Consider the following 56,175-nt stretch of genomic DNA (forward strand, 5'->3'; position numbering starts at 1 on the left):
TGATAGGCCGGAGATGTAAGCACGGTAACGTGTTGAGTTGACCGGTACTAATAGGCCGAGGGCTTAACCACCCTAAACATTTTACTTGCGTCCACTGTGTGATTCACAGCAAACGAACAACCACCCCACACTGTGGGTTGCTGGTTGTGTCGCACGCTGATGGCTGTTTCGGTGGTCATAGCGGAGGGGAAACGCCCGGTTACATTCCGAACCCGGTAGCTAAGCCCTCCAGCGCCGATGGTACTGCACTCGGGAGGGTGTGGGAGAGTAGGACGCCGCCGGACTCAACGTGATAGAAAGGCCCACCCCGTACGGGGTGGGCCTTTCTTTTTGTCTCGTGAATACTGGACGGAATGCGACACATCATCGGGCTGGCGGTGGCGGTCACCGGACTGACACTGATCAGTGGATGCCACCGTCCGCCGACCCGCGTGGACGGGCCCGCGGTGCCGGTCGGTGCGGCTCCACCCAGCTCGGCCGCGACGCCGAGCCCCACGCCCAGCCGGATCGCGTCGCTATCCGTTTCGCTGTCCGTGGTGCGCCCGTCACCTACCGAGCCGGCGGTGGCGAGCAGCAGGCCGAAACCGCTCGATCTGGTGCTGGGGCCGGACGGGGCGGGACCTCTGAAACTTGGCATGACCCTCAAACAGGCGCTGGCGACCGGAGTGGTTTCCAAGGTCGGCTCGACCGGTGACACGTGCAGCGGCGACTACTGGCTCGAGACCGACGACGGCAATGCGCAGCTTCACTTCAAGGGCGGTCACGGCCTGGTCGCCATCAGCGCCTACTGGGGGACCAGGACGGTGGAGGGCATCGAGTTCAACAGCAGCTACGCCGAGGTGCTGGAGGCGTACCCTGACTTCGCGATGGTTATCGGTGGAAATGCGGAGTTCGCGTACGGCGAGGTCGATGTGCCAGGGAACAGGGACGCCACCTACAACATCCGGGTCCAGCACAACCTGGTGGACCGCATCGACCTGGAGATGAGAGGCGAAGCCTGCTACTAGGTGGCGGCGCTGTGGGCGTACCCCGAAAAAGGTCCTTCTTGACAGGAGCGTGCTGTTTTCGGCATAGAGGGGGTACGCAAGCCGACCATGAAGGAGGGGCGATGCGGATCAGTGACATTCTCCGGGTGAAGGGTGGACAGGTCGTCACGGTGAATCCGGATGCTACGACCGAGCGGCTGTTGGCCGTTCTGGCGGAGCACCGGATCGGGGCGGCGGTGGTGTCGCGCGATGGCGTGGTGGTCGACGGCATCGTCAGTGAACGGGACGTGGTGCGGGCCCTCGCGGCTCGTGGGGCGGCCGTGCTGACGGAGCCGGTGAGTGCGATCGCGACCACACAGGTGCGGACGGTGACGCCGGATTCGCGGTTGGAGGACGTCGAGCGGTTGATGACCGAGCGGCGGTTCCGGCATGTTCCGGTGGTGGTGGACGGGGTGCTGCGCGGGGTGGTCAGCATCGGGGACGTGGTCAAGAACCGGATCGACGAGTTGGAGACCGAGCGGAGTGAACTGGCCGGGTACATCACCGGCGAGCGGTAGACACACGAGGACGCCACCGCCCGAACGTGGGCGGTGGCGTCCTTTCGTGCCGGTCGGTCAGCGGTGCAGTAGCGAGGCCAGCCGGCCCCGGGCGCGGGACGCCTTCGCGGCGCGGCGCCGGTGCAGGAAGACGGCGGCCGCCGCCGCGCCGGCCAGCGCGAGAACGGTGGCCGTCGTCGACTTCGGATTCCGGCGGGCCGCCTGGCCGGCGGCCGTAGCCTTGGTCCGGGCCGTGGTGACGGCCTGACGGGTGCGGGAGGGGGAGTCGGCGGAGCCGTTCCCGGAGATGGAGTCGACGCTCTCGGGCGCGTCACCGTACGTGATCTGGTTCGTGGTCATCGCTCACCTCTCTTTGGACATATGCCCGATGGAGATTCGCCTCGGCTCGGCTTCTGGATGGGTTTGCCCCGTCGAAACCGGAAACCAACATGGGTTCACGCTCCAGGACCGACGCTAATCGGACAGTACGTCCGGCGTTGTCCGAGAACCGACACAACCGGGGGTCAGCTGCGAGCTTCGGCAGGCTCCTCCGGTTCCGAAATGGAGTCGGTGGAATCAGCGGATTCGGTGGAATCGGCGTCGGCGCCCGAGGAGGAGTCGGAAACGGCGGAGGAGGAGTCGGAAGCGGCGGACGACTCGGCCGCCGTCGAGGAGGCGTAGACGGTGGCCGTGTTGGCGGATCCGTAGATCACCGGAACCGCGACCGTGGTGGTGCGGGCGAAGTACTCGGCAATCGCCTCGGCCTCGTCGTCCTCCTCCTCGGCGACCTCCACGTAGGCATGCTGGGTCACCCCGGGCGGCGCCACGTCGTCGGCGTCCGAGACCAGCCGGTCGCGGGTCAGCGGCTCGTGGTGCGGCGTGATCCCGGTCGGCTGGGTGCGCGCGTGCGGCACCAGGGCGCCGGCGCTCTTCGGCACGTTCACCAGCACCGGGCTGACGTTGTCGTGCACCACCTCGGCCAGCTCGTCCAGGGCCCGGCGGACCGACTCCCGGCTGGTCCGGGCGAAGTCGCCGACCAGCAGGATGTGGTCGCTGAGCGCGGCCAGGGCGATCGCGTCGGAGGCGCTGAGCACCGCCGTCGAGTCGAGGACGACCACGTCGGCGTGCTTCTGGACGGCGTGCAGGACCCGGGCCAGCCGGCCGCTGTCGAGCAGGTCGACGTGCTCGCCCTCCTCGCGCCGGCCGGCCGGGATGACGTGCAGGCCGGGAACCGGCGTCTCCTCGAGGACCTCCTCGACTCCCGCCTCGCCGTCGAGCAGGGTGGTGAGGCCGTACTCGCCGGAGATCCCGAAGACGTGGTGCAGCTGCGGGTGGCGCAGGTCGGCGTCGACCAGGATCACCGAGCGGCCGGCCTGGGCCAGGGTGACGGCCAGGTTGGCGGCCGTGGTGGTCCGGCCCTGCCGGTCGCCGGGGCTGGTCACCAGGACGGTGGTGGCGGTCGTCGGCCGCAGTGACGGCTGCAGGCGGGTGCGCAGGTAGCGGTACGACTCGGCGGCCGGCGACGTGGGATCGCGCAGCACCACCGGGGCGCCGCTCGTGGTGCCGGCCGGGCGCTTGTGGCGGGGCACGGTGGCGAGCACCGGCACACCGGTGAGCCGCTCGTAGTCGTCGCGGCCGCGGATCAGGCCACGGGTACGGGAGCGCAGCAGCGCGGTGCCGGCGCCGAGCAGCAGGCCGGCCGCGAGTCCGGCGGCCAGGTCGGGGCCGAGCGGGCGGGTCACCGGGGTGTCGGGGAGGCTGGGCTCGCTGAGCACGGTCACGCCGGTGGGTCCGGTGGCGCGGTAGTTCACGTACGCCTCGACGAGGGCCCGCGCACGGATCCGGGCGCTGAAGCGGTTGTCCGCGGTGTAGGCGAAGCGGAGCACGTTCGCGTCCTGGGTGACCTCGATGGTGAGGTCCTCCAGGAAGGACGCCTTGTCGGCGCCGACCCGGCCCGCGGCCGGAAGCACGACCGCGTCGGAGAGCGCGACCGCACGCTCCGTGCCGACATCCGGGGTCACCGGTGTGAGGATGGACGCGGTGGTCGGTGCGGCGCTCGGGCCCACGGTCGCCGGGGCCGCGGCGGTGAGGCGGGCCTCGACGAGGACCGTCGCCTCGGACTCGTAGCCGGATGGCGCCGACTGGTTCAGACCGTAGGCGGCAGCGACTGCCGCCGTCGTCACCACCAGTGTCCATGGACCGTATCGGCGCAATAGTCGCGCGGATCGTCCGTAGGTCGTCATCGCGGCAGTCCCTCCCCGTTTTCGGATCTCAAGCCGGAGATTCTTCCACCGATCGATCACTTCCCGCGTCGATCATTCCGGCGATTTCCGTCTCGTTGCTACGGCCGGTGAGCGCTGCCGGCCGGGGATATGACGCGAATCTCGTCATCGATTCCGACAATTGTCCGGAAGTCCGCAGAAGGAGCATTCACCGAAAGTGGCGGCCATTGCACGGTATGCGCATTCCGATTTCGCCCGGTGTCGTACTGCATTAAAGCTGTTTGCCCGTCGTGTCATCCCTGATCCGCGGGCCTCGGTCACCGGGGCGGGCCGCCCGGGTCGGTACCGGCGGTCACGGGGGCGCGGGCGGCACGGGTGAGGAACCGCAGGAGGGGGCGCAGTTCCGCGGGGACCGTGGGCTCGGCCACGGTCGCGCGCCAGTGCCGCCCGCCGCATTCGACGGCCAGCTGGTAACGGGTCAGATCGGCCCGGCAGGCCGCGCCGATCTCCGCGCCCACCCTGGTCAGGTCCAGGTCCTGGACGAGGCGGCGCAGCTCGCGGGCCTCATCGAGGGGAAGGGTCGCGGAGTCGAGCACCACGCGGAGGGAGCGGTCCGTGAATCCGCCGGTCCGGCGCAGCTCGGCTCGTATATGGGAGGTCACGTCTGAAGAGAGTGGCATCGACCCGACACGACGGCTGTCAGATCAAGGCCACTGGGCACTGTCGATTCTTGAACAGGCGGATCAGTTCTCCGGGCGGCCCAGCCGCCAGTAGCCCATGAACGCGACGGCGCGCCGGTCCACCCCGCACTCCGACACGAGGTGCCGGCGCAACGTCTTGATCACCGCGGCCTCGCCGGCCAGCCAGGCGTAGAAGCCGTCCGGTGTGGCCGTGGACTCCTCCGGCACCTCCCACAGCAGGTCGTGGTCCACGTCCACGTCCTCCAGCTCGGCCGGGGCGGCCGGGGCCGTGCAGTCGGCGAGCAGCCGGGCGGCGGCGGCGCGCACCGCGGGGATCAGCTTCATCCCGTGGGCCTCGCCGTCGCGGGGCAGCCAGGTCACGGTGAACCCGGGCGGCGCGGCGACGGTCAGGTGGTCGCCGGCCGACGGCACCTCCAGCAGCGCCTCACCGACCGCGCCGGCCGGCAGCGCGGACAGGATCGAGCAGATCGCCGGGGTCGCGGTCTCGTCGCCGACCAGCAGGATCCGGCGGGTGGCGGCCGGCGGGTGGAAGTCGATGCCGCCGGCCACGCCCGGGAAGTCGGCGTTCGGGCCCATGATCATCATGGTCGAGCCGGGGACCGCGTCGACCGCCCAGCGGGAGGCCGGGCCGGTCACCCCGTGCAGCACCATGTCGACGTCGATCTCGCGTTCGGCGGTGCGGACGGCGCGGACCGTGTAGGTCCGGATCGGGTTGCGCTGGTCCTCCGGCAGGTCACGCCACTGCGTGTACCAGTCGAGACCGGTCGGCATGTGCTCGTGACCACTGCCGGGCAGCGGCGGGATCAGCTTGATCCGCTGGTCCCAGCCGTTGTCGGCGAACCGGTCCAGGTCGTCGCCGGTGAACGTCACCCGCAGGAAGTTCGGGCTCAGCCGGGTCAGCCGGGCGACCCGGGCCGGGAAGAACCGGAACGGGGGCGCCTCGGTGGGCACGACGGTCTGGGTCACGGAAGCCTCCCGCGTCTCTTAAGGTAACCCTAACCTAACCGCTGGCCCCGGAAAGCGCACCACCGGCCCACCCGCTCCCTTACCGCAACGCCGGTTGTCCACCGATCCGGCCCGCCGTCGCCGAACGGACTGTCACCAGCGACGAGGAGGGCGACATGCCGCAGACACCGACCACGGAGATCACGTTCAGCGACGCGAGCATGCCGTGGGCCGTCGGAGACTGGTCCAGCACCATCCATCCGCCGACCGTCCTCGTCGCCGACAACGACGAGGGCATCCGCGATCTGATCGCCTTCCATCTGCGGGCCGCCGGTTACCACACGCTGGAGGCCGCCGACGGCCGCACCGCGATGGCCCTCGCCGTCAACGAGCGACCGCAGCTGATCCTGCTCGACGTCTCCATGCCGGGGCTCGACGGGCTCGGCTTCTGCTACGAGCTGCACTCGTCGCCGCAGACCGCGGACATCCCGGTGATGATCGTCAGTAGCCACGGCGCGCCGGCAGACGTCGACCTCGGGCACATCGTCGGCGCCGAGGACTACCTGGTCAAACCCTTCGCCTCGGCCGAGCTCCTGCGCCGGGTCCAGCGCCTGCTTCCGCTCGGCGACTGAAAAACCCCTATCTCGTACGCCTACCCGTCCCGCCGTGGGCGACCCGCGAGGCGGGTGGGTGGTGCGGACCGTGCCGCGCCCGCCGGGCGTGAGTGGGTGGCCGGGCCCGCGAGTGGGGTGGGTGGTGCGCACCGTGCCGCGGCCGCCTGGCGTGCGGATGGTTGGTTGCGGCCGTGCCGCGCCCGCCGGGCGTGAGTGGGTGGCCGGGCCCGCGAGTGAGGTGGGTGGTGCGGGCCGTGCCGCGGCCGCCTGGCGTGCGGATGGTTGGTTGCGGCCATGCCGCGCCCGCCGGGCGTGAGCGGAGTGGCCGGGCCCGCTAGTGAGGTGGGTGGTCAGGACCCGTGCCGCGCCCGCTGGGTGGTGCGGGCCGTCAGCGGGCGCCGTGTACGAGGGCGACGCTGCACCTGGCGCGATGCAGCAGATGCCGGCCGACCGAGGGGCGCAGCGCCACCCGCAGGACTCGGCGCACCCGGGCGCCGGCCACCACCAGCTGGGCGCCGGCGGCCGCCTCGGCCAATACCTCGCCCGGGGCGCCGACCAGGATCTCGGTGCTCACCGGGACGCCCGGGAAGCGGCGCCGCCAACAGTCCACCACCGCCTGCAACCGGCGGCGCTCGCCGGCCACCGCGCACAGGTTGGCGTCGGAGAGCAGGTCACGGCCGGCCGGCGCCGGCCAGCCGTGCACCGCGCGCACGCCGACGCCCCGGACCGCGGCCTGCTCGAAGGCGAATCCGAGGACCAGGCCGGCGGAGGGGGAGTCGTCCACCCCGGCGACCACCGGGTCGGTGTCCCGGGGTTCACCGCGGACCACCACGACCGGGCAGCGGGCATGCGTGCCGACCGAGGCGCTGGTGGAGCCGAGCAGCGCCCGGACGGCCGAGTGGCGGGGCCCGCCGACCACCACGAGGGTGGCCTCGGCGCTGCGCTGCGCCAGGGCCACCGCCGCGGTGCCGTGTTCGACCCGGGTGTGCAGCCGGACGCTGGGATGGGTGACGGCGGCGGCCTCGATCGCCCGGGACAGCATCTCCCCGACCGCGTCGTCGGTGTCGGTGTCGGGGTAGACGGCGGCGGCCGGCATCATCGCGGCGGCGGGGACGTAACTGGGCCACTCGAAGGCGTACAGCAGCTCCACCGTGGCATCGGTGCGCTCGGCTTCGTCCAGCGCCCAGCGGGCGGCCTTCCGGGCGTCGCACGATCCGTCATAGCCCACGACGATCCTCTGAGTGGCCACGGCGCCGCCTCCCTGTGCTCCTCCCCTGATCGTGGTGGGTCGGGATCAGTTCTTCAATACCGTGAGCACGGCTTGCGCCACACCGGTCGACGAGGCCGGGTTCTGGCCGGTGACCAGCCGGCCGTCGGTGACGACGTGCGGCTGCCAGTCGGCGGCGCCGGTGTGCTTCGCGCCGAGCTCCTCGAGGCGGCTCTGCAGCGGGAACGGAACCACCTCGGTGAGGCCCACCGCGCTCTCCTCGGCGTCGGTGAACGCCGCGATGTTCTTCCCGGCGACCAGCGGGGTGCCGTCGGACAGGGTGAGGCCGACGAGGGCGGCCGGGCCGTGGCAGACGGCGGCCACCACGCCGCCGCGCTCGTACAGGTCGCGGGCGAAGGTGGTCAGGGCGGTGTCGGTGGGGAAGTCCCACATGGCGCCGTGCCCGCCGGCGAACAGGACGGCGTCGTAGCCGGCCGGGTCGACGTCGGCGAACCGCGGGGTGGCGGTCAGGTCGACCCGCTCGGTGAAGTCGCGCTGCACCGGGTCGGACAGGTCGGCGCCGTCGACCGGCGGTTCGCCGCCGGCCACCGAGGCGAACTCGACGGTGTAGCCGGCCTCGGTGAAGACCTGCCACGGGTGTGCCGCCTCGGGCAGGTAGTAGCCGGTGGAGCGGAGCCCGCCCAGGTCGCCGTGACTGGTCAGGCCGATGAGGATCTTCTTGGTTGCGGTCATGTCCCTACGATGCCTCGCACCAGCCATCGGAAACCAAGAGAAGAAGTTTTGGCAGCCATAGGAATACTGATGGCATGTTGGATCTGCTGCACACGTTCCTGGCGGTCTACCGGGCGGGCACGCTGACCCGGGCGGCCGAGAGTCTCGGGCTGTCCCAGCCGACCGTGACGGCGCAGCTGCGCGGCCTGGAATCGCGGATCGGGCAGCCGCTGTTCGTGCGCGGGGCGCGCGGGGTCACCCCGACCGCCGCCGCCGACGACCTGGCCCGCCGGCTGGACGGGCCGATGGACGTGCTGGCCGGAGTGGTCGGCGGGTTGCTCGGCACGCCGGGGCCGGCCGGGCGGACCCTGCATCTGGGCGGGCCGGCCGAGCTGATGACGGCCCGGGTGCTGCCGTCGCTGGCCGGCACGTTCGAGGCCGGGGTGAGCGTCCGGGTCCGGCTCGGGCTGGCCGACGACCTGCTGGCCGAGCTGTCCGACGGGCGGCTCGACCTGGTGGTCAGCGCGGTCCGCCCGCGCCGGGCCGGCATCCACGCCGAACCCCTGTACGACGAGGAGTTCACGCTGGTCGCGGCGCCGCTGTTCCTGAGCGCCCGGGACCGCGCCGACGTTCACGAGCTGCCGCTGCTGGCCTACGCCGAGGAGCTGCCGATCGTGCGCCGCTGGTGGCGGCACGTCCTGGGCGGGCCACCGCCCCGGCGGGCCGTCCTGGTCGTTCCGGATCTGCGGGCGCTGCGCGCGGCCGCGGTCGCCGGGATCGGCGCCACCGTGCTGCCCCGCTACCTGGTGGCCGACGACCTCACCGACGGCACGCTGACCGAGATCATGCCCACCGACGATCCGCCGATCAACACGCTCTACCTGGCCACCCGCACGGCGACCCGGGACGAGCCGCACATCGCCCGGGCCCGGGAGGCGCTGCTCACCCGGGCCCGTCGCTGGTGACCTGCCCGCCGCCGGCGAGGGTGGCCTTCCCGCCACCGGTCACGATGCCGGTGATCCAGGGTTCGACGACCTCGCCGAGCAGGGCGGACAGCGCGGCGGCGGCGCCGGGGGAGAGTGGGGCGAACGCGCCCGAGTTGGTGGCCTGGACCGCGGCGGCGGCCCGTCCGGCCAGTTCGTGACCGGCCGGCGTGGGGCACAGCCAGATCCGGCGCCGGTCGGTCTCGTCGCGTTCGCGTTCGATCAGCCCGGCCGACTCGAGACGGTCGGCGAGCGGGGTGACCGAGGACTGCTGCACGTGCAGCATGCGAGCCAGCGCCCGCCCGGTCAGACCCTCGTGCTGGCCGAGCACGTAGAGGGCGAGCAGATCCAGGGAGGGCATCTCGAAATCATCGGCCACATCGTCCACGGCGCTCTGCACGAGGCGGCCGGCCTGGAGGACCAGATAGCCGAGTTCACGCCTCACCACTGTTTCAAAGTTACCGGGATCACGCTTCCGAGGTGCGGGAACGGAAACGTGGAGTTGATCTAAGGGGGTTAGAGTCCTGGCGCTGGGTCTGGGTTTAGTCGGTATTTTTCAGCTTAAGCCAGGCGAAGCGGAGTACGCCCCGAGTACCCCATTTTGAGGAGAAAAAGAACCATGGCTGTCAAGGCCGAGTACCTGTGGGTCGACGGAACCCAGCCCACCGCCAAGCTGCGTTCCAAGACCAAGATCCTGGCCGACGGCGAGAAGCCCGGCATCTGGGGCTTCGACGGCTCGAGCACCAACCAGGCGCCCGGCGACAAGTCCGACTGTGTCCTCCAGCCGGTCTTCATCTGCCCGGACCCGATCCGTGGCGGCGACAACATCATCGTGCTGTGCGAGGTCGAGCTGATCGACGGCACCCCGCACCCCACCAACACCCGCGCCCCGCTGCGCGCGATCGCCGAGAAGTACGCCGACCAGGAGGCGATCTTCGGCATCGAGCAGGAGTACACCTTCTTCAAGGACGGCCGTCCGCTCGGCTTCCCGGTCGGCGGCGGCTACCCGGCCCCGCAGGGCGGCTACTACTGCGGCGTCGGCGCGGACGAGGTCTTCGGCCGTGAGATCGTCGAGGAGCACATGGACGCGGTGCTCGCCGCGGGCCTGCACCTGTCCGGCATCAACGCCGAGGTCATGCCGGGTCAGTGGGAGTTCCAGATCGGCCCGGTCGCCGCGCCGCAGGTCGCCGACGAGCTGTGGGTCGCCCGCTGGCTGCTCTACCGCATCGCCGAGAAGCACGGCGTCTCCGCCACCCTGGACCCGAAGCCGGTCAAGGGCGACTGGAACGGCGCCGGCGCGCACACCAACTTCTCCACCAAGGCCATGCGCGAGGGCTACGACGCGATCATCGCGGGTTGCGAGGCGCTGGGCAAGAAGCGCCAGGAGCACGTGGACGGCTACGGCGCCGGCATCGAGCACCGCCTCACCGGCCTGCACGAGACCGCCCCGTGGACCGAGTACAGCTACGGCGTCTCCGACCGTGGCGCGTCGGTGCGTATCCCGTGGCAGGTCGAGCGGGACGGCAAGGGTTACATCGAGGACCGCCGCCCGAACGCCAACGTGGACCCGTACGTGGTCACCCGCCTGCTGATCGACACGATCTGCTCCGAGCTGGCCTGATCGTCGCCGAAGGCCGCCGTGCGTATTCTTCGCGCGGTGGCCTTCGACGTTCTCCCCGGTGATCCCGCGTCGCCGGTGATCCTGCACGTACCCCATTCCTCCCGGAATGTCATTGAATCCGGGCTGTATCCGGACATTGTCGCCGAGGAATTGGACCACCTCACCGACGCGCACACCGATCTGATCGCGCTCGGCGCCGCCGCCACCGCGGCCCGGCGGCCGTGGATCTTCATGAACCGGCTGTCCCGCCTGGTCGTCGACCCGGAGCGGTTCATCGACGACGAGATGGTCCGGGCCGGCATGGGGCCGGTCTACACCCACGGCCATGCCGGCCGGCGGTTGCGCGACGACGATCCCTCGCGCGACGCGAAGCTCCTGCACGAGCACTTCCATCCGTACGCCGAAGCGATGACCGGCCTCGTCGACGACCGCCTGGCCGCGACCGGGCGTGCGGTGATCCTCGACGTGCACTCCTATCCGACGGCGCCGCTGCCGTACGAGCTGCACGCCGACGGCCCGCGCCCACCGGTCTGCCTGGGCACCCATCCGGTGCACACCCCGGACCGGCTGCTGGCCGCGGCCCGGGCGGCGTTCGGCGACACCGGCCTGAACAGCCCGTTCGCCGGTTGCTACGTCCCGCTCGAGCACTACGACCGGGACCAGGCCGTCTGGGCGCTGATGGTGGAGATCCGCCGTGACCAGTACATGGTCGAGCCGGGCGGCCCACCGACCGAAGGGATCGACCGCCTGGCCCGGGCGCTGGCCATCCTCGTCGATACGGTTCCGGCGCACCGGTGACCCGCCCGGGTGGCAGCTTTCCGGCTGTCGGAGTGACATGATGACCCGGTGGTGAACTTCGAGGCGAGGACATCCGCCGGCGACGGCCGCGTCGTCGTGGCACTCGCCGGGGAGTGTGACCTGGCGACCCGCGAGCAGCTGACCGCCGTCCTGCTCGACGCGGTGAACCAGGCCCGGCTCGTGTTCGTCGACATGGCCGGGCTCACCTTCATCGACTCCAGCGGAGTGCACAGCCTGGTCACGGCGCACCACGCCGCCAAGCAGACCGGCGGCCGCGTCTACGTGCTCAACGCCACCGGCCCGGTCGCCGCCGTCCTCGAACTCACCGGCCTCGACACCCTGCTGCGCGCTCCCGCCGAAGAGCGCCGTCATGTCTGAGACCGTCGATGGAATGTCGTACCACGTTCCCGACGACCTGCGGGCCGTCCGCGCCTTCGTCACCGAGCGGGCGCTGGCGCTCGGCCTGTCCGAGGCCCGGGTCGACGTGCTCACCCTCGCGGTCAGCGAGCTGACCACCAACACGTTGCAGCACACCGGCGGCGGCGGCCACATCCGGGTCTGGGCGGAGGGCGGCCGCCTGGTCTGCGACGTCGTCGACCAGGGATCCGACCGGCCGTTCGGGCGGGCCATGCCGTCGGCCGAGGCGGTGCGGGGGCGCGGGCTGGCGATCGTCGAGCGGGTCTGCGACGCCGTCTACACGACCGCGGTTCCGGGCGGCACCCTCGTACGGATCTGCCTGGATCTCTAGATTTTCTGTTATCGCCCGGTGGCGGCGGCATCTACGCCGGTGGACCCCTGTCCATCCCCCGCATCCCCAGGCGAAAGGCAACCCCATGTCCTCACCCCGACCCCGGCGGCGACGCCGGGCGCTGATCGCGGCCGGCGTCCTCGCGGTCGCCGTCCCGGCGGGCATCGTGACCGTCTCGATGATCCCCGCGGCCGCGGCGACGACCCCGGTCGCCGGCGGCGTCTACACGCTGGCCTCCGGCGCCAGCGGCAAGTGCGTGGACGTCACCGGCGCCTCGCTGGACAACTCGGCGCTCCTCGTCCAGGTCGCCTGCGACGCCACCGCCACCGACCAGCAGTGGAAGGCGGTCGGCCAGGCCGGTGGGCGGTTCAATCTGGCCAACGGCAACAGCGGCCGGTGCGTCGACGTGCCCAGCGCGACCACCGTCTCCGGCACCCAGCTCCAGCAGTACGGCTGCGGCGACGGCACCAAGACCAACCAGCTGTGGACGTTCACGGCGTCGGCCGCGGCGCCCGGCAAGTTCCTGGTCAAGAGCGTGGCCACCGGGCTGTGCATCAGCAACAGGGACGGCTCGACCGCCGGCAACAACCCGATCGTGCAGGAGACCTGCTCGGACGTGGCCCGCATGCAGTGGTCGTTCAACTACGTCTCCGGGCCGACCGCCACCGCCTCCCCGAGCACGCCGGCGACGAGCGGGCGGCAGATGGAGGACCTCGACCGGGGCCTGATCAGTGTCCGCTCCGGCACCGCGAACCTGGTGTCCTGGCGGCTGCTCGGCACCGAATCGGCGGCCACCGGCTTCAACGTCTACCGGTCCGGCACGAAGCTCAACGCGACGCCGATCACGAACTCCACCAACTACCTGGACGCGGGTGCGGCGGCCACCGCCACGTACACGGTCCGGGCCGTCGCCGGCGGCGCCGAGCAGGGTGACTCGCCCACGTCGCTGACCTTCGGCAACGGTTACCTGGACGTGAAACTCCAGGTGCCGGCCGGCGGAACCACCCCGGACGGCGTCGCCTACACCTACTCGGCCAACGACGCGTCGGTCGGTGACGCGGACGGCGACGGCGACTACGAGATCTTCGTGAAGTGGGATCCGTCCAACGCCAAGGACAACTCGCAGTCCGGTTACACCGGGAACGTGTACGTGGACGCCTACACCCTGCAGGGCGCCCGGCTGTGGCGCATCGACCTGGGCCGCAACATCCGGGCCGGGGCGCACTACACCCAGTTCCAGGTGTACGACTACGACGGTGACGGCAAGGCCGAGATCGCCATGAAGACCGCCGACGGCACCGTGTCCGGCACCGGCGTCACCATCGGCTCGGCCACCGCCGATCACCGCAACTCGTCCGGCTACATCCTCTCCGGGCCGGAGTACCTGACCATGTTCAGCGGTCAGACCGGCGCCGCGCTGTCCACCGTCACCTACAACCCGGCCCGTGGCACGGTCTCGTCGTGGGGCGACTCGTACGGCAACCGGGTCGACCGGTTCCTGGCCGGCACCGCCTACCTGGACGGGCAGCGGCCCAGCCTGATCATGGCGCGTGGCTACTACACCCGGGCCGTGATCGCCGCCTGGGATTTCCGCAACGGCACGCTGACCAGCCGGTGGACCTACGACTCCGGCAGCGGCAACACCGGGGCGTACGGGCAGGGCAACCACCAGCTGTCCATCGCCGACACCGACGCCGACGGCAAGGACGAGATCATCTACGGCGCCGCGGCGATCAACGACAACGGCACCCTGATGTGGCGCAGCGGTCTCGGCCACGGCGACGCCCTGCACGTCGGCGACCTGATCCCGTCCCGGGCCGGCATCGAGGTGTACCGGCCTTCCGAGTCCACCTCGCAGCCGACCGACGCCATGCTCGACGGGCGCACCGGCGCGGTCATCTGGTCGCACCCCTCCTGCGGCTGCGACAACGGCCGGGCCGTGGCCGGTGACGTCTACGCCGGCAGCGCGGGCGCCGAGGCCTGGTCGTCCTCGGTCGACGGGCTGACCGCCACCACCGGCGCCAACGTCGGCCGCAAGCCGTCGTCCACCAACTTCCTGGCTTGGTGGGACGCCGACCCGGTCCGTGAGCTGGTCGACGCCACCCGGGTCGACAAGTACGGCACGAGCGGCGACACCCGCCTGCTCACCGGCTCCGGAGTCGCCTCCAACAACAGCACCAAGCAGACCCCGGCGCTCTCCGGCGACATCCTCGGCGACTGGCGCGAGGAGATCGTCTGGCGGCTGTCCGACTCGTCGGCGCTGCGCATCTACAGCACCCCGACGGTCACCGACCGCCGGATCCACACGCTGGCCCACGACGCCCAGTACCGGGTCGCGCTGGCGTGGCAGAACACCGCGTACAACCAGCCGCCGCACCCGAGCTTCTTCCTCGGCAACGGCATGACCACCCCGGCTCAGCCGACCATCTACGTCCGCTGAGCCCGGGTCCCGGCGCCGTGGTGGAAAGCCGTCGCGGTGCCGGGACGCCCCGGTCCATCATGGCCCGGTGGACCTTCTGTTCGACGTCGCGCCGGCGCCCGGCCGCCGCCCGCCGCTGCGGTTCGAGGTGACCGGCGGCCGGATGCTGATGATCCGGCAGGGCGACGAGCCGGTGCTGCTGGGCCGCGTCGACGACGGTCACTACGGTGTCGACTACGCGCGTACCGGGCGCTACCGTTCGCCGGTCCCGCCCCTGCGGGCCGCCCACGCGGCCGCTGTCGCGGTCGACGGCGGTGCGACGTGGTGGGCGCGCTGGGCGCATCACTTCCGGTCAGAGCTTTCCGATTCGGGGTCCGGGCCACTGCACGAGGGCCGATGGGTGCTGACTTCGCGCGTGCCCCGGCTGCGGACGCGGTGGCAGCTGTGCTCCGCGGACCAGGGCTACGTCGACTACGAGGGCGATTGGCCGGTGCTGCCGCTGCGGACGCCGGCCGGCCCGTCGGACGGCCGGGTCAAGGCCTACCGGAAGCAGGCCCGCGACGGCAGCCTGCCCCCGGTGCTGCTCTGGTGGGCCAGCTGACTGTGCGGCTACGTGGTGCTGGACGGGCACGACCGGCTGGCGGCCGCCCTCGCCGAGGGCCGGGAACCGCCGTGGCTCGAGCTCAACCGCGTGGACCCGGCCGAGGCCGCCGTCGTCACGCGCCTGGTCGTCGACCGCTACCTGGAGCTCGAGGAGATCATCCGGCGCCATCCGGGAACCGCGGCGGCGCTGACCATTCTCCGACAGCGGTTCGGGACGGATCTTCGCGAGGCGGAGCACGCCGAAGCCCGTACCCGGGCATGGCCGTTGGCGGGAGGAACCGCGGCCTGGACGCGCGCCGCCGAGGAGTGGGCGCCCGGCCGGCTCGCGTGAGCGCGGACAGGGAAGCTTGTTAACAGCTCGGAAACATTGACGCAATCCATTGTCTGCATTTACCGTTTCAAGCGCAGAGAGCGCTCTCACGGGCGTTTGCCACCGGGTCGAACGCAGTGGAGGCGTGATGGGATCTGTCAGCGGCCGGGCCCTCGCACTGACCGCCGCCGTGGCCGTCGCGGCCGGGTTCGCGGCGGTGGCCGTCAGCGGCACGGCGGACGCGGCCACCGTCGGCGCGGGCGGCTACACCGAGACCCTGCCGGCCGGAGCGAGCCTGCCCACCGGCTGCGGAGACCTGGCCACGAACCCCCGCCAGTTCATGACCGCCGGCGCACCGGCCGGCCCGGTGCCGACCAACGACTGGTGGTCGTCGCTGGTCTTCAAGAAGTTCGACTGCGCCTACAGCGAGAACCTGCACGCGCATCCGGCCAGCTACGACACCACCGCGGGCGGGCTGGGCTTCTCCTACAACACCACGCCGCAGATCAGTGGCTCGTCCACCGGCGTCGGCGAATACCACTACCCCTACCAGGAGGACTTCACCGCCGGGGTGGCCGGGCTGAACGCGCCACGGACCCTGGTCGACTCCTGGACGGACTGGACCGTCACGCCGTACTGGAGTGACGGCGCCCGGACCATGAGGGCGACCATCGGCCACGGCCTGCCGTTCGCGTACTTCCAGATCACCGGCGGCGACGCCCGGATCACCGCGAAGAGCACCCCGACCGTGTGGTCCGACAGCGGCGGGCGGATCGGCTACTCGATCTCGGGCCGGGACTACGTCGCCTACGCGCCGACCGGGGCCACCTGGTCGGTCAGCGGCACCACCATCACCTCCACACTGGCGGGCAAGGGCTACTTCTCCATCGCGGTGCTGCCGACCACGCCGGCCACCAGCACCGCCGACAAGGTCGCCCTGGCCACCAGCTTCGGCGCGTACGCGCACCACCACGTCACCGGCACCCGGGTGTCGTACCGGTATGACCAGGCCACCAGCCGGGTCGCCACCACGTACACGTACACCACGACCGCGCGCGAGGGCTCCGGCTCCGGGACCGTGATCGGCCTCTACCCGCACCAGTGGCGGGCGCTGACCGGTGCGACGCCCATCGCGCAGACCTACGTCACCGCACGTGGGGCGATGAAGAATCTCGTCGGCGCGTCGTCGTACACCACCTCGGCGGTCTACCACGGGGTGCTGCCCGAGATACCCGCGGTGGCCGACGGCGCCGGGGCCGACCTGACCACCCTCAACGGCTACCTGGACCAGGTCAAGGACAACCCGGTCAACGTGCTCGGGAACGACACCTACTGGACCGGCAAGGCGCTCGGCGCCGGCGCGCGGATCGCGGAGATCGCCGACCAGCTCGGCCGCACCGACGTGCGGGACACCGCGCTGACGGCCATCCGCGCCAAGCTGACCGACTGGTTCACCGCCACGCCGGGCAAGACCGGGAAGCTGTTCTACTACGACCGGAACTGGGGCACGCTGATCGGCTATCCCGCGTCGTACGGCTCCGACGCGGAACTCAACGACCACCACTTCCACTACGGCTACTTCATCGCCGCCGCCGCGACGCTGGCCAAGTTCGATCCGTCCTGGGCGGCGAGGTCCGGTTACGGCGGCATGGTCGACCTGCTGATCCGCGACGCCAACAACTACGACCGTGGCGACAACCGGTTCCCGTACCTCCGGGACTTCGACATCTATGCCGGGCACGACTGGGCGGCCGGGCACGGCGCGTTCTTCGCCGGCAACAACCAGGAGTCGTCGTCGGAGGGGATGAACTTCGCCAACGCGCTGATCCAGTGGGGGCAGGCGACCGGCGACACCGCGATCCGCGACGCCGGCATCTTCATCTGGACGACGCAGTCGGCCGCGATCAGCGAATACTGGTTCGACACCCGCGACGAGAACTTCCCGACGGCGTTCGGCCACGGCACGGTCGGCATGGTCTGGGGTGACGGCGGCGCCTACGCCACCTGGTTCGCCTCGGCGCCCGAGCAGATCCACGGCATCAACCTGCTGCCGGTCACCGGGGGCCACCTCTACCTGGGCGACGACCCGGCGTACGTCCGGCGCAACTATGCCGAGATGGTCGCCAACGCCGGGCACGAACCGGCGATCTGGCAGGACATCGCCTGGCAGTACCTGGCGCTCGGCGACGGCGACGCGGCGCTGAGCAGGTTTCGGGCCGGCAGCGGCTACACCCCCGAGGAGGGCGAGACCAAGGCGCACACGTTCCACTGGATCCGCAACCTCGCCGCCCTCGGCACGACCGATCCCACCGTCACCGCCGACCACCCGCTCCACCGCGTGTTCAGCCGGAACGGCGCCAGGACGTACGTCGCGTCCAACATCACCGATGCGGCGCTCACGGTGACCTTCTCGGACGGCAGGGTGCTGACCGTGCCGGCCGGGCAGACGGTCGCCAGCGGCGCGGTGAACTGGTCCGGCGGCAGCGCGACCGGTGGCGGGATCGACCCGACCCCCACGACCCCCTCCAGCCCGACGCCGACGCCGACCACTCCCAGCCCGCCGGCCGGTGGGGGAGCGGTCCGCTACCTGCAGACCGGCGGCGCGCTGCCGGACGCCGCGGGTGCCGCCGGTGCCGCGACCGTGGCCAGGGCGTCGGGCGCCAACGACAACCAGCCGCACTCGCCGATCACGTTCACCGCGACCGGGCTGACCATGGCCTACCGCTCCGGCGCCGCGACCGCGTTCGGCATCTCGGTGGACGCCGGGACCTCGGTCGGCAACGCCACCCAGGTCCGTGTGTCGTACGACCTGACCGGCGACGGCGGCTTCGACCGGGTCGAGACCTACCGCTACTTCGCCACCGACCCGGTCACCGGATGGGAGCGGTACACCGACGCCGTCGGACGGGTCACCACCACCGGGTCCTTCGGCGACCTGGCGAACGGCACGGTCAAGGTGGAGATCTGGAGTGCCATCGGCTCCGCGGCGAGCACGGTGTCGCTGGGCGAGCTCTCCACGGTGACCCTGCCCTACCAGTGAGCTGGCTAACCCAGCACGCGGACCGCGAGAGTGCAGGTGTCGTCGTCCGGGCTCGGGGCGTAGAGCAGCCGGTGGATACGCGGCAGCGGCGCCGTGCCCGGGTCGGCGGAGACGGCCGACAGGTGGGCGCGGACCTCCGCCGACCGGCCGTCGGCGCCCAGGTCGCGACGCTCCACCAGGCCGTCGGTGAAGAACAGGACCAGATCGCCCGGCTCCAGCTCGGCGCTCACCTCCGGGAAGGCGGTCTCCGGCTCGGCGCCCAGCAGCAGGCCCGGCGGGCGGTCCAGTTCGCGGCTCGCGCCGGCCCGGCCGAGCAGCGGTGCCAGGTGGCCGGCCCGCGCCCACGGCAGCGAGCGGGTCCGCGGGTCGTAGATCGCCACCAGCGCGGTGCCGGTGATGCCGAGCTGGGCGCACAGCCGGTTCATGTGCCGGAGCAGCTCGCCGGGTGCGTGGATGCCGATCGACAGCCACGCCACCAGGGCGAACCGCAGATGCGCCATCCCGCTGGCCGCCTCCAGACCGTGCCCGGCCACGTCGCCGATGGCCAGCGCCACCCGGCCGTCCTCCAGGTTCTGGGCGTGGTACCAGTCGCCGCCCACCTGGACGGCGCTCTCGGCCGGCAGATAGCTGACCATCGCCTCCAGACCGGCCAGGGCGAACGGCGCCGCCGGCACCGGCTGGATCATGTTCTGCAACTGGCCGGCCAGACGGTGCTCGGCCAGCGCGGTCATCTCCCGGGTCCGCAGTTTGTCGCTGAGCCGCTCGATCTCGGTCCGCGAGTCGACCCGCGCCGTCACGTCCTGCACCACGGCGTAGATCTTCACCGGCGCCCCGGCCGCGTCCCGGGCCACGTCGGACAGGATCCGCAGATGTTTGGCCTGCTCGCCGATCAGGAACCGGACGGTCACGTCGGAGGTGGCGCCGCTGTCCAGCGTCTGCCACGCGGTCTCGGCGATGCCGCGGTCCTCCGGCAGCATGGCCCGCGCCTGATCGGTCCGTGACAGCGGCCCGTCCGCCGGATCCCGGCCGAAGATCCGGTACATCCCCGGAGACCAGTCGCTGCGGCCGGTGACCAGGTCGTACTCCGCCCAGCCGAGACTGCCCAGAACCTCGGTGTGCTCCAGGCGGCGCTGGTACTCGTCGACCCGCTCCCACCAGATCAGCAGCCCGCCCAGCACCCGGTAGACGCTGATCTCGAAACGGGACTCGGCCACCGCGCCGGTGCGCGTCTCCTCGTGCCGGAACTCGTCCATCCGCCCCGGGACGCCGGTCTCCAGCACCTCGGTGTACAGATTCCACAACGGACCGCCGACCAGGGCCGGGTACAGCTCGCCGAGCAGACTGTCGACCCGCTGGGTGCCCCGTCCGAAGATGTCCCGGGTCCGGTCGCTGGTCGCGGCGATCCGGAAATCCCGCAGCTCACCGGAAGGGCCGCGCACGGGCACGATCCAGGTGCAGCCCACCGGAATCGCGGCGAGCAACTCCCGCACCACGGCCTCGTCCGCCATCCGAGCAGCCTATCGGTGCGGACGGCGGTCGGGTGTCACCATCCTGCTGTGGACGTACTTCTTCTTCTGACACCGCTCGTCCTGATCCTCTGGACCATCTCCGCAACGGTCGCAAGATCCAGGCGGTGAAGGCCTATCGCGAGCACACCGGTGTCACCCTCGCCGAGGCGAAGGCGGCCATCGATCGCCTGACCTGACCCCTTTCCGGTACGGGCTGCCCCGCCCCCGGCAACGGCGGCCGCTCCGCGGCACCCCGCGACCACCTGCCACGCGAGCCTGTGCCGCGCCCGCCGGGCTGAGCTCGGTGGTCCAGCGGGGCCGTGAGGGCTCCTCGAAACAGCGCTGAAGGCCGGCCGTGGGGTGAGGGGGACGGCGCGGTCACGCCCGGCGGGCGCGGCACGGCCGGGACGGCGCGGGGAGCTCGCGGGGATCGGCGGGACCCGGCTCACCCGTACGATGAAGAGATCTTGTGAAGGAAGACCGCGTTGCTGGGCGTCGCGCGAAGCTGTTTGAGCAGCTGGGCCAGGTTTTCGCGGCCGGAGACGGCGCGGCGCAGCCGGGCCGTGGCGGCGAGCTCGTCCGGGTGCAGGAGCAGCTCGTCGTGGCGGGTGCCGGAGGCGGGCACGTCCACGGCCGGGAAGACGCGCGCCTCGGCGAGGGAGCGGTCCAGCTTGAGTTCGGCGTTGCCGGTGCTCTTGAACTCCTCGAAGATCACGCCGTCCATGGCCGAGCCGTTCTCCACCAGCGCGGTCGCGATGATCGTGACCGAGCCGCCGCCCTCGAAGGCGCGGGCCGCGCCCAGCAGGCGTTTCGGCGGGTGCAGGGCGGAGGTGTCCAGGCCGCCGGTGAGAGTGCGGCCCCGGGCCGGCGCCAGCAGATTGTGGGCGCGCGCCAGGCGGGTGATCGAGTCGAGCAGCAGGACGACGTCCTCACCCTGTTCGGCCAGGCGTTTCGCGCGTTCGGCGGCGAGTTCGGCGATGCGGGTGTGCTCGTGCGGCGGCCGGTCGAAGGTCGCGGCGATCACCTCGCCCTTCACCGAGCGGCGCATGTCGGTCACCTCCTCGGGGCGCTCGTCGATGAGCAGGACCATGAGGTGGCAGTCGGGATGGTTGCGGGCGATCGCCCGGGCCGTCTCGTGCAGGATCGTGGTCTTGCCGGCCATCGGCGGGGCGACGATCAGGGCACGCTGGCCCTTGCCGATCGGCATGAACAGGTCGATGACACGGGTGGTCAGCAGGTGCGGTTCGGTCTCCAGGCGCAGCCGTTCGTGCGGGTGCAGCGACACCCGCTGGTAGAAGTCGGGCCGGGGCCCGGGCGGTCGGCCGTTGACCGCGGTGAGCTGGAGCTTCGCGGGGCGGCCGACGGCCTGGCCGGTGATGTGGTCGCCGCGGCGCAGGCGCAGGCGGCGCATCTCGGAGGTGGCGATCGGAAGGTCGCCGGGGGACGGCGCGTAGCCGTCGGTACGGAGCCAGGGACGGTCGTCGACGAGGTCGACGAGACCGTCCACGGGGACGGGACTGGTCATGGTGGTGACTCGATTCGAAAGAGCGCGCCGACGGCGCGGAAAGCCGGTGGAACGGCTCGGGGAAGTGGATCAGCGGGGGCGATGAGAACGCCTGCATCCGGGATCCGGTTGGCCCTACCGTAGCACCGCCGGGCGCGCCGGGCCATGATGGCAGCGGACGAGTCGGCGGAGGGAAGACGGGGCATGCCACTGTTGCGGCGGGTCATCGGGGCGGTGCTGCGGCGCATCCGGCTGGGTCAGGGCCGGACGTTGCGGGAGGTGGCCGCGGCGGCCGGGGTGTCGCTGCCGTACCTCTCCGAAGTGGAACGCGGCACCAAGGAGGCGTCGTCGGAGGTGCTCGCGGCGATCTGCCGGGCGCTCGGCCTGGCGATGCCGGATCTGCTCGACGAGGTGCGCCGGGAGATGCTGCGCGAGGCGGCGCCGGCCGCGAAGCTGGTCACCCGGCTGGCGGCCAACCGGGGCGGTGGCCCGCGGTGCTCGGTGGGCCGGTGGATGCGCTGCGCCTCGGTGGCGCAGCCGGTCAGGCTGTGACCACGACCGGGGTTCCCGGGTCCAGCTGATCGAGCAGTTTGCGCTGGACCGCGGCCGGTGTGCGGACGCAGCCGTTGGAGACGTCCTTGCCGAAGACGGAACTGTTCGCCCACGCGTGGATGCCGGTGTGCGCCTTCTGGAGACTGGCCGCCATCTTCTCCGGCTCCTCCGGGACCGAGCCGAGCACCAGCGCGTCCAGCCCGGCGTAGACGCTGCCGGACGTGCCGGTGTGGCCCATCACGAAGGTGCGGCCGAGCGGCGTGGGGGTGGCCTCGGCGCCGATCGCCACGGTCCAACGGGCCTGCTCGGCGCCCTCGCGCAGCCAGGTGAGGCGGCGTTCGCCCAGGTCGACGACGAGCTGGTCGCGCAGCGGCTCGGGCTGCCAGCCGGCCTCCGGCACCCAGCCGACGGTGCGGTTGGCGGCCGGGACCAGCACGGCGGCCCAGCCGTTCTGCCGGGCGACGATCGGGGCGACGACCGACAGGCCGCTGATCCGGGGCGGCAGCCAGGCGCGGGGGCGGCCGCCGGGGGCGTCGTACAGCGCCATCCTGGTCCGCGGGCGCAGCGCCTCGGTGAGGGCGGTCACCGACTCCGGGTCGGGGTCGGCGGGCAGGCCGCGCGGGCCGTCCGCGTAGGCGATCACCGGCAGGCCGTCCGGCGGCGTGGTGGCGGCCGGCACGGTCGGCGCGGTGGCGCTCGGCAGCGTGACGGCCGGGGACGGGTCGCTGAACGTGGCCGGGTCCGGCTCGTTTCCGCGGGCCAGCCCGACCACCACGATCAGGGCGACGATCAGGGTGGCCGCCGTCAGCAGCAGCAGGTGCACGCGGGTCCGGCTGGTCGGCATCCGCCCAGGGTAGCGTCGTCCGTTCGAGGCGATTACCGCCCTATCCGCCCGCGACCGGCAGCGTGACGGTCATGACCAGCCCACCGCCCTCACGCGGCCAGGCGGTGACCGTGCCGCCGTGCGCCTGGGCGACCGACCGGACGATCGACAGGCCCAGCCCGGACCCCTTGGCCGAGGTGATGCGGTCCCCGTCGAGGCGCCGGAACGGCTCGAACAGGGTCGGCAGGTCGTAGGGCGGCACCACTGGCCCACTGTTGCTGACCGTGATCGACGGGCCGGGGCCGCTCTCCACCCGTACCCAGCCGCCCGGCCCGGTGTTGTGCCGGATGCCGTTCTCCACCAGGTTGCGGATCATCTGTTCGAGCAGCAGCCCGTCCCCGGTGGCCGGGGCCGCCCCGGCCACCACGGTGACCTTGACGTCGGCGGTGGCGGCCTCGGCGGCGGTCTGCTCGGCCACGTGCACCGCCACGTCGGCCAGGTCGACCGGGGAGTGGTCGGCGAGTTCCTGTTCGGACCGGGCGAGCAGCAGCAGCCCCTCGATCAGCCGCTCGTGCCGGTCGTTGATCCTCAGCAGGTCCTCGCCGAGGCGCAGCACGTCGGGGGAGGCGGCCCGGCGGTGCATGGCCAGCTCGACCAGGGCCCGATTCAGGGTCAGCGGGGTACGCAGCTCGTGTGACGCGTTCGCCACGAACCGCCGTTGCGCGCCGAAGGTGTGCTCCAGCCGCTCCACCATGCTGTCGAACGTGTCGGCCAGCTCCTTCACCTCGTCGTCCGGGCCGTGCAGGTCGATCCGCTGGTGCAGGCCGCGCTCGCCGGCCGGGGTGGCGGCGATCCGGCGGGCGGTGGCGGTGACCCGGTGCAGCGGGCTCAGCATCCGGCCGGTCAGCGCCCACGCGGACGCCAGCGCGACCACCGCCACCAGGACCAGCGCCACCGCCTCCATCTGGAGCAGCGAGCGGCTCACCTCGGCGGCCTGCGCCTCCATGAACCGGTCCGCCGCGTCGCCGGTGAGCACGACGTCGTTGACGTGCAGGATCCGCTTGAGATCCCGGTCGCCGCTCGGCGGTATCAGCGAGAGCGGCAGCTTCTGGCGGAACAGCACGTACGTGATGCCGAGCAGCACCACCCCGGCGATCATGAAGAAGCCGAAGTAGACCAGGGTGAGCCGTAGCCGCAGGGTCGGTCTCATGGGATCCGGTACCCGACGCCGGGCAGGGTCTCGATCACCTGCGGGTCGCCCAGTTTGCGGCGCAGCTTGAGGATGGCGAGCCGGACGGCGCCGGTGAACGGGTCGGCGTTCTCGTCCCAGGCCTTCTCCAGCAGATGCTCGGCGGAGACCACCGCCCCGTCCGCGCGCAGCAGTTCGAACAGCACGGCGAACTCCTTCTTCGACAGCGAGACGTACCGGCCGTCCCGGGTGACCTCGCGGCGGGCCGGATCCAGGGTGATGCCGGCCCGCCGCAGCACCGGCGGGCTGCCCGGCCGGGTGCGGCGGCCCAGCGCGAGCACCCGGGCGGCCAGCTCCGGCATGGCGAACGGCTTGGTCAGGTAGTCGTCGGCGCCCAGCGACAGACCGCCCACCCGGTCGGTGACCTCGGCGGCGGCGGTCAGCATCAGGATCCGGGGTTCGGCGCCGGCCGACACCATCCGGCGGCACACCTCGTCGCCGTGCACCCGGGGCAGATCGCGGTCCAGGATCACCACGTCGTAGTCGTTGACGTCGACGCGTTCCAGGGCGGCCGCGCCGTCACCGGCCACGTCGACCGCGTGGGTCTCCTCCCGCAGCCACTCGGCGATCGCGTCCGCGAGCAGTTGCTCGTCCTCCACCACCAGGATCCGCATGCGCCCGATGCTGCCACCCGCGGCGTTTCCGCGCTGTTGGCATTTCGGCAAACGCCGCGGAAACAGCCCGCCGCGTTGCATCGGGGCCCGAGTTCCCGTTCGAAGGAGAAGAGATCATGCGGTTGGCAATCGTGGGTGTGGCGCTCGCCCTGGTGCTCGGTGGCTGCGCGGGCGGAGAAAAGCCGTCGACGGCGCCGTCCGCCGACCCGGACGCCCGCAATCTGAGGTTCGCCCAGTGCCTGCGGGAGCAGGGTCTGGACGTGCCCGACCCGGAACCGGGCAAGGGCATGACGCTCAAGTTCGGGCCGGACAGCGACCAGCGCAAGGTGCAGGCCGCCATGGAGGCCTGCCGGGAGTGGGCGCCGTCCGGGGCGCTCGGCGGCGGCGCGCCCGACCCGAAGCAGGAGGAGCGGATGCGCGAGCAGTCCCAGTGCATGCGCGACAACGGGGTCGAGGCCTTCCCCGACCCGGAGAACGGCGGGATCCGCATCGACGGCGGCGTTGCCGAGGATCCCGACTTCGAGGCCGCCGAGAAGGCCTGCGCGTCGATCATGCAGGGTGCCCGATGAGCGGTCGTACTCTCACCGTGGTCGCCGGGGTGGTGGTGATCGCCTCGGCGGGCACGGCCGCGGTGCTGGTGGCCCGCCCCGAGGCGGGCGCCGGTTCCGGCGCGGAGAACCGGCTACCGCCGGCCAGCGCCACGGTCAGCCGGCAGACGTTGCGCGAGTCGGTGGAGGCCGACGGGGAGCTGGGGTACGGGCCGACGCGTACCGCCGCGGCCCGGCGGAACGGGACCGTCACCTGGCTGCCGGACAGCGGCGCGACGGTGACCCGTGGGAAGCCGCTCCACCGCATCGACGACGATCCGGCCGTGCTGATGTACGGCACGACTCCCGCGTACCGGTCGTTGTCTCCCGGCGCGGAGGGCCGGGACGTCGCCCAGCTGGAACGCAACCTGGCCGCTCTCGGCTACGACGGCTTCACCGCCGACGACGAGTACACCTCCTCGACCGCTTCGGCGGTCGAACAGTGGCAGGAGGACAACGGGCTGCCGGAGACCGGGGTGGTCGCGCTGGGCCAGGTGGTCTTCGCCTCCGGCGCGGTCCGGGTGGACTCCCTGATCGCCGAGGTGGGCCAGGCCGTCGGGCCGGGCCGGGAGCTGCTCACCTGGACCCGTACCGGCAAGGTGATCACGGTACGCCTGGACGTGGCCGACGCCGCCGTGGCGAAGGTGGGCGCCGCCGCCGAGATCACCCTGCCCGGTGGGCGGACCACGACCGGGAAGGTCACCGAGACGGCCACCGTCATCGAGCCCGCGGAGAAGGCCGGCGACGACCCGACCACCGAGGCCGAGGTGCAGGTGACCCTCACCGACGCCAAGGTGGCCGGTGAGCTCGGGTCGGCGGCCGTGGACGTCACGTTCACCGCCGCCGAGCGCAGGAACGTGCTGACCGTGCCGGTGGCCGCGCTGCTCGCGGCGCCGGGCGGCGGCTTCCTGGTCGAGGTGGTCGACGGTGGCGCGGTACGCCGGGTGCCGGTGCGGACCGGGCTGTTCGCCGACGGCCGGGTCGAGGTGACCGGGGACGGCCTGGCCGAGGGCATGACCGTGGGGGTGCCCGGATGATCGAGCTGATCGAGGTGTCCAAGACCTACCCGGGCGGGGTGACCGCGCTGGACCGGGTGACCGCCCGTGTCGAGCCGGGTGAGCTGGTGGCCGTGGTCGGACCGTCCGGCTCCGGCAAGTCCACGGTGCTCAACCTGATCGGCACCCTGGACCGGCCCACCTCCGGCACGGTCCGCATCGACGGGCACGACGTGGCCGGACTGTCCGACCGGCGGCTGTCGGCGCTGCGGGCCACCCGCATCGGGTTCGTCTTCCAGCAGTTCCACCTGGCGGCCGGGACCAGCGCGCTGGACAACGTCGCGGACGGCCTGCTCTACCAGGGGATCCGGCGCCCGGAACGGCGGCGCCGGGCGGCCGAGGCCCTGGACCGGGTCGGTCTCGGCCATCGGCTGCGCCACGATCCGCACGAGTTGTCCGGCGGCGAGAAGCAGCGGGTGGCGATCGCCCGCGCGGTGGTCGGCCGGCCGCCGCTGCTGCTGGCCGACGAGCCGACCGGGGCGCTCGACTCCCGTTCCGGCGAGGGCGTCATGGAGCTGCTCACCGAACTCAACGAGGCCGGCACCACGGTCGTGATCATCACGCACGACCGGGAGATCGCCGCGTCGCTGCCCCGCCAGATCCGGATGCGCGACGGCCGGGTGCTCACCGAGCGGGTGACGGCGTGAGGCCGGCCCGGATGCCGTTCGCCGACGTGGTCCGGGTCGGCGGGGTCGGCCTGCGGACCCGGCCGATGCGGGCGTTCCTGTCCGCGCTGGGCATCGCCATCGGCATCGCCGCCATGGTTGCGGTGGTCGGGATCTCGTCGTCGTCCGGCGCCGAACTCGACCGCACCCTGTCCGCGCTCGGCACCAACCTGCTGACCGTCCAGCCCGGCAACACCATCCTCGGCGAGGAGGCGGAACTGCCGCTGGAGGCGGAGTCGATGATCGGGCGGGTGGACGCGGTGGAGCGGCTGTCCGCCATCGGGCGGGTCGACGGCGCCAAGGTGTACCGGTCGGCGGAGATCCCGGAGGCGCAGACCAACGGCCTGGTGGCGTACGCGGCCCGGGAGAGCCTGCCCGGCACGGTCGGCGCGACCCTGCGCGACGGGGTCTGGCTGAACGCGGCGACCGGCGGCTACCCGGCCGTGGTGCTCGGCGCGGACGCGGCCCGGCGGCTCGGCATCGGCGCGGCCGGGCCGGACACCCAGATCCTCGTCGGCGGCGTCCGGTGCACCGTCGTGGGCATCCTGGACCCGGTGCCGCTCGCCGCCGAACTGGACAGCGCCGTCCTGCTCGGCTGGCCGGCCGCGATCCGGTGGCTGGACTTCGACGACCACGCCACCACGGTCTACACCCGGTCGGTGGAGAGCCGCCTGGAAGAGGTGCGTGAGCTGCTTCCGGCGACCGCGAACCCGGCCGCCCCCAACGAGGTGAGCGTGTCCCGGCCGTCCGACGCGCTGGCCGCCAAGCAGGCCACCAACCAGGCGTTCGCCGGGCTGCTGCTCGGCGTCGGGGCGGTGGCGTTGCTGGTCGGCGGCGTCGGGGTGGCCAACACGATGGTCATCTCGGTGCTGGAGCGGCGCCCGGAGATCGGCCTGCGGCGGGCGCTGGGCGCCACCCGGGAGCAGGTGCGGGTCCAGTTCCTGGCCGAGTCGCTTCTGCTGTCGGCGCTCGGCGGGGCGGGTGGCGTGCTGTCGGGGGTGGTCGTGACGGTCGGTTACGCCGCGTACGAGCAGTGGCCGTGGGTGATTCCCGAGTGGGCGCTCGCCGGAGGGCTGGCCGCCACCCTCCTCATCGGCGGGGTGGCCGGACTCTACCCAGCGGTACGCGCCGCTCGGCTCTCCCCGACGGCGGCCCTCCAATCGCCTTAAACCTTACCGCTATCTGGAGATATAGAAGAACATTTCTGCTATCGGGAGCTAATCTTGGCGGTATCCGATGTGATCCGTGGCAGGCGGTGGCGCGCATGTCCGAGCGGAGATCAGTGGTGCGGCAGCGGCAGCTGGAGCCGACGCTCTGTCACCTGATTCGAGCGATGACGGTGTCGCACGCCCGGGTTCGCCGTCTCGCTGCGCTACGGATCGCCATCTCGGTCACGCTCGCCGCGCTCGGGCTCTGCACGGTCTTCGCCGGTTCGCTGAACTCGACGCCGTTCATCCGCTCGCTGAGCATCACGGTGACCGTGGCCGGGGCGTTCTGGGCGCTGGTCTACTCGTTCGGGCTGTCGTCCTGGGCGCAGCAGGAGCTCCGCCGTGCCGCACTGCTCCAGGAGGCCTTCGAGGTGCGGCTGTTCCACCTGCGGTGGAATCACGTGCTGGCCGGTGACGAGGTGCCGGCCGAGGACGTGCACAAGCTGAGCAGCCGGTTCCGCGGTTCGGAGACCTCGTTGCGGGCGTCGTACGCGATGCCGAACCTGCCGTCCCCGTTCGACGTGCTGATCCGTCAGCAGCTCAACCTCGCCTGGGGCGGCCGGGTCCGCCGCCGGTACGCCAAGGCCGTCCTGGTCGGGTTGCTCGCCTGGGCCGGGGTCGGTCTGCTGACGGCGATGCTCCGCGACTCGACGGTCACCGACTTCGTGGTCCAGTGGTGTGTCCCGTCGCTCGGCATGCTGATGCTGGGCTGGGACACGTTCCGCGAGCAGCGCGGCATCTACGACGAACGGCGCCGGGTGGCCCGCTGGTCCCGGTCCCGCTGCCTGCAGAGCGCGGCGACCGCCCAGGACCCGGTGGTGACCCAGGACCTGTGGCTGCTGGCCCGGCAGGTGCAGGACCAGCTCTTCCTGGCCCGGCGGCGGGCGCCCCGGGTGCCGTCGTGGTTCTTCCACCGCTACTTCGTCCAGGACAGCAGCGACTTCACGGCCGGTCTGGCCGAGACCCGCCGGGATCTGCTGAACGCCGGCCTGCGCCGGTCGTGATCACCCGCGGCGGGGCGCCGGCCCCGACGCCCCGCCGCTCTCGGGTGGCCGGCCGAGGCGGGCGGCGAGGCCGTCGACGAACATCAGCAGGGCGAACTCGAAGCTGTCCCGGTCGACCGCGTCGGCGTGCTCGCGCAGCCGGTGCGCGTCGGCGAGGGACGGGTAACGGTCCAGGTAGACCTGCACGTCGTCGACGAACCCGCGGGAGAAGGAGCCCATCGCCGCGCCGAGGACCAGGTACTTCGTGGAGGCGCCGATCATCGTGGCCTCCCGTGGCGGCCAGCCGGCGGCGACCAGGCCGCCGTGGATGGCGTCGGCGCGGCGCAGCGAGGCGTCCCGCTGGCCGGGGCCGCGGGCCAGGAACGGGACGATGTTGGGGTGCTCGGCGAGCGCCGCCCGGTAGGAGCGGGCCCAGGTGAGCAGGCCCTCCCGCCAGCCGTGGGTGAAGGCGGTGACGTCCACCTTCTCCATGATCTCGCTGGCCACGTCGTCGAGCAGGTGCTCCTTGGTGGGGTAGTGGAAGTACAGCGCGGGGGCGCTCACCCCGAGGGCGGCCGCCAGCTTGCGCATGCTCAGCCCGTCCAGCCCCTCCCGGTCGATGATCTCCAGGGCGGAGGCGCGGATGCCGGCCTGGCTCAGCAGCGGCGTCGTCGGCCGGGGCATGCGGTCCTCCCAGGGACTTGGTCCAACTAACGGTGTTAAGTTAGCATGGCCCGAGAAACCTGACAGTGTTCAGTAAATCCAGGGAGTCGCCGTGGATCTCAGCCTGACGGCGGAGCAGCAGCAGTTCCGTGATCTCGCCCGCGAGTGGGTCGACCGGGAGGTGGTGCCGCACGCGGGAGAGTGGGACCGCGCCGAACAGGTCGACACGAAGATCGTCGGCAAACTCGCCGACCTGGGCTTTCTCGGCCTCGGAATCGACGAGGCGTGGGGCGGCTCGGGTGGGGACTTCCTCACCTACGCCCTTATGATGGAGGAGCTCGGTCGCGGCGACACCTCGGTGCGCGGCATCGTGTCGGTCTCGCTGGGCCTGGTCGCCAAGAGCATCCAGGCGTACGGGACGTCGTCCCAACGAGAGAGATGGCTGCCGGCCCTGTGCTCCGGCGAGATCCTCGGCTGCTTCGGGCTCACCGAGCCCGGCACCGGCTCGGACGCCGGCTCGCTGATCACCAGGGCGGTCCGCGACGGCGACGACTGGGTGCTCTCCGGTGAGAAGATCTTCATCACCAACGGCACCTGGGCCGGCGTGGCGCTGATCTTCGCGCGTACCGGTGGGCCGGGCCCGAAGGGCATCACCGCCTTCCTGGTGCCGACGGATGAAGCCGGATTCGTCCGGAATGAGATCAAGGGCAAGCTCGGCCTGCGCGGCCAGGCGACCGCGTCGATCAGCCTCGACGAGGTCAGAGTGGGTGACGACGCCCGTCTCGGTGCCGAGGGAGACGGCTTCACGATCGCGATGACCGCGCTGGACAAGGGCCGGATCGCGGTGGCCTCGGGCTCGGTCGGCCTGGCCCGCGGCTGTCTCGAGGCTTCGATCGCCTATGCGAAGGACCGCACCCAGTTCGGCAAACCGATCGCCGGCTACCAGCTGGTCCAGGAGATGATCGCCGACATGGCGGTCGAGACCGACGCCGCCCGCCTGCTCGTCTGGCGCGCCGCCGACCTGGTCGACCGGGGGCTGCCGTTCCGGACCGAGGCGTCGATGGCCAAGCTGTTCGCCACCGAGAGCGCCGTCAAGGCCGCCAACCAGGCCATCCAGATCTTCGGAGGGTATGGCTACGTCGACGAGTTCCCGGTCGGCAAGGCCATGCGCGACGCCCGCGTCACCACCCTCTACGAGGGCACCAGCCAGATCCAGAAACTGCTCATCGGCCGTGCGCTGACCGGGATCAGCGCGTTCTGAGACAGGGGATTCGCCATATGAGTCGGGTAGCCATCGTCACCGGCGCCGCGCGCGGCATCGGCGCGGCCACCGCCATCCAGTTCGCCCGCGAGGGCGCCGCCGTCGCGGTGCTCGACCTCGACGAGCCGGCCTGCGCCGAGACCGTCGACCGGATCCGGTCGTCCGGCGGCACCGCCGTCGCGTTCGGCTGCGACGTCTCCGACGAGGCCCAGGTCGACGCGGTGATCAACAAGGTCGCCGGTGAGCTGGGCGGGGTGGACGTGCTGGTGAACAATGCCGGAGTGCTCCGCGACAACCTGCTGCACAAGATGTCCGCGTCGGACTGGGACATCGTGATGAACGTGCACCTGCGCGGCGCGTTCCTGTGCAGCCGGGCGGCGCAGCGGCACATGGTCCCGAAGCGGTCCGGCAAGATCGTCAACACGTCGAGCGTGTCCGCGCTCGGCAACCGTGGCCAGGCCAACTACTCGGCCGCGAAGGCCGGCATCCAGGGCCTCACCCGGACGCTGGCCATGGAGCTCGGCCCGTTCAACATCAACGTCAACGCGGTGGCGCCCGGCTTCATCGTCACCGAGATGACCGACGCGACCGCGGCCCGGGTGGGCGTCTCGGCCGCCGACATGCGGGCCAAGGCCGCCGAAATCACCCCGCTGCGCCGGGTCGGCCGCCCGGAGGACGTGGCCCGGGTGGTCGCGTTCCTGGCCAGTGACGCGGCATCCTTTGTCACCGGCCAGACGATTTACGTCGACGGCGGACGCCGTCTCTAGCAAGAAGGATTTATCCATGCGTCGTACCGTCTTCAACGAGGACCACGAAGCGTTCCGGCAGACCCTGCGCGACTTCATCGAGACCGAGGTCGTGCCCCGCTACGACCAGTGGTTCGTCGACGGCCAGGTCCCGCGGGACTTCTACAAGCAACTGGCCGAGCTCGGCCTGTTCGGCATCGAGGTGCCGGAGGAGTACGGCGGCGCCGGCATCGACAGCTTCAAGTTCGCCGCCATCCAGACCGAGGAGACCATGCGCGCCGGCGTCTCGTTCGGCGCGGCCGGGGCACACGTGGCGCTCGGCCTGCCCTACCTGCTGGACCTCGGCACCGAGGAGCAGAAGCGGCGCTGGCTGCCCGACTTCGTCTCCGGCGACACGATGTACGCGCTGGCTATGACGGAGCCGGGCACCGGCAGCGACCTGGCCGGCATGAGCACGACGGCGAAACTGTCCGAGGACGGCACGCACTACCTGCTCAACGGCGCGAAGACCTTCATCACCGGTGGTGTCCTCGCCGACCGGGTGATCGTCTGCGCCCGTACCTCGCCGCCGAAGCCCGACGACCGCCGCTACGGCATCACCCTGCTGAACGTCGACACGACGCTGCCCGGCTACTCGGTCGGCCGCAAGCTGGACAAGCTCGGCCTGCGTACCTCGGACACCGCGGAGCTGGCCTTCGTCGACGTGCGGGTTCCGGTCGGCGACCGGCTCGGCGAGGAGAACAAGGGCTTCTACTACCTCGGCAAGAACCTGCCGAAGGAGCGCCTCAGCATCGCCTACGGGGCGTACGCGCAGGCCGCCGCCGCGGTCCGGTTCGCCACCCAGTACGTGCGGGACCGCAAGGTCTTCGGGCAGGCGGTCGCCGGCTTCCAGAACACCAAGTTCGAGCTGGCCGCCTGCCAGGCCGAGGTGGACGCCGCACAGGCCGTCGCCGACCGCGCCCTGGAGGCGCTCGACGCGGGCGAGCTGACCGCGGCGGAGGCGGCGTCGGCGAAGCTGTTCTGCACCGAGGTGGCGCACCGGGTCATCGACCGCTGCCTGCAGCTGCACGGCGGCTACGGCTTCATCAACGAGTACCCGATCGCCCGCCTCTACGCCGACAACCGGGTCAACCGGATCTACGGCGGCACGTCCGAGGTGATGAAGATGATCATCGCCAAGGACATGGGCCTTTAAAGATCAACACCATGTCGGGGTACGGGGTGGACAGTCAACCGACCAATCCACCCCGTCCCACCGGTTCCGCCCGGCCGCTGCCCACTCCAGGCCGCGGCGCGGCCGCCGGGCCGAAGCGGTGGTCCGGCCAAAAAGCCGTCCCGCGGTAACCGCCACCTCAACGGCGAGACAGCGGCGACCGTCCCCCTCCCCATCGCGCGGCGGCACACCGTCGCCGTCCCATCGCCCGGCGGCGATCGTCGCCGTCTCGGCCGAGCGGCAGCGGGACCGTCTCCGTCTCAACCGCGTGCCGGCGGTGGCCGTCTCCGTTTCCATCGCGTGGCGGCGGTGACCGCCACCAGGTAGACGGTCAGGCCGCCGGCCAGGGCGATCGCCGCCTGCTCGCCCCAGTCGCCGGCCGGCGTCGTCGGATAGGGCGGCCAGACGTCCAGCGACCGGCCCGCCGAGGCGATCGCGGTGGCCGCGGCCAGCGGCGGGACCAGCCACAGCAGCGTCACCGGGATGCTCCCCTCGTCGTCCTGCGACAGGCCGGCCGCGGTGACCACCAGCCAGGCGGCCACCAGCAGGATCGTCACCACCACCCCCGGCCGTCGCGGCAGCAGCCGGGACAGGCCGGCACCCAGCAGTGCATACAGGGGGAACGCCAGGAGCAGCGCCCAGTAGGGCGGGCTCTCCAGCACGGCCGGCTCCCACAGCACCCGGCCGTCGGTACCGGCCCTCAGCCGTTCCCCACCGGCCGCCCAGGCCGTCACCATCACCGCCGACCCGAGCGCCATGCCCGTCGCGGCCGCGACACCCAGCGCGACCGGGAGCCGGTGCCGCCGCCCGATCAGCGCCCCGGCGACCAGGGCGAGCATGTGCCCGGCGAGCACCCCGGAGGTCCGCCGCATCACCTCGGTGACGTAGCGCCACTCCCACTGCTGCTCGTCCCCCTGCGGGTCATAGTTGACGAACCCGATGTAGAAGCCGTCGTTGACCGGCATCAACACCAGCGCGAGCAGCACCCCGGCCGGAACCGCCCACACCACCGGATGCCGCATGGTTCGCACTCTAGGGTGAGCGGCATGATCGTGCTCTCCGCCGCCGACGTGCACGCCCTGTTGACCCCGGCGGTGTGCCGCGACCTCATGCGCGAGGCCCTCGTGGCGCTCGCCGACGGCCACGTGTTCCTGCCGCTGCGCACAGTGGTCCGCCCGCCCGCGCTGGACGGCCTGATCGCCCTGATGACCACCCACCTGCACGGCCCGCGCCCGGCGTTCGGCATGAAATCGGTGTGCGTCTTCCCCGGCAACCCACGCGCAGGCAAGGACGCCCACCAGGGCGTCGTCACCCTGTTCGACCCGGACTCCGGCGAACCGCTCGCCGTGATCAACGCCTCGGCCGTCACCGAGATCCGCACCGCCGCGGTGTCCGCCCTGGCCACCGACCTGCTGGCCCGCCCGGAGGCCCGGATCCTGACCATCTTCGGCACCGGCGTCCAGGCCCGGTCCCACCTGCACGCCCTCCGCCCCCTACGCCCCTTCACCGAGATCCGCATCGTCGGCCGCACCCCCACCTCCGCCGACCACTTCGCCGCCGCCGAAGGTTCCTCCTCCTCCTCCGAAAGCTCCGCCACAGCCTCTGCCGTCTTCGAAAGCTCCGCCACAGCCTCTGCCGCCGCCGAATGCTCCGCCGCTGCCTCTGCCGCCTCTCGCGACGCCGACGCGGGCGTTTCGGATGCCGCGGCAGGCCGCCCCGTGGTCCGCGCCTTCACCGATCCCGCCGCGGCTGCGCGTGGCGCCGACGTCATCGTCACCGCCACCACGTCGGCCGATCCGGTGCTGTTCGCAGAGTGGGTATCCCCGGGCACACACGTCAACGCGGTCGGCTCGTCGATCCCCACGGCCGCCGAAATCGATCCACACCTGCTGGCCGCCGCCACACTCGTCGCCGACCGCCGGGAGTCACTGCTCAACGAGTCGGGCGACTATCGGCGAGCTGCCGAGACCGGTCTGATCGGCCCCGGCCACGTACACGGCGAACTCGGCGAGATCCTCACCGGCCGCGTCCCCGGCCGCACCCGCCCCGACGAGATAACCGTCTTCAAGTCCCTGGGCCTGGCGGTGGAGGACGTCGTGGTCGCCCGTCACCTCTACGAACAGGCCCTGACCACCGGCCGCGGCTCCCACGTCACCTTCTGAACCCGTCCTCCCCAGCTGACCTTGCCCCAGCGGGCCATGAGCGCTGTCTCAAGCGCCTCGACACAGCCCTGACAGCCAGCCGCGGCCGGCCGGGCGTGCTGTTTCGGCGTCTCCGAGGCAGCGCTGGGCCAGTCGGAAGGACTGCGGTATGGGCAGGTTTCTGGTGCGTGGCGTGCCTACTCGATCTTGATCGTTTGGCCACCGGAGGCGGTGGTCGATCGTTCAAGATTGCGCCGGCTGGGGTGTCGGGGTGGCGTGTCTGGTTCGGGTGGCCGTGGCCTGTGGCGGGTTTTGTACGGCTGGTCGTGGGTGCTGGTGGGGCGTCTCCGAGGCAGCGTGGGGTCAGTCGGAGGGACTGCGGTATGGGCAGGTTTCTGGTGCGTGGCGTGCCTACTCGATCTTGATCGTTTGGCCACCGGAGGCGGTGGTCGATCGTTCAAGATTGCGCCGGCTGGGGTGTCGGGGTGGCGTGTCTGGTTCGGGTGGCCGTGGCCTGTGGCGGGTTTTGTACGGCTGGTCGTGGGTGCTGGTGGGGCGTCTCCGAGGCAGCGTGGGGTCAGTCGGAGGGACTGCGGTATGGGCAGGTTTCTGGTGCGTGGCGTGCCTACTCGATCTTGATCGTTTGGCCACCGGAGGCGGTGGTCGATCGTTCAAGATTGCGCCGGCTGGGGTGTCGGGGTGGCGTGTCTGGTTTCGGGTGGCCGTGGCCTGTGGCTGGTCTTGTCCGGCTGGTCTTGTTCGGCTGGTCTTGTTGTGCTGGTGCTGGTGCTGGTGCTGGTGCTGGTGCTGGTGCTGGTGCTGGTGCTGGTGCTGGTGCTGGTGCTGGTGCTGGTGCTGGTGCTGGTGCTGGTGCGGCGGCTCCGGGACGGTGCTGAGAGCCGGCCAGGAGGGGTGCAGCGGGCGGGGGCTACTTTGGACGGAGTGAAACAGCGCTATCAGGACACGATCACGGCGCTCGGGGTGGCGCTGGCCGCGCGTGTGCCGGTGATCCTCTGGGGAGCGCCGGGGCAGGGCAAGTCCAGCGTGATCGAGTCGCTGGGCGCGGCGCTGGGGGTGCATGTCGAGACGGTGATCGCCTCGCTGCACGAGCCGTCGGACTTCGGGGGGATCCCGGCGATCGATCCGGTCACCGGGACGGCCCGCAAGTTGCCACCGGACTGGGCGAAACGGGTCGTCGACCGGGCGGCTCAGGGGCGGTCGAGCGTCGTGTTCTACGACGAGATCAGCACTACGCCGCCGGCGGTGCAGGCGGCGCTGCTGCGACCGATTCTGACCGGCTGGGTGGGTGATCTGAAACTGCCGGACGGCACGCTCAGTGTGGCCGCCGCGAACCCGCCGGAGATCGCCGCCGACGGCTGGGATCTCGCGCCGCCGCTGGCCAACCGGATGCTGCACCTGGAGTGGTCGCTGCCCGCTGACGTGGTGCGCGACGGGTTCACGGTCGGCTGGCCCACGGTTCCGGTGCCGTCCGCCGAGCCGGCCGCCGTGCCGCGGGCGATCGTGCACGCCAAGACGCTGGTGGCCGCGTTCCTGCGGGTCCGGCCCGAGCTGACCACCCGGATGCCGGGCTCGTCCGAGCAGGCCGGGCGCGCCTTCCCGACGCCGCGGACGTGGGAGATGGTGGCAATCCTGTACGGCACGGCGGCCGCGTCCGGCTGTGACGACAGCGTGCGGCTGCTGCTGGCCGCCGGGGCGGTCGGCGGGCCGGCGGCGGGCGAGTTCCTGGAGTTCGCCCGGCATCTGGACCTGCCCGAGCCGGAGGAGCTGCTCGCCGATCCGGAGTCGTGGACGGTGCCGGTGAGCCGCGGCGACCAGGTGTTCGCGACGGCGGGCGCGGTCTATGCCGCGATGGCCGCCGACCCCACCCCGGACCGCTGGACGGCGTGCGGCACGGTGCTGGCGCGGATCGCCGACGCCGGGCTGGCCGATATCGCCTATCTGTTCGCGCGAAACTGGGCCAGCCCCGGGATCCGCCCACCCGGGTCGCTGCCGAGCCCCGCGCAGACCCGCGCGCTGGCCCCGATACTGCGGGAGCTCGGGCGGACATGACCGTGGACGTGCGGCTGCGGCTGGCGGCGGGCCGGGCGGTGGCCGCGGAACGGATGCCGTACCTGCGTGTGGCCCTGTTCGCGATGACCCCGGCGCTCACCACGGCGGTGCCGACGAGCGCGGTCGACGCGGGCTGGCGGATGTACGCCAACCCCGCCTTCGTCGCCACCCTGTCCGTCGACGAGGCCGCCGCCGTGTGGCTGCACGAGGCCGGTCACCTGCTGCACGACCACGCCGCCCGCTGGGCCGCCCTGGCCGAGCCGGCCGAGCGGCACCCGCTGTGGAACGCCGCCGGCGACGCGGTGATCAACGAGTCGTTGCGGCAGGCCGGGTTCGAGCTGCCGGTACGCGGCGTCCACTGGGAGGACGTCCCGGGCGCTGAGCCGGGCATGCTCACCGAGCAGCTCTACCGCCTGTTGAGCCGGGGGAGCACGCCGGACCCGGACGACTGCGGCTCGGGCGCCGGCGGCCCGCCCCGGCCGTGGGAGGAGCCGGGCGGTGGGGTGGACGACGGCCGGGCGGTGCTCATCCGGCGGCGGGTCGCCGAGGACATCCGTGCGGCCGGTGACGCCCCGGCCGCCCTGCGACGGTTCGCCGACGAGACCCTCAGTCCGCGGGTGGACTGGCGGCGCGAGCTGCGCAGTGTGGTCCGGCGGTCCCGGGCCACCGTGGCGGGGGCGAGCGACTACACGTTCGGCCGGGTCGCCCGTCGTGCCGCCGCGACTCCGGGCATCGTGCTGCCGGCCCTGCGCGCGCCTCGCACGTTCCGGCTGGATCTGGTCGTCGACACCTCCGGTTCGATGTCCGCGGCCCGGCTCGGGCGGGCGCTCGCCGAGCTGCGCGGGATCACCGGGGCGCTGCGCGGCGTCGCCGTACGGGTGATCTGCTGCGACGCCGGCGCCGGGCCGCCGCGACGGGTCCGCTCGGTCGGCGACGTGGTGCTGACCGGTGGCGGCGGCACCGACATGCGGGTGGGTATCGCGGCCGCCGCCGGGTCGCGTCCCCGCGCCGACCTGGTGGTGATCGCCACCGACGGCGACACGCCGTGGCCGGGCGGGCCGCCACCGGCCAATCCGCGCGCCCGGTACGTGGCGCTGCTCGTGGACGGGCCGCGGCCGGGCGTGCCGGAGTGGATGCACGAGATCGTCATCGATGGAGCGCGGTGAGCGTCCGCAGTGTCTCCAGGTCGAGGGCGCCGCGCGCGTTCATCTCGACGGCTTCCTCCGGGGTGAGGCCGGCGCCGGCGCACCACGGCTGGAGCACGGCCGGGATCCGGGTGGCCTCCCAGACGGCGACGAGCTGCCGCAGCGCCGGGGCGGCGTAGAGCCGTCGCAGCCGTTCGTGGGCGGACGCGCCGGCCGGGGTCAGCACGTCCCGCCAGCCGTCGAACGCCCGCGCCGGGATGTAGCGCAGCGCGACCAGTCTGCGGTACATGCCGTCGAGGCCGTGCGGTGGCCCGGTCCGCGCTTCCCGCCGGACCTGTTCGGGCGTCCAGCCGTGGGCGAGCAGCGCCGCCACCTCGTACGAGATGCCCGGGGTGATCGGCAGTGGATCGTCGGCGAAGAGCGCGGTCAGGTGCGACATGTCCCGGGGGATCAGGTGCTGAACCGGGAACAGTGGGGGTCGCCACGTCCGCTCCACCCATCGGTAGACGAGACGGTCGGCGGGTTCGGTGATCCCGAGCGCCCGGGCCGCCTCCCGGGCCGCCGTGCCGTCCGGGTGGAGCAGGCGCAGGTGCGGCATCCACCAGTGCTCGGTCATCTCGGCGAGGTTGCCGCCGTACACCCAGCGCAGCCACGACTCGAACTCGGTGGGCGGCAGGCCGAGCCGCCACAGGTGGTCGATGATCTCCCACAGTGGGTTCATGGCGCCGCCCAGCGGGGTCCGGGCGGGGGTGAGCATCCTGATCGAGGTGAGGAGGTCGCGGAGCCGGCCGGGATCCCAGCGCCCGAGGAGCAGCACCAGCTCGCCGCGCATCCGCTCGGGCTCGTCCAGGTTCAGGCCCCAGCCGAGGTGGGCGGCCCGCTCCCGCCGGTACGGTAGGGTCGCCCGGATCATGCGGTCCAGCGGCTGGTCCACGAGGCATAGGCTGCCGGGCATGGCTCTTCTGCACAAGGCGACGATCGTTCCCACCAAGCTCGAACTGCTCGCCGGCTGGCTGCCCGGCCGATCGTGGGGCGGTGACGAACCGGTGGAGCGGGTCGCGGCGGCCCGGTTCGACGACCCGGCCGGGGAGGTCGGCATCGAGACGATCATCATTCGGGCCGGGGCCGGGCCGCTGCTGCACGTGCCCCTCACCTACCGGGGCGCCCCGCTGGCCGGCGCCGAGGACTTCCTCATCGGCACCACCGAACATTCGGTCCTCGGCACCCGCTGGGTCTACGACGCGGTCGGCGACCCGGTCTACCTGGCGCAGCTCGCCGAGACGATCCGTTCCGCCGGGCGGGAGGCGGCCGAGGAGGTGGAGGCCGACGGCGTCCGCGTCCCCCGCGACCCGGATCTGGCGCTGCGCGGCTCCGGCGCCGGCGCAGCCGCCTTCGGCGACGTCACCGAGGTGGCCGGCGACGACCCGGTGGTCATCCGGTCCGCGACGCACGAGCTGACGGTGGCCCGGCGGCTCGGCGAGGGCCTGCCGGGCGCGACACTGACCGGCGCCTGGGACGGCGACGGCGCCCCGGCCGTCCTCGCCGCGCTGACCACTCGATGACCGACGAAACCAGCCGTCTGCGGGGTGTCGGCGAGCGGTTCGCCGCCGGCTTTCCGGCCCTTTCCGGGGTACGCGCGACGCTGCTCACCGGCTCGGTGGCGCGTGGCCTCGCGGACCGCTGGTCGGATGTCGAGCTCATGGTGTTCTGGGACGGCGAGCCGGGCGAGCAGGCGCGGCGGGCGGTGGCCGCGGCCGGCGGGGGAGAGGTGACCGCCTTGCACGGCTACGACCCGGACAACGCCGAATGGTCCGAGGACGTGCTGGTCGACGGGGTGGAGATCCAGGTCAGCCACCGTACGGTCGCGGCCACCGGTGCCTGGATCGCCGACGTCACCGAACGGCACGACCCGGACCTGACGAAGCAGGACCTGATCGCGCTGATCCGGCACGCCGTGGTCCGGCACGACACCGGCGTGGTGTCCGGCTGGCTGGCCCGCACCGAGGAGTACCCGGAGGCGCTCGGGCTGGCCATGGTCCGCGCCCACCTGGAGTTCCGGTCGGCCTGGCAGCGCGCCAAACTGCTGGCCCGCGGCGACGTGCTGCCGCTCGCCCAGGACCGGGTGGACACCGTCCGCAACGTGCTGCTCGTGCTCCTCGGCCTGAACCGGGTCTGGTTCCCGCATCTGGGCTTCAAGTGGGTGCGGGAGCTGGCCGAAGGGCTGGTCCTGGCCCCGGCCGCCCTGCCGGCCCGCCTGGAAGCGGTGCTGACCGCCACCCCGGCGAGCGCGGTCCCGGCCGCCGACGCGCTGATCATGGAGACTCTGGCGCTGGTCGCCGAGCACCTGCCCGGGGCGGGCGCCGACGAGGAGATCCGCTACCAGGTCACTCCCCGGCGGGGCGGCGTCGTCCGTACCGGAAACGGGTCTTCAGGCGGAGAGCGCGTCGCCGGCCTTGCGGGCGGCGATCAGGATCGGGTCCCAGACGGGGGCGTAGGGCGGGGCGTAACCGAGGTCGAGGGCGGTCATCTCGGTGACGGTCATCCGGTTCCAGACGGCGACCGCGAAGGCGTCGATGCGTTTGGCGGCTTCGGCGCGGCCGACGATCTGGGCGCCGAGGAGCATGCCGGTGCCGCGTTCGGCGAGCACCTTGACGGTCATCGGCACCGCGCCGGGGAAGTAGCCGGCCCGGTTGGTGGACTCGATGGTGGCCGTGACGTAGCGGAACCCGGCGGCGTCGGCCTCCCGTGAGGACAGGCCGGTCCGTGCCACCTCGAGGTCGCAGATCTTGGTGATCGCGGTGCCGATGACGCCGGGGAACGTCGCGTAGCCGCCGCCGATGTTGATGCCGGCCACCCGGCCCTGCTTGTTGGCGTGCGTGCCGAGCGGCACGTGCGCGGGCCGGCCGCTGACCCGGTGCAGGACCTGGGTGCAGTCGCCGGCCGCCCAGATCCCGTCGGCGACCTGTTGCCGCAGGTCGGTGACGAGGCCGCCGGTCGGGCCGAGGGGCAGGCCGGCGGCCTGGGCGAGGGCGGTGTTCGGGCGTACGCCGAGGCCGAGCACCACCACGTCGGCGGGGATCGTCCCGGCGTCGGTGACCACGGCCCGGACCCGGTCGCCGTCGGTCTCCAGCGCGCTGACCGTCACCCCGGTACGCAGATCGATGCCGAGCCCGCGCACCGCCTCGGCGACCAGCGCACCCATGTCCGGGTCGACGGTGGACATCGGCTGCGGCGCCTTCTCCACCAGGGTGACGGTGAGCCCGCGGCGGACCAGGGCCTCGGCCATCTCGACGCCGATGTAGCCGCCGCCGACGACGACCGCCGTCGTGCGGCCGGGCGCCAGCCAGTCCCGCAGGGCGGCCCCGTCACCGAGCGTCTGCACACCGAAGACCCCGCCGGCCGGGGTCTCGGCCCACGGTGGACGGACCGGGGTGGCGCCGGCCGCGTAGACGAGCTGGTCGAACCCCTCGTCGACGACGCGGTCGCCGGCCCGCACGGTCACCGTGCGCCGGTCCAGGTCGATGCCGGTGACCTCGTGCCGGGTGCGGACCTCGATCCGGTCCTGGCGGAACCGTTCGGGCCGGCGGGCGATGAGCGCCTCCGGGCCGTCGACGACGTCGCCGACCCAGTACGGGATCCCGCACGCCGAATACGATGTGTAGTCACCGCGCTCGAAGGCGAGGATCTCCAGGTCGTCCGGCCCGCGGCGGCGGCGGGCCTGGGACGCGGCGGACATGCCGGCCGCGTCGCCGCCGATGACAATGAGTCGCACGACACCCATTCTGCCCGTGTCACCGGCCGATTTCCGGAAAGCTACGGGCCGCGGTTGCCCGGCGCATCAGCCGGGATCTATGGTGACCTCACCGTACCCCGGAACCACCGTCGCATTCATCCGACCGCCCGTCGAAGCGCTTCGACCGATTATTGAGAAATCGGATATCCGCGCGGACGGGTTATCAGCCGTGCCTTTTAAAAGGGAGACCGCCATGCGTTTCCGACGCGGCCTGACCGCGCTCGCCGCCGCTCTGCTGGTCGTGCCACTGGCGCCGGGAGCGGCGCACGCCGACCCCGCCTATCCGTTCCGTGACCCCTCCCTGCCGCTCGCGGCCCGCGTCGACGACCTGGTCGGCCGGCTCACCCTGGACGAGAAGATCTCCCTGCTGCACCAGTACCAGCCGGCCATCCCACGGCTCGGCATCGGACTGTTCAAGACCGGCACCGAGGCCCTGCACGGGGTCGCCTGGTCCAACGACCACCGCGCCAACTCCGCCAAGATCGACGCCACGGCCACGGTGTTCCCGCAGGCCGTGGGCCTGGCCAGCACGTGGGACCCGGAGCTGATCGAGCGGGTCGGCTCAGCGGTCGGCGACGAGCTGCGCGGTTTCCACGCGCAGGATCCGGTGGTCTGGGGCCTGAACGCCTGGGCGCCGGTGGTCAACCTGCTGCGCGATCCGCGCTGGGGCCGCAACGAGGAGGGCTACTCCGAGGATCCGCTGCTGTCCGGCGCGATCGCCACCGCGTACGGCGAGGGCCTCCAGGGCGACGACCCGGACCACCTCAAGGTCGCGCCCACGCTGAAGCACTACGCCGCCTACAACAACGAGACGCTGCGCGACCGCACCTCGTCGAACGTGCCGCAGCGGGTGCTCAACGAGTACGACCGGAAGCCCTTCGAGATCGCGCTGCGCAACGGGGCCGCGACCGGGGTGATGGCCTCCTACAACCTGATCAACGGCCGGCCGGCGACCGTCGACCCGGACCTCGGCACGCTGCTGCGCGACTGGAGCGAGCGCAGGCTGTTCAACGTCAGCGACGCGTGGGCGCCGACCAACCTGACCGGCTCGCAGGCCTACTTCGTGACCCAGGCCGAGGCGAACGCCGCCACCGTCAGGGCCGGGCTGGACAGCTTCACGGTCAACGACGCCAACGGCGCGCCCACGGTCACCGCGATCAAGGAGGCGCTCGCCCAGGGCCTGCTCGCCGAGTCCGACATCGACGCCGCGGCCGGCAACGCGCTGAGCATCCGTTTCCGGCTCGGCGAGTTCGACCCGGATGGCGGGCCCTACGCGGGCATCACCCCGGCCGTGATCGACAGCCCGGCCCATCGCGCGCTCGCCCGGGAGACCGCCGGCGAGGCGTCGGTGCTGCTGAAGAACAACGGCATCCTGCCGCTCAAGGCGGGCGGCTCGGTCGCGGTGGTCGGTCCGACGGCCGACAAACTTTACAGCGACTGGTACGGGGGACAGCTCCCGTACCGGGTCAGCGTCCTCGACGGCGTCACCGAACGCGCCTCGTCGGTGGCCACCAGCACCGGCACCGACCGGATCGCCCTCAAGGACGTCGCCACCGGCCGGTACGTCGCCGCGCTGGACGGCGCCGTGCTCGGCACCGCGGCGGAGTCCGGCCCGGCCGCCCAGTTCGACAGCGTGGACTGGGGCGACGGGGTGTCCACCCTGCGCAACGTGGCCAACGGCAAGCTGGTCACCTACGGCTGGGGCCCGTTCGTGGCGAACGCCGACGAGCCCACCGGCTGGTTCGTGCAGCAGCAGTTCAAGGTGGAGGAGCAGCCGGACGGCACGGTGGTGCTGCACTACGCCGGCTACGAGACGCAGGAGCCCTGGTTCCAGAAGGAGCACTACGTCACGATCGGCGCGGACGGCAACCTGACCCTGGGTTCGGCCACCGCCGCCGGGGCCGCCAAGTTCACCCGCGAGCTGCTGGTCGACGGGGTGGCCGAGGCCGCCGCGCAGGCACGGAAGGCGCAGACCGCGGTGGTCGTGGTCGGCACCGACCCGTTCGTGGCCGGCCGTGAGGCGCACGACCGGGTCTCCACCGATCTGGGCGCCCGCCAGGAGGCCCTGATCAAGGCGGTCCGGGCGGCCAACCCGCGGACCGTCGTGGTGCTCCAGAGCAGCTACCCGCAGACGATCACCTGGGCGCAGCGGCACGTGCCCGGCATCCTCTGGACCACGCACGCCGGGGCCGAGACCGGGCACGCGGTCGCCGACGTGCTCTACGGCGACGTCAACCCGTCCGGCAAGCTCACCCAGACCTGGTACGCGTCGACCGCGCAGCTGCCGGACGACCTGTTCCGGTACGACATCATCGACACCGACCAGACGTACCTGTACAGCGAGGACAAGCCGCTCTACGCGTTCGGGCACGGGCTCTCGTACACGACCTTCCGGTACGGCGTTCCGGTCGTGAGGAACGGCCGGGTCAGCGTGACCGTCACCAACGCCGGCAAGCGGGCTGGTGCCGAGGTGGTCCAGCTCTACACCCACCAGCGCACCTCCCGGGACGAGACCGCCAACAAGCAGCTCCGCGGGTTCCGCAAGGTCTCGCTCGCGGCCGGGCAGTCGACCACCGTCACGTTCGACCTGAAACCCTCCGACCTGGCCCGCTGGGACCAGACCCGGCAGCGCTGGGTGGTCGAGACCTCGGTGCACGACGTCCTGCTCGGCTCGTCGTCGAGTGACATCCGGCAGCGGGCGACCCTCGCGGTCAAGGGCGAGACCGTCCCGGCCCGTGATCTCTCCGTCCCGACCAGGGCGGAGACCTTCGACGCGTACGCCGGGATCAAGCTCCTCGACGAGAGCAAGGCGAGCGGCACCGTGGTCGGGGCCTCGGCCGCCGGTGACTGGATCGCGTTCGAGGACGCCGCGCCGCGCGGTGGGACCACCCTCACCGCTCGCGCCGCCGGGACCGGGACGATCGAGGTACGCCTCGGCTCGGCCACCGGCCGCCTGCTCGGCACGGCGGCGCTCGCCGACACCGGTGACGTCTACCGGTACGCGACCGTGACCGGCACGCTGGCCCGGTTCTCCGGCCGGCAGGACGTCTACCTGGTTCTCAGTCCCGGGCTCCGGCTGGCCACGTTCAGCATCGGATGACGGCGGCGGGGGTGCACCCCATCGTGTGCACCCCCGCCGTTCTCCTAGGATCGACGAAAGGGGAAGGCCGTGGCGACTTGGGGAGGCTCAGTGCCGACGATCAACGACGTCGCCAAGGCGGCCGGGGTCTCGCCCAGCACGGTGTCGTACGTGCTGAGCGGCCGCCGCCCGATCTCGGCCGAGACCCGCGCCCGGGTGCAGGCGGCGATCGCCGAGCTCGGCTTCCACCCGCACGCCGGGGCGCGCGCCCTGGCCAGCAGCAAGACCAACGTGATCGCCCTGGTGGCGCCGCTGCGCGTGGACGTGAACGTGCCGGTCATCATGCAGTTCGCCACCGCCGTGGTGACGGCCGCCCGGTCGTACAACCACGACGTGCTGCTGCTGACCAAGGACGAGGGCACCGCCGGGCTGGAACGCGTCGCGCACAGCACCATGGTCGACGCGTTGATACTGATGGACCTGGAACGCGACGACCTGCGTATCCCGGCGCTGCGCAAACTCAAGCAGCCGTCGGTGCTGATCGGCCTGCCCGCCGACCACACCGGCATCGCCTGCGTCGACCTCGACTTCGGCGCCGCGGCCCGGGCGGCGCTCGCCCACCTGGCCGGGCACGGCCACCGCCGGATCGGCCTGGTCGGCCCGTCCCCGGCGGTGTACAAGCGGCAGACGACGTACGCCGACCGCTTCCTCACCGGCTTCCTGGAGGCCTCGGTCGACCTGGGCCTGCAGACCGTGACCCACCCGTGCGAGCCGGGCGCCGAGGGCGTCCGCTCCTGCATGGCCGACCTGGACGCCGAACTGTCCGGGCTGACCGCGCTGGTGGTGCACAACGAGGAGGCGCTGCGGCCCCTGCTCGACCTGCTGCACGCCACCGGCCGCCGGGTGCCGGAGGACGTCTCCATCGTGGCGATCTGCCCGCGGGACGTGGCGACGGCGATGCCGGTCAACCTGACCTCGATCGACATCCCGGCCCACGACGTCGGCACGCTCGCCGTGGAGACCGTGATGCGGCTGCTGGACGGCCGTCGCGTGGAGTACACCCGCCTGCTCGAGCCGCGTCTGGTCGAGCGGGACAGCTGCCGCGAAATCTCCGCTTCACACCGTTGACATGAATGGCGCTCGTTCCCTAGCGTCTGCTCAGAGCCCATCGTCGAAGCGCTTCGACGAAATTTCGCTTCCCTGATCAGTCCCCCTGGGAGGACGGCTATGTTCCGATCACGATCCGGCCTCGCCGCCGGTGCATTGTTGCTGGCAGCGTCCCTCGGCCTCGCCGCGTGCGGTGGCGACGACGGAGGTTCGGAGGAGGGCGCCGACGCGAAGGTCCTCACCCTCTGGCACTACGAGGCGCCGGACAGCGCCATGGGCGTCGCCTGGAACAAGGCGATCGAGCTGTTCAAGTCGAGCCATCCGGGCGTCGAGGTGAAGTTCGAGGAGAAGGGCTTCGAGCAGATCCAGCAGAACGCCCAGATGATCCTCAACTCCGACAGCGCGCCCGACATCATGGAGTACAACAAGGGCAACGCGACCGCCGGCCTGCTCTCCAAGCAGGGCCTGCTCACCGACATCTCGGACGAGTTCACCAAGCGCGGCTGGGACAAGAAACTGAGTGCCAGCCTGCAGACCACGGCGAAGTACGACGACGACGGCATCATGGGCAGCGGCAAGGTCTTCGGCGTGCCCAACTACGGCGAGTTCGTCACCGTCTACTACAACAAGAAGATGTTCGACCAGTACAAGCTGGCCGTTCCCGCCACGCTCGACGAGTTCACCAAGGTCATGGACACGTTCGTGGCGAACAAGGTGACCCCGCTGGCCGTCGGCGGCGCGGAATACCCCGCCCAGCAGATCTTCTACGAGCTCGCGCTGGCCAAGTCCGACCGGGCCTTCGTCGACGACTACCAGCTCTACAAGAACAAGGTCGACTTCAAGGGCCCGCAGCTGACGTACGGCGCGCAGACCTTCACCGACTGGGTGTCCAAGGGCTACATCGGCAAGGACGCGGCCGGCATCAAGGCCGAGGACATGGGCGTCTCCTTCACGCAGGGCAAGTTCCCGATCCTGATCTCCGGTTCCTGGTGGTACGGCCGGTTCGCCGACGACATCAAGGACTTCGAGTGGGGCACCTTCCTCTTCCCGGGTAACACCCTGCACCCGGGCTCCAGCGGCAACCTGTGGGTGGTGCCGGAGAAGAGCAAGGCCAAGTCGCTGGCGTACGACTTCATCGACATCACCATGTCGCCCGAGGTCCAGGCGCTGCTCGGCAACAGCGGCGGTGTCCCGGTGGCGGCCGACCCGGCGCAGATCACCGACCCGAAGAACAAGGAGCTCGTCGAGACCTTCAACAAGATCTCGACCAGCGACGGCCTCGCCTTCTACCCGGACTGGCCGGCTCCCGGCTACTACGACGTGCTGGTCGCCGGTGTGCAGGGCCTGATCAACGGCTCGAAGACCCCGGACGCCTTCCTCGACGAGATCGCCAAGCCGTACCACGAGAACCTGGCCGATCTCGGCAAGTGATCTTGCGTGAGCGCGGCGTGGGCGGCCGGTGCCGCCCGCGCCGCGGAAAGGGGGCCCGGCATGGCCGGTAGCGTTACCAAGAACCGCGGATACGCGGTCTATCTGATTCCCGGTGTGCTGGCCTCGCTGGGCGTGATCGTCGTGCCGCTGGTGATGACGGTCTACTACAGCTTCACCAAATGGACCGGTGTCGGCGATCCCCGGTGGGCCGGCCTCGAGAACTACCGCCGGCTCGTCGAGGACACCCTGTTCTGGCAGTCGTTCGGCAACATCGCGCTGCTCGTGATCGCGATGGCGGTGGTGCCGACGCTGCTCGGGCTGGTGCTGGCCGCGGTCCTGTTCGACTACGTCGCCAAGCACTTCGGCGACCGGTGGGCCGGTCTGTTCCGGTCCGGCTACTACCTGCCGCAGGTGCTGCCGGTCGCGGTCACCGGCATCGTCTGGACCTGGATCCTGCATCCCGGCTACGGCGCGCTCAACCAGATCCTCGACACGGTGGGCCTGGAGGGCCTGGCGAAGAACTGGCTCGGCGACGAGGACTACGCGCTCTACAGCGTGATGGCGGTGATGATCTGGTTCCAGCTCGGCTACCCGATCGTCATGTTCATGTCCGGGCTCTCCCGGATCGACCCGTCGCTCTACGAGGCCGCCGACCTGGACGGCGCGACGTGGTGGCAGCGGTTCCGCAAGATCACGGTGCACATGATCCGGCCCGAGTTCTACGTCGTGCTGGTGACCACCACGATCGCGGCGCTCAAGATCTTCGCGCAGGTGTTCGTGCTGACCAAGGGCGGTCCGGCCAACAGCACCATGGTGCCGTCGTACTTCGCCTACGAGAACTACTTCGAGAAGGCCCGGGTCGGCTACGGGTCGGCGATCTCCACGGTGCTGACCGTACTGATCGTGATCCTCGCCTTCCTGTTCCTGCGACTCCAGCACCGGTCGGAGGAGCTGCGATGACACTTGCTACCGAGAAGGCTCCCGCCCGTACCGAAGAGGCCGGGTCTTCCGAGGCGGTGAAGCACCGCGACCCGGTTCGGTTCGTCGTCCTGGCGGCCCTGCTGGTGCTGCTTCTGCTGCTGGTCGGGCCGATGCTCGCGGTCGCGGTCAACGCGTTCAAGAGCCCGGCCGACTACGCCGCCAACGGTCCGCTGTCGCTTCCGGCGGATCTCTACTGGGACGGCATCGTCGACTTCTGGAACCGGGTGAACTTCGGCCGGAAACTCTGGAACAGCTTCATCACGGCGCTGGCGGTGTCGGTGTTCGGCGTCGTCCTGTCGATCCTCAACGCGTACGCGCTGGGCATCGGCCGGGTGAAGGGCCGGGTCTGGTTCCTGGTGTTCTTCCTGGTCGCCAACCTGCTGCCGCAGGAGGTGCTCGTCTACCCGCTCTACTTCATCGCCAAGGAGGCCGGCCTCTACGACAGCCTGATCGCGATCGTCGTCATCTTCACGGTCATCCAGAGCGCCTTCGGTACCTACCTGCTCACCTCGGTCTACGCCGAGTTCCCCCGGGAACTGCTGGACGCCGCCGCCGTCGACGGCGCCGGGAAGTGGCGGACCCTGTGGCGGGTGGTGGTCCCGGTCAGCGGGCCGACCCTGGCGGTCCTGTTCACCTTCTTCTTCATCTGGACCTGGAACGAGTTCTTCCTGCCGCTGATCTTCCTGGTGTCCAACGACAACCAGACCGTCCCGGTGGCCCTCGGCGTCCTCCAGGGCGACCGCATGATGGACGCCACCACGACGAGCGCCTCGGCCCTGATCGGCATCCTCCCGGCGATCCTCTTCTTCCTGATCTTCCAGCGGACCCTCACGCGCGGCATCGCCGCCGGCGCCATCAAGTAAAGGATCTTCATGAAGTTCACCGATGGCTATTGGCGCAAGCGTGGCGGGCTGACCGTCCTGCACCCGGCCCATCTCCAGGACTCGGCGACCGCGCCGGACTCGCTGACCGTCTGGGCGGCGACCCGGCCGATCCATCACCGCGGTGACACGCTCAACTCCGCCCTCATCACCGTCACCTGCACCGCGCCCGCCCCCGACGTCATCCGGGTGACGGTGTCGCACTTCCAGGGAGAGCGTTCCCGAACGCCAAATTTCACTATTAATGAGGCGTCAGGCGATGTGTCGGTGGACCGGCTCTCGCTCACCTCCGGCGCGCTGACCGTACGGTTCAACGACGGCGACAACTGGGGACTCGACTTCCTCGCCGACGGGCGGCGTCTCACCGGCAGCGGCTGGAAGGGCATGGGCGTCGTCTCCGGCCCCGACGGCGACTACGTCCACGAGCAGCTCGACCTCGGTGTGGGGCACGTCGTCTACGGCCTGGGCGAACGGTTCGGCCCGCTGATCAAGAACGGCCAGACCGTCGACATCTGGAACGAGGACGGCGGCACCAGCAGCGAGCAGGCGTACAAGAACGTCCCGTTCTACCTCACCAACGGCGGGTACGGCGTCCTCGTCGACCACCCCGGCAAGGTGTCCTTCGAGGTCGCCTCCGAGATGGTCACCCGCACCCAGTTCAGCGTCGCCGGGCAGAGCCTGTCCTACCTGGTCGTCTACGGCCCCACCCCGGCCGACATCATCCGCAAGTACACGGCGCTGACCGGCCGGCCCGCACTGCCGCCGGCCTGGTCCTTCGGCCTGTGGCTGACCACCTCGTTCACCACCGACTACGACGAGGAGACGGTCAACAAGTTCGTCGGCGGCATGGCCGACCGGGACCTGCCGCTGTCGGTCTTCCACTTCGACTGCTTCTGGATGCGCGAGTTCAACTGGTGCGACTTCGAGTGGGACCCCCGGGTCTTCCCCGACCCGCCCGGCATGCTCAAACGCCTCGCCGACCGGGGCCTCAGAACCTGCCTGTGGATCAACCCGTACATCGCCCAGCGCTCGCCGCTGTTCGCCGAAGGCGCCGCCAACGGTTACCTGGTCAAGCGCGCCAACGGCGACGTCTTCCAGTGGGACCTGTGGCAGGCCGGCATGGCCCTGGTCGACTTCACCAACCCCGCCGCCCGCGAGTGGTACGCCGGGAAGCTGCGCGCCCTCGCCGACATGGGTGTGGACGCCTTCAAATCCGACTTCGGCGAGCGGGTGCCCACCGACGTGGTGTGGCACGACGGTTCCGACCCGGAGCGGATGCACAATTACTACACGCAGCTCTACAACGAGGTCGTCTTCGAGGTGCTGCGCTCGGCTCGCGGAGAGGGCGAGGCGGTGCTGTTCGCCCGGTCGGCGACCGTCGGCGGCCAGCAGTTCCCGGTGCACTGGGGCGGCGACAACTCCAGCACCTTCGAGTCGATGGCGGAGAGCCTGCGCGGCGGACTGTCGCTCATGTCGTCCGGCTTCGGATTCTGGAGCCACGACATCGGCGGCTTCGAGGGCATGCCCGACCCGGCCGTGTTCAAGCGGTGGGTCGCGTTCGGTCTGCTGTCGTCACACAGCCGGCTGCACGGCAGCTCCTCCTACCGGGTGCCGTGGCTCTTCGACGAGGAGTCGGTGGACGTGCTGCGGCACTTCACCCACCTCAAGTACCGGCTCATGCCGTACATCTACGGCGCCGCCCGGGAGGCCCACCTGACCGGCCTGCCGGTGATGCGCCCGATGCCGGTCGCGTTCCCCGGCGACCCGGCCGCCACCTACCTGGACCGGCAGTACATGCTCGGCGCGGACCTGCTGGTCGCGCCGGTCTTCTCGGCCGGGGGAGAGGTGTCCTACTACGTCCCCGAGGGCCGGTGGACCCGCTACGTCCCGTCGACCGGCAACGCCGACGTCGTCGAGGGACCCCGCTGGGTGCGCGAGATCCACGGTTTCGACAGCGCGCCGCTGCTGGTCCGCCCGGGAGCGGTCGTCCCGGTCGGCGCCCGCCGGGACCGGCCCGACTACGACTACCGCGACGGCGTGACGCTGCGCCTGTTCGAGCCGGCCGAGGGCCGCACCGCGGTGGTGGTCCCCGGTCCGGCCGGCGCCGACACGGTCTTCACCGTCGCCCGGTCCGGCTCGGAGATCGTCGTGGGCCGGATGGGCGACGCCCTCCCGTGGCAGGTCCAGCTCGGCGACCAGGTCACCACCCTGACCGCCGACCAGGACAGCTGCACCCTCACCCTGGGCTAGCAGCGCCGGGGGATGGCCGGCGCCGCCCACCCGCGGTGCCGGTCATTCGTTCTTCGGCCGCAGTGGCGCGATCCGTTGCACGAGATCGGGTCGTTCGTCCGCGATGAGATCGAGGAAGATGTCGAACAGTCCTGGCTTCCGGAAATCCACCATGACGGGCACCGGCAGCCCGAGTTCGTGCAGCCTGGCCAGCGCATCGGCAGCCGGGACGGCGTCGTGCATGACGGGGAAGCGGTGCAGCGTCGAGCTCAGGATCTCGGCGAGGCGGGGATCCGCAGCGGAATCCCGGCCCAGGTGGCTCAGCCCGCACTGGATGAACCCGTTGCCGAGCCTGCCGCTGAAACTTTTCCGGAGCCGCTCCAGTAACTCGGCGGCCACGCTCGGCTCTATCGGGTTCGCTGCCATCCGCTCGAGGACCACTGCGGCACAGTTCATCTGGATGTGTTCCGCCCACTCCGGCGCCTCCGCCGTCGCGATCTCGACGTATCGCTGGTAGGCCTCGATCGACGGCTCGGTCCACAGTCGCACCATCGCGCGCAACGGTGACTGGAGTCCGCTGCCGGGCAATGCGACGAAATTGTTGAGATGCCAGGCCGACGACGACGTCGTCAACCCGTCCAGGAGGTGTTCGCCGATGTCACCGGTTGTCGTGCAGAGGAAGTTGGCGGTCCGCCGGCGAGCCTCCTCCTCGGCGAAGGTGCCGGTGCGCAGCCAGGAAGATCGGGTCGGGTCTCTCGGATGCCCGTCGAGAGTAGTCAATGAGCGAAAACCGCCAAGATTTGTCACCCACCGCCAAAACGGCCCCTGACCAGCAGCATCCCGCCTGGTGCGACCCGTCCCGGTGCACCGCCGAGCCGTCCACACAGGCCGACGGCTACCGATCCGGCGTCGGTGGGGAACACCGATCGGCCGATCTGCCGCTGGCGGTACGGCCCGCCGTGTGGCCGACACCGGATCGCATCGAAGCGTTCCTGACCGAAGCAATCGCCCCGTGGCGATGCGCGACCTTCCTGCGGATTATGGCGGACGGCGAAGAGGTGGCGTCGATACCGGCCGAGTCTGCCGCGCCGATCCTCGCCGCGCTCTCTGAACTGGTCGCCAGCGCGGTTGCGGACTGGGAGGTGGAGCGATGAGCAGCCGCTTGGACACCATGATCCGAAGCATGGCTGGGGTGGCCGTCGTAGGGCTCGCCGGCATCTCGGGAGCCATCTCCTACAGCCACATGAAGCATCTCGCCCAACTGCATGGCGAGACCGGATGGCGGGCGCACATGTTCCCGCTCTCGGTTGACGGCATCGATATCGTGGCCTCGCTCGTGCTGTTGGCCGACAAACGAGCCGGGCGCCGCTCCGGCTGGCTGCCGTGGACAGCCCTGGTCGCCGGCACCGCTGCGAGTCTCGCCGCGAACATCGCCGTCGGCGGCTCTGACTGGATCGGCCGCGCGGTGTCAGGCTGGCCCGCCTTGGCAATGCTCGTAGCGGTCAAACTTCTCTCCGGCCTACTCGACCATCCGCTACCCCACCGGGACGAGGAAGGCGCGTCCAGGACGGTCCAGGACGAGGGGACGGGCACAGTCGACTCACCGAACATCGTCCCCGTGTCCGAACAGCCAGGGGACGACGACAGCGACAAGCTGCTCGCTATGGAGGCAACCGGTCCGACGGGCAGCCTGCCAACCCCATCGGCGATCGGGCACCCACCATCGGCAGCAACTGTTGCTGCGGATGTCGCTGCGCTACTGCCTGCGGCCCGCTCCGCACGACGGACGCTTGTCGAGTCGGGTACGAAGCTGACCCGGGAAGCTCTGGCTAGCCAACTGCGCGCCGACGGGTGTGCGGTTTCCAACGCCCGCGCGTCGGCACTGCTAAAAATAATCGCCGAAACACCGGTCAAACCGGAGCAGCAAGGAATCGGTCAATAGCAGCGATCACAAGACGCTCTTGAAGTTCAGCCAGCGAGACCACCGCGATTCATTCAACGCTTTCGGCCCGCTTCCTTTGGGACGTCGCTCTGCCCTGCTTCATTCCTCGCCGGTGACGAAGCGGGCATATCGGTGGGTAATCAAAAATCTTGAGGCAGTCGGCGGGGCCGACCGATTATTATTCCCACAGGCTGCCTTCGGTCAGCCGCCGGCGCCCACGGCAAGCGCGCGGGCCGCCATGAGAGTCAATCCGTTGAGTACCTGCCATCGAGTTTTAAGCGCTGCGACCTGCAGCACTCGGAGGTTTTGTTCTGGAACGCCAAGGGTCACACCCACCGCGATGATCTTTGAGATCAAGCCAGCCCACGCGATGATCAAAGAGCGCTGGGCCGGGGTGACAGATCATGGACAATCACATCCATGACTTCCGTGTATTGCCTGGCTCACTCATTATGGACGTCGTGCCCAAACGACTCTATGTAGCCTCCGCCCTAATCTTGATCATCGTAGCTTCCCTGGTAATGGCTCTTAGCGGGAGCCTTGACGGAGCTGCAGCATGGGCGAACATCATGGCGCTGCCAGTCGCGATTATGGGAGTGATCTTGGTGCTACGTGGGTCCGGCGGAGCTGGCCAGGGTGCAAAAATTCAAGATCCACATCAGCCGGGTGATGTTGTGCAGTCCGGCGGGACCGGCCCAGTCGTGAACCAAATCGGCTTCGGCCAAAACCAGTACAACATTGCAGGGAACTTCATCGCCCGAGAAGGCGATGAGCATGGCGGACGATAACCCTGTGATCAATCAGACTGGAGCCGGAGAGACTCAGTACAATGTCGCGGGGAATGTCGATGCCCGAAAAACGATCAATCATCACCACTACGGCACTGGCCCTGATGCGGCACAGGATGCTGGGGAAGCGGCGGAGTCGAGTTCTGGTAGCGGGGCGGCGGTAGCCACCGGTAGCGGCGGTATAGCGCTCGCAGCTGTGGCTGCTATTGGCTATATGATCTTCGGGCAAGGTGAACCCTTCCCGGCGACATCCGACCCTTGGCCAGCTGGCGCTGACGAGAAAGCCGTGGTCGCAGCGGCGGGTGAATGGCTTGCAAATTGTGAAAAGTCCGACGCTGCAAGTCCGGCAAACTGTCCGCAGTCCGTTATTGAACCATTAGGCACCCCATCCAAGGTCCACTGGGAATTCTATGGAAGCCCTCTTGAATCTGCCGTGATTCGCTACAGCGAGGCGGACAGTCGCTTTGACATGTTGGGGACAATGGTGGTGTCAGGCGACTATATGGTCGCTAACCAACCGCGACGCGCGGTGAATTTGATGACGTATTGGGCGAAGGTCAAGTGGCTGGACGGCAAACTTGATGTCGAAGAGATCAAGTCTCACTCCGCGTTAGGCGATCCCGAGGTCGCGAAGCGAGCGCTCGACCAACCGTGGGAGCCCGTCGCGGCGAAGTTGAATGCCGCCTTCACTCGATGCGTGAGCGGCACAGCTTCAGCCATGCCCGCCGGGTGCCCTGACCGGCAGTTGCCTGAAGACGCCAAAAAAATCAAATGGGCGCTGGCGGGCGATCCGCTGCTGACCGCCCGCGCCTCATTTGACCCCAAGTTCGGAATCCTCCGGGTCAAGGGCACATATGGTATGACGATGAATTACAGATCGCTTGGCGTAGGAGAATCCGAATCTCACAACGCGAACTACGAGGCACTGGTCGCTTCGACCGCAAACGGACCCGCCGTCCTTCAAATCAAGGAAACTGTCTAGGCTCGCGGCTTCCGCCGCTGTCACGAACGGCCGCTCTGGCAGTCAGGGCTCGAGAGTATCTGTCCTCGAAACGTCAATCAGAACGCGTTGAGCGAGGCGGAACAACGATTGTTCAGCTGGATGACCAGGAAAAGCCGCCGGGGCAACTCTGCCTACGACGCGGTGGCGGGTGTTGGCACCTCTACCTGCTGACCACCGAGGCAGCCGAGACGTCGACGCGACCTACTTCTACAAGGTCAGGGACGGCAAGTGACATGCCGATCCACAACCAGCCGTGCGTTATCGGTGGCATGAGATTCAGCCTTTCGGCCACCAGCCAATCCAGGCTCCAAAACCGCACAACCCCGCCATTCGATTATGAACCCTTCAATCTTCTTGATAAGCGCGCTGGTCCGCCGCCCGCCTGCACTCGCAGCGCGGTAAGCGCAAGCGCTATTGATTAATCACGATGAGTCAGGATTACCCGCGAAGCCGTCGCCTTGTCAGAGTCCGGCAACAAGGCGACCAAGG

General features: G+C 70.8%; 52 protein-coding genes, 1 rRNA gene and 2 pseudogenes (1 of these 55 only partly in view). 37 read left to right on the plus strand and 18 right to left on the minus strand.

Annotated elements, in window-relative coordinates; translation table 11 throughout:
- Window positions 1–167 precede the first annotated feature (167 nt).
- From rrf to J5X75_RS10450, 3 genes are all read left to right on the plus strand, one after another.
- Window positions 168–284: ribosomal RNA gene (gene rrf / locus J5X75_RS10440) — 5S ribosomal RNA — on the plus strand.
- A 93-nt stretch (window positions 285–377) separates the two neighbouring features.
- Entirely contained in the window at window positions 378–1,007 is a 630-nt protein-coding gene (locus J5X75_RS10445; RefSeq protein ID WP_208467148.1) for a hypothetical protein, read from the plus strand.
- A gap of 101 nt (window positions 1,008–1,108) precedes the next feature.
- Window positions 1,109–1,543 (plus strand): CBS domain-containing protein, encoded by a 435-nt coding sequence (locus tag J5X75_RS10450; protein WP_208467149.1) that lies wholly within the window; start codon window positions 1,109–1,111, stop codon window positions 1,541–1,543.
- Window positions 1,544–1,600: 57 nt separating this feature from the next.
- Here the strand turns inward: J5X75_RS10450 and J5X75_RS10455 are convergent, their stop codons facing one another.
- From J5X75_RS10455 to J5X75_RS10470, 4 genes are all read right to left on the minus strand, one after another.
- The gene (locus tag J5X75_RS10455) at window positions 1,601–1,882 is read right to left on the minus strand and encodes a hypothetical protein (RefSeq protein ID WP_208467150.1); all 282 of its coding nucleotides are present in this window, start codon (window positions 1,880–1,882) and stop codon (window positions 1,601–1,603) included.
- A gap of 164 nt (window positions 1,883–2,046) precedes the next feature.
- Complete coding sequence (locus J5X75_RS10460; protein ID WP_208467151.1) at window positions 2,047–3,705, minus strand: polysaccharide biosynthesis tyrosine autokinase; 1,659 nt, start codon at window positions 3,703–3,705, stop codon at window positions 2,047–2,049.
- A gap of 356 nt (window positions 3,706–4,061) precedes the next feature.
- Window positions 4,062–4,424, minus strand: a complete 363-nt coding sequence (locus J5X75_RS10465) for a protealysin inhibitor emfourin (RefSeq protein ID WP_208467152.1) — start codon at window positions 4,422–4,424, stop codon at window positions 4,062–4,064.
- Window positions 4,425–4,487: 63 nt separating this feature from the next.
- Window positions 4,488–5,411 (minus strand): siderophore-interacting protein, encoded by a 924-nt coding sequence (locus tag J5X75_RS10470; protein WP_208467153.1) that lies wholly within the window; start codon window positions 5,409–5,411, stop codon window positions 4,488–4,490.
- 155 nt (window positions 5,412–5,566) lie between these two features.
- On the opposite strand from J5X75_RS10470, the gene J5X75_RS10475 reads away from it, so the two are divergent.
- On the plus strand, window positions 5,567–6,022 hold the full coding sequence (locus J5X75_RS10475) for a response regulator transcription factor (RefSeq protein ID WP_208467154.1): 456 nt from the start codon (window positions 5,567–5,569) through the stop codon (window positions 6,020–6,022).
- A 370-nt stretch (window positions 6,023–6,392) separates the two neighbouring features.
- On the opposite strand, the gene J5X75_RS10480 is transcribed toward J5X75_RS10475, so the two are convergent.
- Together J5X75_RS10480 and J5X75_RS10485 are read right to left on the minus strand one after the other, a co-directional pair.
- Window positions 6,393–7,253 (minus strand): universal stress protein, encoded by an 861-nt coding sequence (locus J5X75_RS10480; RefSeq protein ID WP_208467155.1) that lies wholly within the window; start codon window positions 7,251–7,253, stop codon window positions 6,393–6,395.
- A 45-nt stretch (window positions 7,254–7,298) separates the two neighbouring features.
- Window positions 7,299–7,964: a type 1 glutamine amidotransferase domain-containing protein gene (locus tag J5X75_RS10485; protein WP_208467156.1), complete on the minus strand. Its 666-nt coding sequence runs from the start codon at window positions 7,962–7,964 to the stop codon at window positions 7,299–7,301.
- 74 nt (window positions 7,965–8,038) lie between these two features.
- On the opposite strand from J5X75_RS10485, the gene J5X75_RS10490 reads away from it, so the two are divergent.
- Entirely contained in the window at window positions 8,039–8,908 is an 870-nt protein-coding gene (locus tag J5X75_RS10490; protein WP_208467157.1) for a LysR family transcriptional regulator, read from the plus strand.
- Here the strand turns inward: J5X75_RS10490 and J5X75_RS10495 are convergent.
- Window positions 8,886–9,374, minus strand: a complete 489-nt coding sequence (locus J5X75_RS10495) for a MarR family winged helix-turn-helix transcriptional regulator (protein ID WP_208467158.1) — start codon at window positions 9,372–9,374, stop codon at window positions 8,886–8,888. The two genes, J5X75_RS10490 and J5X75_RS10495, sit on opposite strands and share 23 nt — an antisense overlap.
- Window positions 9,375–9,545: 171 nt before the next feature.
- On the opposite strand from J5X75_RS10495, the gene glnII reads away from it, so the two are divergent.
- The 8 genes from glnII (at window position 9,546) to J5X75_RS10535 (ending at window position 18,465) form a co-directional block, all read left to right on the plus strand.
- Window positions 9,546–10,547: a glutamine synthetase gene (gene glnII, locus J5X75_RS10500; RefSeq protein ID WP_208467159.1), complete on the plus strand. Its 1,002-nt coding sequence runs from the start codon at window positions 9,546–9,548 to the stop codon at window positions 10,545–10,547.
- A 36-nt stretch (window positions 10,548–10,583) separates the two neighbouring features.
- A complete protein-coding gene (locus tag J5X75_RS10505; protein ID WP_208467160.1) occupies window positions 10,584–11,345 on the plus strand; it encodes an N-formylglutamate amidohydrolase in 762 nt (253 codons plus the stop codon).
- A gap of 48 nt (window positions 11,346–11,393) precedes the next feature.
- Window positions 11,394–11,723 (plus strand): STAS domain-containing protein, encoded by a 330-nt coding sequence (locus J5X75_RS10510; protein ID WP_208467161.1) that lies wholly within the window; start codon window positions 11,394–11,396, stop codon window positions 11,721–11,723.
- Window positions 11,716–12,093 (plus strand): ATP-binding protein, encoded by a 378-nt coding sequence (locus J5X75_RS10515; protein WP_208467162.1) that lies wholly within the window; start codon window positions 11,716–11,718, stop codon window positions 12,091–12,093. The genes J5X75_RS10510 and J5X75_RS10515 overlap by 8 nt, the downstream gene beginning before the upstream one ends.
- A gap of 85 nt (window positions 12,094–12,178) precedes the next feature.
- Window positions 12,179–14,533 carry a rhamnogalacturonan lyase family protein gene (locus tag J5X75_RS10520; RefSeq protein ID WP_238487679.1) on the plus strand — a complete coding sequence of 785 codons (2,355 nt, stop codon included), beginning with the start codon at window positions 12,179–12,181 and terminating at the stop codon, window positions 14,531–14,533.
- Between the two features lie 67 nt (window positions 14,534–14,600).
- Entirely contained in the window at window positions 14,601–15,113 is a 513-nt protein-coding gene (locus tag J5X75_RS10525; protein ID WP_208467163.1) for a hypothetical protein, read from the plus strand.
- Between the two features lie 12 nt (window positions 15,114–15,125).
- Window positions 15,126–15,446 carry a hypothetical protein gene (locus tag J5X75_RS10530; protein WP_208467164.1) on the plus strand — a complete coding sequence of 107 codons (321 nt, stop codon included), beginning with the start codon at window positions 15,126–15,128 and terminating at the stop codon, window positions 15,444–15,446.
- 127 nt (window positions 15,447–15,573) lie between these two features.
- Window positions 15,574–18,465 (plus strand): glycosyl hydrolase, encoded by a 2,892-nt coding sequence (locus tag J5X75_RS10535; protein WP_208467165.1) that lies wholly within the window; start codon window positions 15,574–15,576, stop codon window positions 18,463–18,465.
- Window positions 18,466–18,470: 5 nt separating this feature from the next.
- Here the strand turns inward: J5X75_RS10535 and J5X75_RS10540 are convergent, their stop codons facing one another.
- Together J5X75_RS10540 and rho are read right to left on the minus strand one after the other, a co-directional pair.
- Window positions 18,471–19,973 carry a PP2C family protein-serine/threonine phosphatase gene (locus J5X75_RS10540; RefSeq protein WP_208467166.1) on the minus strand — a complete coding sequence of 501 codons (1,503 nt, stop codon included), beginning with the start codon at window positions 19,971–19,973 and terminating at the stop codon, window positions 18,471–18,473.
- Between the two features lie 445 nt (window positions 19,974–20,418).
- The gene (gene rho, locus J5X75_RS10545; protein WP_208467167.1) at window positions 20,419–21,498 is read right to left on the minus strand and encodes a transcription termination factor Rho; all 1,080 of its coding nucleotides are present in this window, start codon (window positions 21,496–21,498) and stop codon (window positions 20,419–20,421) included.
- Window positions 21,499–21,681: 183 nt separating this feature from the next.
- On the opposite strand from rho, the pseudogene J5X75_RS10550 reads away from it, so the two are divergent.
- Window positions 21,682–21,904, plus strand: a pseudogene (locus J5X75_RS10550) (helix-turn-helix domain-containing protein); the annotation flags it as partial.
- Window positions 21,905–22,018: 114 nt separating this feature from the next.
- Here the strand turns inward: J5X75_RS10550 and J5X75_RS10555 are convergent.
- Genes J5X75_RS10555 through J5X75_RS10565 form a run of 3 tightly spaced genes read right to left on the minus strand, consistent with a single transcriptional unit; the run spans window position 22,019 to window position 24,715 of the window.
- Complete coding sequence (locus J5X75_RS10555) at window positions 22,019–22,873, minus strand: L,D-transpeptidase (RefSeq protein WP_208467169.1); 855 nt, start codon at window positions 22,871–22,873, stop codon at window positions 22,019–22,021.
- Between the two features lie 40 nt (window positions 22,874–22,913).
- Window positions 22,914–24,062: a sensor histidine kinase gene (locus J5X75_RS10560; protein WP_208467170.1), complete on the minus strand. Its 1,149-nt coding sequence runs from the start codon at window positions 24,060–24,062 to the stop codon at window positions 22,914–22,916.
- Window positions 24,059–24,715 carry a response regulator transcription factor gene (locus J5X75_RS10565; protein WP_183222053.1) on the minus strand — a complete coding sequence of 219 codons (657 nt, stop codon included), beginning with the start codon at window positions 24,713–24,715 and terminating at the stop codon, window positions 24,059–24,061. The genes J5X75_RS10560 and J5X75_RS10565 overlap by 4 nt, the downstream gene beginning before the upstream one ends.
- A gap of 116 nt (window positions 24,716–24,831) precedes the next feature.
- On the opposite strand from J5X75_RS10565, the gene J5X75_RS10570 reads away from it, so the two are divergent.
- The 5 genes from J5X75_RS10570 (at window position 24,832) to J5X75_RS10590 (ending at window position 29,234) form a co-directional block, all read left to right on the plus strand.
- Window positions 24,832–25,284: a hypothetical protein gene (locus J5X75_RS10570; RefSeq protein WP_208467171.1), complete on the plus strand. Its 453-nt coding sequence runs from the start codon at window positions 24,832–24,834 to the stop codon at window positions 25,282–25,284.
- Entirely contained in the window at window positions 25,281–26,339 is a 1,059-nt protein-coding gene (locus tag J5X75_RS10575; protein WP_208467172.1) for an efflux RND transporter periplasmic adaptor subunit, read from the plus strand. Before J5X75_RS10570 ends, J5X75_RS10575 begins: the two co-directional genes overlap by 4 nt.
- Window positions 26,336–27,004, plus strand: coding sequence for an ABC transporter ATP-binding protein (locus tag J5X75_RS10580; protein ID WP_208467173.1), 669 nt, complete (start codon window positions 26,336–26,338; stop codon window positions 27,002–27,004). Before J5X75_RS10575 ends, J5X75_RS10580 begins: the two co-directional genes overlap by 4 nt.
- A gap of 11 nt (window positions 27,005–27,015) precedes the next feature.
- Window positions 27,016–28,191: an ABC transporter permease gene (locus J5X75_RS10585; protein ID WP_208467409.1), complete on the plus strand. Its 1,176-nt coding sequence runs from the start codon at window positions 27,016–27,018 to the stop codon at window positions 28,189–28,191.
- A gap of 95 nt (window positions 28,192–28,286) precedes the next feature.
- Entirely contained in the window at window positions 28,287–29,234 is a 948-nt protein-coding gene (locus J5X75_RS10590; RefSeq protein WP_208467174.1) for an S-4TM family putative pore-forming effector, read from the plus strand.
- Here J5X75_RS10590 and J5X75_RS10595 read toward each other — a convergent pair whose 3' ends face one another.
- Window positions 29,235–29,897, minus strand: a complete 663-nt coding sequence (locus J5X75_RS10595; protein WP_208467175.1) for a TetR/AcrR family transcriptional regulator — start codon at window positions 29,895–29,897, stop codon at window positions 29,235–29,237.
- A gap of 91 nt (window positions 29,898–29,988) precedes the next feature.
- Here J5X75_RS10595 and J5X75_RS10600 point away from each other — a divergent pair, with 91 nt between their 5' ends.
- Genes J5X75_RS10600 through J5X75_RS10610 form a run of 3 tightly spaced genes read left to right on the plus strand, consistent with a single transcriptional unit; the run spans window position 29,989 to window position 33,078 of the window.
- Complete coding sequence (locus J5X75_RS10600; protein ID WP_208467176.1) at window positions 29,989–31,137, plus strand: acyl-CoA dehydrogenase family protein; 1,149 nt, start codon at window positions 29,989–29,991, stop codon at window positions 31,135–31,137.
- 17 nt (window positions 31,138–31,154) lie between these two features.
- A complete protein-coding gene (fabG, locus tag J5X75_RS10605; RefSeq protein ID WP_208467177.1) occupies window positions 31,155–31,904 on the plus strand; it encodes a 3-oxoacyl-ACP reductase FabG in 750 nt (249 codons plus the stop codon).
- Window positions 31,905–31,920: 16 nt separating this feature from the next.
- Window positions 31,921–33,078 carry an acyl-CoA dehydrogenase family protein gene (locus J5X75_RS10610; RefSeq protein ID WP_208467178.1) on the plus strand — a complete coding sequence of 386 codons (1,158 nt, stop codon included), beginning with the start codon at window positions 31,921–31,923 and terminating at the stop codon, window positions 33,076–33,078.
- A gap of 278 nt (window positions 33,079–33,356) precedes the next feature.
- On the opposite strand, the gene J5X75_RS10615 is transcribed toward J5X75_RS10610, so the two are convergent.
- Window positions 33,357–34,118: a hypothetical protein gene (locus J5X75_RS10615; RefSeq protein ID WP_208467179.1), complete on the minus strand. Its 762-nt coding sequence runs from the start codon at window positions 34,116–34,118 to the stop codon at window positions 33,357–33,359.
- Window positions 34,119–34,142: 24 nt separating this feature from the next.
- On the opposite strand from J5X75_RS10615, the gene J5X75_RS10620 reads away from it, so the two are divergent.
- From J5X75_RS10620 to J5X75_RS10630, 3 genes are all read left to right on the plus strand, one after another.
- A complete protein-coding gene (locus J5X75_RS10620; RefSeq protein WP_208467180.1) occupies window positions 34,143–35,258 on the plus strand; it encodes an ornithine cyclodeaminase family protein in 1,116 nt (371 codons plus the stop codon).
- A gap of 753 nt (window positions 35,259–36,011) precedes the next feature.
- Window positions 36,012–37,307, plus strand: coding sequence for an AAA family ATPase (locus J5X75_RS10625; RefSeq protein ID WP_208467181.1), 1,296 nt, complete (start codon window positions 36,012–36,014; stop codon window positions 37,305–37,307).
- Window positions 37,304–38,473, plus strand: a complete 1,170-nt coding sequence (locus J5X75_RS10630; RefSeq protein ID WP_208467182.1) for a vWA domain-containing protein — start codon at window positions 37,304–37,306, stop codon at window positions 38,471–38,473. The genes J5X75_RS10625 and J5X75_RS10630 overlap by 4 nt, the downstream gene beginning before the upstream one ends.
- Here J5X75_RS10630 and J5X75_RS10635 read toward each other — a convergent pair.
- On the minus strand, window positions 38,454–39,386 hold the full coding sequence (locus J5X75_RS10635; protein ID WP_208467183.1) for a hypothetical protein: 933 nt from the start codon (window positions 39,384–39,386) through the stop codon (window positions 38,454–38,456). The genes J5X75_RS10630 and J5X75_RS10635 overlap by 20 nt on opposite strands.
- A gap of 19 nt (window positions 39,387–39,405) precedes the next feature.
- Between J5X75_RS10635 and J5X75_RS10640 the strand changes: the two genes are divergently transcribed.
- On the plus strand, window positions 39,406–40,014 hold the full coding sequence (locus J5X75_RS10640) for a CG0192-related protein (RefSeq protein WP_208467184.1): 609 nt from the start codon (window positions 39,406–39,408) through the stop codon (window positions 40,012–40,014).
- A 137-nt stretch (window positions 40,015–40,151) separates the two neighbouring features.
- A pseudogene (locus J5X75_RS44130) lies at window positions 40,152–40,640 on the plus strand (DUF4037 domain-containing protein); the annotation flags it as partial.
- Window positions 40,641–40,880: 240 nt separating this feature from the next.
- On the opposite strand, the gene J5X75_RS10645 reads toward J5X75_RS44130, so the two are convergent.
- Window positions 40,881–42,233 (minus strand): FAD-dependent oxidoreductase, encoded by a 1,353-nt coding sequence (locus J5X75_RS10645; RefSeq protein WP_208467185.1) that lies wholly within the window; start codon window positions 42,231–42,233, stop codon window positions 40,881–40,883.
- A 205-nt stretch (window positions 42,234–42,438) separates the two neighbouring features.
- Here J5X75_RS10645 and J5X75_RS10650 point away from each other — a divergent pair, with 205 nt between their 5' ends.
- From J5X75_RS10650 to yicI, 6 genes are all read left to right on the plus strand, one after another.
- The gene (locus J5X75_RS10650) at window positions 42,439–45,345 is read left to right on the plus strand and encodes a glycoside hydrolase family 3 protein (protein WP_208467186.1); all 2,907 of its coding nucleotides are present in this window, start codon (window positions 42,439–42,441) and stop codon (window positions 45,343–45,345) included.
- Window positions 45,346–45,435: 90 nt separating this feature from the next.
- On the plus strand, window positions 45,436–46,452 hold the full coding sequence (locus tag J5X75_RS45910; protein WP_208467187.1) for a LacI family DNA-binding transcriptional regulator: 1,017 nt from the start codon (window positions 45,436–45,438) through the stop codon (window positions 46,450–46,452).
- Window positions 46,453–46,551: 99 nt separating this feature from the next.
- On the plus strand, window positions 46,552–47,862 hold the full coding sequence (locus J5X75_RS10660) for an extracellular solute-binding protein (RefSeq protein WP_208467188.1): 1,311 nt from the start codon (window positions 46,552–46,554) through the stop codon (window positions 47,860–47,862).
- Between the two features lie 60 nt (window positions 47,863–47,922).
- Complete coding sequence (locus J5X75_RS10665; RefSeq protein WP_208467189.1) at window positions 47,923–48,822, plus strand: carbohydrate ABC transporter permease; 900 nt, start codon at window positions 47,923–47,925, stop codon at window positions 48,820–48,822.
- Window positions 48,819–49,706, plus strand: a complete 888-nt coding sequence (locus tag J5X75_RS10670; RefSeq protein ID WP_208467190.1) for a carbohydrate ABC transporter permease — start codon at window positions 48,819–48,821, stop codon at window positions 49,704–49,706. Before J5X75_RS10665 ends, J5X75_RS10670 begins: the two co-directional genes overlap by 4 nt.
- A gap of 9 nt (window positions 49,707–49,715) precedes the next feature.
- Window positions 49,716–51,974: an alpha-xylosidase gene (yicI, locus tag J5X75_RS10675; protein WP_208467191.1), complete on the plus strand. Its 2,259-nt coding sequence runs from the start codon at window positions 49,716–49,718 to the stop codon at window positions 51,972–51,974.
- 42 nt (window positions 51,975–52,016) lie between these two features.
- On the opposite strand, the gene J5X75_RS10680 is transcribed toward yicI, so the two are convergent.
- The gene (locus tag J5X75_RS10680) at window positions 52,017–52,586 is read right to left on the minus strand and encodes a hypothetical protein (RefSeq protein ID WP_208467192.1); all 570 of its coding nucleotides are present in this window, start codon (window positions 52,584–52,586) and stop codon (window positions 52,017–52,019) included.
- Between the two features lie 146 nt (window positions 52,587–52,732).
- Here J5X75_RS10680 and J5X75_RS10685 point away from each other — a divergent pair, with 146 nt between their 5' ends.
- From J5X75_RS10685 to J5X75_RS10700, 4 genes are all read left to right on the plus strand, one after another.
- Complete coding sequence (locus J5X75_RS10685) at window positions 52,733–53,107, plus strand: hypothetical protein (RefSeq protein WP_208467193.1); 375 nt, start codon at window positions 52,733–52,735, stop codon at window positions 53,105–53,107.
- Window positions 53,104–53,895, plus strand: a complete 792-nt coding sequence (locus tag J5X75_RS10690) for a DUF2637 domain-containing protein (protein WP_208467194.1) — start codon at window positions 53,104–53,106, stop codon at window positions 53,893–53,895. Before J5X75_RS10685 ends, J5X75_RS10690 begins: the two co-directional genes overlap by 4 nt.
- Window positions 53,896–54,299: 404 nt before the next feature.
- Window positions 54,300–54,683, plus strand: coding sequence for a hypothetical protein (locus tag J5X75_RS10695; protein ID WP_208467195.1), 384 nt, complete (start codon window positions 54,300–54,302; stop codon window positions 54,681–54,683).
- The gene (locus J5X75_RS10700; protein ID WP_208467196.1) at window positions 54,670–55,665 is read left to right on the plus strand and encodes a hypothetical protein; all 996 of its coding nucleotides are present in this window, start codon (window positions 54,670–54,672) and stop codon (window positions 55,663–55,665) included. Before J5X75_RS10695 ends, J5X75_RS10700 begins: the two co-directional genes overlap by 14 nt.
- Window positions 55,666–56,104: 439 nt before the next feature.
- On the opposite strand, the gene J5X75_RS10705 is transcribed toward J5X75_RS10700, so the two are convergent.
- A protein-coding gene (locus J5X75_RS10705; protein WP_208467197.1) for a PIN domain-containing protein crosses the window boundary here: on the minus strand, window positions 56,105–56,175 show its final stretch. Its footprint extends 3,352 nt past the window's final position; only the last 71 of its 3,423 coding nucleotides appear in the window; its start codon lies beyond the right edge, outside the window; its stop codon occupies window positions 56,105–56,107.

It is taken from the genome of Actinoplanes flavus (assembly GCF_017592555.1).
Taxonomy (GTDB): Bacteria; Actinomycetota; Actinomycetes; order Mycobacteriales; family Micromonosporaceae; genus Actinoplanes; species Actinoplanes flavus.

Excerpts from the sequence above, each read along its gene's own strand:
- J5X75_RS10645 (WP_208467185.1), bottom strand. The coding sequence starts at position 42,233 with ATGGGTGTCGTGCGACTCATTGTCATCGGCGGCGACGCGGCCGGCATG.
- yicI (WP_208467191.1), top strand. The coding sequence starts at position 49,716 with ATGAAGTTCACCGATGGCTATTGGCGCAAGCGTGGCGGGCTGACCGTC.
- J5X75_RS10585 (WP_208467409.1), top strand. The coding sequence starts at position 27,016 with ATGCCGTTCGCCGACGTGGTCCGGGTCGGCGGGGTCGGCCTGCGGACC.
- J5X75_RS10490 (WP_208467157.1), top strand. The coding sequence starts at position 8,039 with ATGTTGGATCTGCTGCACACGTTCCTGGCGGTCTACCGGGCGGGCACG.
- J5X75_RS10455 (WP_208467150.1), bottom strand. The coding sequence starts at position 1,882 with ATGACCACGAACCAGATCACGTACGGTGACGCGCCCGAGAGCGTCGAC.
- J5X75_RS10565 (WP_183222053.1), bottom strand. The coding sequence starts at position 24,715 with ATGCGGATCCTGGTGGTGGAGGACGAGCAACTGCTCGCGGACGCGATC.
- J5X75_RS10660 (WP_208467188.1), top strand. The coding sequence starts at position 46,552 with ATGTTCCGATCACGATCCGGCCTCGCCGCCGGTGCATTGTTGCTGGCA.
- J5X75_RS10540 (WP_208467166.1), bottom strand. The coding sequence starts at position 19,973 with ATGGCGGACGAGGCCGTGGTGCGGGAGTTGCTCGCCGCGATTCCGGTG.
- glnII (WP_208467159.1), top strand. The coding sequence starts at position 9,546 with ATGGCTGTCAAGGCCGAGTACCTGTGGGTCGACGGAACCCAGCCCACC.
- J5X75_RS10580 (WP_208467173.1), top strand. The coding sequence starts at position 26,336 with ATGATCGAGCTGATCGAGGTGTCCAAGACCTACCCGGGCGGGGTGACC.
- J5X75_RS10695 (WP_208467195.1), top strand. The coding sequence starts at position 54,300 with ATGGACAATCACATCCATGACTTCCGTGTATTGCCTGGCTCACTCATT.
- J5X75_RS10475 (WP_208467154.1), top strand. The coding sequence starts at position 5,567 with ATGCCGCAGACACCGACCACGGAGATCACGTTCAGCGACGCGAGCATG.
- J5X75_RS10685 (WP_208467193.1), top strand. The coding sequence starts at position 52,733 with ATGAGCGAAAACCGCCAAGATTTGTCACCCACCGCCAAAACGGCCCCT.
- J5X75_RS10560 (WP_208467170.1), bottom strand. The coding sequence starts at position 24,062 with ATGAGACCGACCCTGCGGCTACGGCTCACCCTGGTCTACTTCGGCTTC.
- J5X75_RS10595 (WP_208467175.1), bottom strand. The coding sequence starts at position 29,897 with ATGCCCCGGCCGACGACGCCGCTGCTGAGCCAGGCCGGCATCCGCGCC.
- J5X75_RS10450 (WP_208467149.1), top strand. The coding sequence starts at position 1,109 with ATGCGGATCAGTGACATTCTCCGGGTGAAGGGTGGACAGGTCGTCACG.
- J5X75_RS10520 (WP_238487679.1), top strand. The coding sequence starts at position 12,179 with ATGTCCTCACCCCGACCCCGGCGGCGACGCCGGGCGCTGATCGCGGCC.
- J5X75_RS10640 (WP_208467184.1), top strand. The coding sequence starts at position 39,406 with ATGGCTCTTCTGCACAAGGCGACGATCGTTCCCACCAAGCTCGAACTG.
- J5X75_RS10485 (WP_208467156.1), bottom strand. The coding sequence starts at position 7,964 with ATGACCGCAACCAAGAAGATCCTCATCGGCCTGACCAGTCACGGCGAC.
- J5X75_RS10555 (WP_208467169.1), bottom strand. The coding sequence starts at position 22,873 with ATGCCGACCAGCCGGACCCGCGTGCACCTGCTGCTGCTGACGGCGGCC.
- J5X75_RS10570 (WP_208467171.1), top strand. The coding sequence starts at position 24,832 with ATGCGGTTGGCAATCGTGGGTGTGGCGCTCGCCCTGGTGCTCGGTGGC.
- J5X75_RS10665 (WP_208467189.1), top strand. The coding sequence starts at position 47,923 with ATGGCCGGTAGCGTTACCAAGAACCGCGGATACGCGGTCTATCTGATT.
- J5X75_RS10620 (WP_208467180.1), top strand. The coding sequence starts at position 34,143 with ATGATCGTGCTCTCCGCCGCCGACGTGCACGCCCTGTTGACCCCGGCG.
- J5X75_RS10630 (WP_208467182.1), top strand. The coding sequence starts at position 37,304 with ATGACCGTGGACGTGCGGCTGCGGCTGGCGGCGGGCCGGGCGGTGGCC.
- J5X75_RS10690 (WP_208467194.1), top strand. The coding sequence starts at position 53,104 with ATGAGCAGCCGCTTGGACACCATGATCCGAAGCATGGCTGGGGTGGCC.
- J5X75_RS10515 (WP_208467162.1), top strand. The coding sequence starts at position 11,716 with ATGTCTGAGACCGTCGATGGAATGTCGTACCACGTTCCCGACGACCTG.
- J5X75_RS10535 (WP_208467165.1), top strand. The coding sequence starts at position 15,574 with ATGGGATCTGTCAGCGGCCGGGCCCTCGCACTGACCGCCGCCGTGGCC.
- J5X75_RS10700 (WP_208467196.1), top strand. The coding sequence starts at position 54,670 with ATGGCGGACGATAACCCTGTGATCAATCAGACTGGAGCCGGAGAGACT.
- fabG (WP_208467177.1), top strand. The coding sequence starts at position 31,155 with ATGAGTCGGGTAGCCATCGTCACCGGCGCCGCGCGCGGCATCGGCGCG.
- J5X75_RS10590 (WP_208467174.1), top strand. The coding sequence starts at position 28,287 with ATGTCCGAGCGGAGATCAGTGGTGCGGCAGCGGCAGCTGGAGCCGACG.
- rho (WP_208467167.1), bottom strand. The coding sequence starts at position 21,498 with ATGACCAGTCCCGTCCCCGTGGACGGTCTCGTCGACCTCGTCGACGAC.
- J5X75_RS10615 (WP_208467179.1), bottom strand. The coding sequence starts at position 34,118 with ATGCGGCATCCGGTGGTGTGGGCGGTTCCGGCCGGGGTGCTGCTCGCG.
- J5X75_RS10575 (WP_208467172.1), top strand. The coding sequence starts at position 25,281 with ATGAGCGGTCGTACTCTCACCGTGGTCGCCGGGGTGGTGGTGATCGCC.
- J5X75_RS10650 (WP_208467186.1), top strand. The coding sequence starts at position 42,439 with ATGCGTTTCCGACGCGGCCTGACCGCGCTCGCCGCCGCTCTGCTGGTC.
- J5X75_RS10465 (WP_208467152.1), bottom strand. The coding sequence starts at position 4,424 with ATGCCACTCTCTTCAGACGTGACCTCCCATATACGAGCCGAGCTGCGC.
- J5X75_RS10670 (WP_208467190.1), top strand. The coding sequence starts at position 48,819 with ATGACACTTGCTACCGAGAAGGCTCCCGCCCGTACCGAAGAGGCCGGG.
- J5X75_RS10610 (WP_208467178.1), top strand. The coding sequence starts at position 31,921 with ATGCGTCGTACCGTCTTCAACGAGGACCACGAAGCGTTCCGGCAGACC.